The sequence below is a fragment of the Nocardia elegans NBRC 108235 genome, assembly GCF_001612845.1.
GTDB lineage: Bacteria > Actinomycetota > Actinomycetes > Mycobacteriales > Mycobacteriaceae > Nocardia > Nocardia nova.
Window position 1 is genome coordinate 1 of sequence record NZ_BDBF01000020.1, and the last position, 53,875, is coordinate 53,875.

The 53,875-nt window shown below is 66.9% G+C and carries 68 protein-coding genes (1 of these 68 cut by a window edge); 30 read left to right on the plus strand and 38 right to left on the minus strand.

Annotated features, from left to right (window positions below; genetic code table 11):
• Nucleotides 1-42 precede the first annotated feature (42 nt).
• Nucleotides 43-912: a 1,4-dihydroxy-2-naphthoate polyprenyltransferase gene (locus tag NE2_RS15775; protein ID WP_063026860.1), complete on the plus strand. Its 870-nt coding sequence runs from the start codon at nt 43-45 to the stop codon at nt 910-912.
• Nucleotides 913-932: 20 nt separating this feature from the next.
• On the opposite strand, the gene NE2_RS15780 is transcribed toward NE2_RS15775, so the two are convergent.
• From NE2_RS15780 to NE2_RS15800, 5 genes are all read right to left on the minus strand, one after another.
• Nucleotides 933-1,322: a phage holin family protein gene (locus NE2_RS15780; protein ID WP_039781154.1), complete on the minus strand. Its 390-nt coding sequence runs from the start codon at nt 1,320-1,322 to the stop codon at nt 933-935.
• Nucleotides 1,323-1,407: 85 nt separating this feature from the next.
• Complete coding sequence (locus tag NE2_RS15785; RefSeq protein WP_063026862.1) at nt 1,408-1,998, minus strand: Clp protease N-terminal domain-containing protein; 591 nt, start codon at nt 1,996-1,998, stop codon at nt 1,408-1,410.
• Nucleotides 1,998-2,219, minus strand: coding sequence for a helix-turn-helix domain-containing protein (locus NE2_RS15790; protein WP_030516234.1), 222 nt, complete (start codon nt 2,217-2,219; stop codon nt 1,998-2,000). Before NE2_RS15790 ends, NE2_RS15785 begins: the two co-directional genes overlap by 1 nt.
• A 95-nt stretch (nt 2,220-2,314) precedes the next feature.
• Nucleotides 2,315-3,400, minus strand: coding sequence for an L-cysteine desulfhydrase Cds1 (gene cds1, locus NE2_RS15795; RefSeq protein WP_063026864.1), 1,086 nt, complete (start codon nt 3,398-3,400; stop codon nt 2,315-2,317).
• Nucleotides 3,401-3,558: 158 nt separating this feature from the next.
• Nucleotides 3,559-3,897, minus strand: coding sequence for a DUF4229 domain-containing protein (locus NE2_RS15800; RefSeq protein ID WP_030516232.1), 339 nt, complete (start codon nt 3,895-3,897; stop codon nt 3,559-3,561).
• 222 nt (nt 3,898-4,119) lie between these two features.
• Here NE2_RS15800 and NE2_RS15805 point away from each other — a divergent pair, with 222 nt between their 5' ends.
• Nucleotides 4,120-4,353, plus strand: a complete 234-nt coding sequence (locus tag NE2_RS15805) for a BldC family transcriptional regulator (RefSeq protein ID WP_051025198.1) — start codon at nt 4,120-4,122, stop codon at nt 4,351-4,353.
• An 82-nt stretch (nt 4,354-4,435) separates the two neighbouring features.
• On the plus strand, nt 4,436-4,639 hold the full coding sequence (locus tag NE2_RS15810; RefSeq protein WP_063027011.1) for a hypothetical protein: 204 nt from the start codon (nt 4,436-4,438) through the stop codon (nt 4,637-4,639).
• 41 nt (nt 4,640-4,680) lie between these two features.
• Here NE2_RS15810 and dapA read toward each other — a convergent pair whose 3' ends face one another.
• On the minus strand, nt 4,681-5,559 hold the full coding sequence (dapA, locus tag NE2_RS15815) for a 4-hydroxy-tetrahydrodipicolinate synthase (RefSeq protein ID WP_063026866.1): 879 nt from the start codon (nt 5,557-5,559) through the stop codon (nt 4,681-4,683).
• Nucleotides 5,560-5,630: 71 nt separating this feature from the next.
• Here dapA and NE2_RS15820 point away from each other — a divergent pair, with 71 nt between their 5' ends.
• A complete protein-coding gene (locus tag NE2_RS15820; RefSeq protein ID WP_063026868.1) occupies nt 5,631-6,527 on the plus strand; it encodes a LysR family transcriptional regulator in 897 nt (298 codons plus the stop codon).
• Between the two features lie 14 nt (nt 6,528-6,541).
• On the opposite strand, the gene NE2_RS15825 is transcribed toward NE2_RS15820, so the two are convergent.
• Both NE2_RS15825 and NE2_RS15830 read right to left on the minus strand, forming a co-directional pair.
• A complete protein-coding gene (locus NE2_RS15825) occupies nt 6,542-7,189 on the minus strand; it encodes a hypothetical protein (RefSeq protein ID WP_063026870.1) in 648 nt (215 codons plus the stop codon).
• An 86-nt stretch (nt 7,190-7,275) separates the two neighbouring features.
• Nucleotides 7,276-7,938, minus strand: coding sequence for a lysophospholipid acyltransferase family protein (locus tag NE2_RS15830; protein ID WP_063026872.1), 663 nt, complete (start codon nt 7,936-7,938; stop codon nt 7,276-7,278).
• A 163-nt stretch (nt 7,939-8,101) separates the two neighbouring features.
• On the opposite strand from NE2_RS15830, the gene NE2_RS15835 reads away from it, so the two are divergent.
• The 4 genes from NE2_RS15835 to NE2_RS15850 all read left to right on the plus strand — a co-directional run bounded on the left by NE2_RS15835 (nt 8,102) and on the right by NE2_RS15850 (nt 10,835).
• Nucleotides 8,102-8,980 carry a helix-turn-helix transcriptional regulator gene (locus tag NE2_RS15835; protein WP_233429795.1) on the plus strand — a complete coding sequence of 293 codons (879 nt, stop codon included), beginning with the start codon at nt 8,102-8,104 and terminating at the stop codon, nt 8,978-8,980.
• Between the two features lie 39 nt (nt 8,981-9,019).
• Nucleotides 9,020-9,997, plus strand: a complete 978-nt coding sequence (locus NE2_RS15840) for a quinone oxidoreductase family protein (protein WP_063026875.1) — start codon at nt 9,020-9,022, stop codon at nt 9,995-9,997.
• 113 nt (nt 9,998-10,110) lie between these two features.
• Complete coding sequence (locus tag NE2_RS15845) at nt 10,111-10,338, plus strand: deoxyribodipyrimidine photolyase (RefSeq protein ID WP_233429796.1); 228 nt, start codon at nt 10,111-10,113, stop codon at nt 10,336-10,338.
• A gap of 65 nt (nt 10,339-10,403) precedes the next feature.
• Nucleotides 10,404-10,835, plus strand: a complete 432-nt coding sequence (locus NE2_RS15850) for a nuclear transport factor 2 family protein (protein WP_084494083.1) — start codon at nt 10,404-10,406, stop codon at nt 10,833-10,835.
• A gap of 87 nt (nt 10,836-10,922) precedes the next feature.
• Here the strand turns inward: NE2_RS15850 and NE2_RS15855 are convergent, their stop codons facing one another.
• Entirely contained in the window at nt 10,923-12,083 is a 1,161-nt protein-coding gene (locus tag NE2_RS15855; RefSeq protein WP_063026879.1) for a helix-turn-helix domain-containing protein, read from the minus strand.
• Nucleotides 12,084-12,181: 98 nt separating this feature from the next.
• Between NE2_RS15855 and NE2_RS15860 the strand changes: the two genes are divergently transcribed.
• The 3 genes from NE2_RS15860 to NE2_RS15870 are packed head-to-tail and all read left to right on the plus strand — an operon-like array spanning nt 12,182 to nt 12,929.
• Nucleotides 12,182-12,487, plus strand: a complete 306-nt coding sequence (locus tag NE2_RS15860; RefSeq protein ID WP_063026881.1) for a hypothetical protein — start codon at nt 12,182-12,184, stop codon at nt 12,485-12,487.
• Nucleotides 12,484-12,696, plus strand: a complete 213-nt coding sequence (locus NE2_RS15865) for a hypothetical protein (protein ID WP_146165304.1) — start codon at nt 12,484-12,486, stop codon at nt 12,694-12,696. The genes NE2_RS15860 and NE2_RS15865 overlap by 4 nt, the downstream gene beginning before the upstream one ends.
• On the plus strand, nt 12,696-12,929 hold the full coding sequence (locus tag NE2_RS15870) for a hypothetical protein (protein WP_063026884.1): 234 nt from the start codon (nt 12,696-12,698) through the stop codon (nt 12,927-12,929). Before NE2_RS15865 ends, NE2_RS15870 begins: the two co-directional genes overlap by 1 nt.
• 397 nt (nt 12,930-13,326) lie before the next feature.
• On the opposite strand, the gene NE2_RS15875 is transcribed toward NE2_RS15870, so the two are convergent.
• From NE2_RS15875 to NE2_RS15885, 3 genes are read right to left on the minus strand one after another with little or no spacing between them, the layout of a single operon-like run.
• Nucleotides 13,327-14,577: an RNA polymerase sigma factor gene (locus NE2_RS15875; RefSeq protein ID WP_063026887.1), complete on the minus strand. Its 1,251-nt coding sequence runs from the start codon at nt 14,575-14,577 to the stop codon at nt 13,327-13,329.
• A gap of 14 nt (nt 14,578-14,591) precedes the next feature.
• A complete protein-coding gene (locus tag NE2_RS15880) occupies nt 14,592-15,017 on the minus strand; it encodes a YciI family protein (RefSeq protein WP_063026889.1) in 426 nt (141 codons plus the stop codon).
• A gap of 15 nt (nt 15,018-15,032) precedes the next feature.
• Nucleotides 15,033-15,377: a DUF1801 domain-containing protein gene (locus NE2_RS15885; RefSeq protein ID WP_063026891.1), complete on the minus strand. Its 345-nt coding sequence runs from the start codon at nt 15,375-15,377 to the stop codon at nt 15,033-15,035.
• 242 nt (nt 15,378-15,619) lie between these two features.
• On the opposite strand from NE2_RS15885, the gene NE2_RS15890 reads away from it, so the two are divergent.
• Together NE2_RS15890 and NE2_RS35715 are read left to right on the plus strand one after the other, a co-directional pair.
• Nucleotides 15,620-16,993: a wax ester/triacylglycerol synthase domain-containing protein gene (locus NE2_RS15890; RefSeq protein WP_063026893.1), complete on the plus strand. Its 1,374-nt coding sequence runs from the start codon at nt 15,620-15,622 to the stop codon at nt 16,991-16,993.
• A 627-nt stretch (nt 16,994-17,620) separates the two neighbouring features.
• Nucleotides 17,621-18,547 carry a hypothetical protein gene (locus NE2_RS35715; protein WP_146165305.1) on the plus strand — a complete coding sequence of 309 codons (927 nt, stop codon included), beginning with the start codon at nt 17,621-17,623 and terminating at the stop codon, nt 18,545-18,547.
• A gap of 444 nt (nt 18,548-18,991) precedes the next feature.
• Here NE2_RS35715 and NE2_RS15895 read toward each other — a convergent pair whose 3' ends face one another.
• Nucleotides 18,992-19,453: a hypothetical protein gene (locus NE2_RS15895; RefSeq protein ID WP_063026895.1), complete on the minus strand. Its 462-nt coding sequence runs from the start codon at nt 19,451-19,453 to the stop codon at nt 18,992-18,994.
• Between the two features lie 458 nt (nt 19,454-19,911).
• Here NE2_RS15895 and NE2_RS15900 point away from each other — a divergent pair, with 458 nt between their 5' ends.
• Nucleotides 19,912-20,748, plus strand: coding sequence for a hypothetical protein (locus tag NE2_RS15900; RefSeq protein WP_063026897.1), 837 nt, complete (start codon nt 19,912-19,914; stop codon nt 20,746-20,748).
• Between the two features lie 49 nt (nt 20,749-20,797).
• On the opposite strand, the gene NE2_RS15905 is transcribed toward NE2_RS15900, so the two are convergent.
• Together NE2_RS15905 and NE2_RS15910 are read right to left on the minus strand one after the other, a co-directional pair.
• Complete coding sequence (locus NE2_RS15905; protein ID WP_063027017.1) at nt 20,798-21,490, minus strand: GntR family transcriptional regulator; 693 nt, start codon at nt 21,488-21,490, stop codon at nt 20,798-20,800.
• Between the two features lie 266 nt (nt 21,491-21,756).
• Complete coding sequence (locus NE2_RS15910; RefSeq protein ID WP_063026899.1) at nt 21,757-22,065, minus strand: hypothetical protein; 309 nt, start codon at nt 22,063-22,065, stop codon at nt 21,757-21,759.
• A gap of 270 nt (nt 22,066-22,335) precedes the next feature.
• Here NE2_RS15910 and NE2_RS15915 point away from each other — a divergent pair, with 270 nt between their 5' ends.
• Genes NE2_RS15915 through NE2_RS15960 form a run of 12 tightly spaced genes read left to right on the plus strand, consistent with a single transcriptional unit; the run spans nt 22,336 to nt 29,705 of the window.
• Nucleotides 22,336-22,788, plus strand: coding sequence for a hypothetical protein (locus NE2_RS15915; protein ID WP_063026908.1), 453 nt, complete (start codon nt 22,336-22,338; stop codon nt 22,786-22,788).
• Nucleotides 22,785-23,036, plus strand: coding sequence for a hypothetical protein (locus tag NE2_RS15920; protein ID WP_063026910.1), 252 nt, complete (start codon nt 22,785-22,787; stop codon nt 23,034-23,036). Before NE2_RS15915 ends, NE2_RS15920 begins: the two co-directional genes overlap by 4 nt.
• Entirely contained in the window at nt 23,036-23,644 is a 609-nt protein-coding gene (locus tag NE2_RS15925) for a DUF2637 domain-containing protein (RefSeq protein ID WP_233429797.1), read from the plus strand. The genes NE2_RS15920 and NE2_RS15925 overlap by 1 nt, the downstream gene beginning before the upstream one ends.
• Nucleotides 23,645-23,680: 36 nt before the next feature.
• Nucleotides 23,681-23,944 (plus strand): hypothetical protein, encoded by a 264-nt coding sequence (locus NE2_RS15930; RefSeq protein WP_063026914.1) that lies wholly within the window; start codon nt 23,681-23,683, stop codon nt 23,942-23,944.
• Nucleotides 23,941-25,278, plus strand: a complete 1,338-nt coding sequence (locus tag NE2_RS15935; protein ID WP_063026916.1) for an FtsK/SpoIIIE domain-containing protein — start codon at nt 23,941-23,943, stop codon at nt 25,276-25,278. Before NE2_RS15930 ends, NE2_RS15935 begins: the two co-directional genes overlap by 4 nt.
• A complete protein-coding gene (locus tag NE2_RS15940; RefSeq protein ID WP_063026918.1) occupies nt 25,275-25,565 on the plus strand; it encodes a hypothetical protein in 291 nt (96 codons plus the stop codon). The genes NE2_RS15935 and NE2_RS15940 overlap by 4 nt, the downstream gene beginning before the upstream one ends.
• 1 nt (nt 25,566) lies before the next feature.
• Nucleotides 25,567-25,740 carry a hypothetical protein gene (locus NE2_RS35720; protein ID WP_157110941.1) on the plus strand — a complete coding sequence of 58 codons (174 nt, stop codon included), beginning with the start codon at nt 25,567-25,569 and terminating at the stop codon, nt 25,738-25,740.
• On the plus strand, nt 25,737-25,895 hold the full coding sequence (locus NE2_RS35725) for a hypothetical protein (protein ID WP_157110942.1): 159 nt from the start codon (nt 25,737-25,739) through the stop codon (nt 25,893-25,895). Before NE2_RS35720 ends, NE2_RS35725 begins: the two co-directional genes overlap by 4 nt.
• Nucleotides 25,892-26,566 (plus strand): hypothetical protein, encoded by a 675-nt coding sequence (locus tag NE2_RS15945; protein ID WP_063026920.1) that lies wholly within the window; start codon nt 25,892-25,894, stop codon nt 26,564-26,566. Before NE2_RS35725 ends, NE2_RS15945 begins: the two co-directional genes overlap by 4 nt.
• A gap of 32 nt (nt 26,567-26,598) precedes the next feature.
• Nucleotides 26,599-28,266 carry a replication initiator gene (locus NE2_RS15950; RefSeq protein WP_063026922.1) on the plus strand — a complete coding sequence of 556 codons (1,668 nt, stop codon included), beginning with the start codon at nt 26,599-26,601 and terminating at the stop codon, nt 28,264-28,266.
• A 12-nt stretch (nt 28,267-28,278) separates the two neighbouring features.
• The gene (locus tag NE2_RS15955) at nt 28,279-28,488 is read left to right on the plus strand and encodes a helix-turn-helix transcriptional regulator (RefSeq protein ID WP_063026924.1); all 210 of its coding nucleotides are present in this window, start codon (nt 28,279-28,281) and stop codon (nt 28,486-28,488) included.
• Nucleotides 28,485-29,705, plus strand: coding sequence for a tyrosine-type recombinase/integrase (locus NE2_RS15960; protein WP_063909398.1), 1,221 nt, complete (start codon nt 28,485-28,487; stop codon nt 29,703-29,705). Before NE2_RS15955 ends, NE2_RS15960 begins: the two co-directional genes overlap by 4 nt.
• Here the strand turns inward: NE2_RS15960 and ccsB are convergent.
• From ccsB to hemL, 6 genes are all read right to left on the minus strand, one after another.
• Nucleotides 29,702-30,694, minus strand: a complete 993-nt coding sequence (ccsB, locus tag NE2_RS15965; RefSeq protein ID WP_063026926.1) for a c-type cytochrome biogenesis protein CcsB — start codon at nt 30,692-30,694, stop codon at nt 29,702-29,704. The two genes, NE2_RS15960 and ccsB, sit on opposite strands and share 4 nt — an antisense overlap.
• A gap of 2 nt (nt 30,695-30,696) precedes the next feature.
• On the minus strand, nt 30,697-32,400 hold the full coding sequence (gene resB, locus NE2_RS15970) for a cytochrome c biogenesis protein ResB (RefSeq protein WP_063026928.1): 1,704 nt from the start codon (nt 32,398-32,400) through the stop codon (nt 30,697-30,699).
• A 5-nt stretch (nt 32,401-32,405) separates the two neighbouring features.
• On the minus strand, nt 32,406-33,242 hold the full coding sequence (locus tag NE2_RS15975; protein WP_063026930.1) for a cytochrome c biogenesis CcdA family protein: 837 nt from the start codon (nt 33,240-33,242) through the stop codon (nt 32,406-32,408).
• Nucleotides 33,239-33,817 (minus strand): TlpA disulfide reductase family protein, encoded by a 579-nt coding sequence (locus NE2_RS15980; protein ID WP_063027023.1) that lies wholly within the window; start codon nt 33,815-33,817, stop codon nt 33,239-33,241. Before NE2_RS15980 ends, NE2_RS15975 begins: the two co-directional genes overlap by 4 nt.
• Nucleotides 33,818-33,843: 26 nt before the next feature.
• A complete protein-coding gene (locus NE2_RS15985) occupies nt 33,844-34,449 on the minus strand; it encodes a histidine phosphatase family protein (RefSeq protein ID WP_063027021.1) in 606 nt (201 codons plus the stop codon).
• 200 nt (nt 34,450-34,649) lie between these two features.
• Nucleotides 34,650-35,987 carry a glutamate-1-semialdehyde 2,1-aminomutase gene (gene hemL / locus NE2_RS15990; protein ID WP_063027019.1) on the minus strand — a complete coding sequence of 446 codons (1,338 nt, stop codon included), beginning with the start codon at nt 35,985-35,987 and terminating at the stop codon, nt 34,650-34,652.
• A 249-nt stretch (nt 35,988-36,236) separates the two neighbouring features.
• Here hemL and NE2_RS15995 point away from each other — a divergent pair, with 249 nt between their 5' ends.
• Nucleotides 36,237-36,620 carry a hypothetical protein gene (locus tag NE2_RS15995; RefSeq protein WP_063026932.1) on the plus strand — a complete coding sequence of 128 codons (384 nt, stop codon included), beginning with the start codon at nt 36,237-36,239 and terminating at the stop codon, nt 36,618-36,620.
• Nucleotides 36,621-36,650: 30 nt separating this feature from the next.
• On the opposite strand, the gene NE2_RS16000 is transcribed toward NE2_RS15995, so the two are convergent.
• The 5 genes from NE2_RS16000 to hemB all read right to left on the minus strand — a co-directional run bounded on the left by NE2_RS16000 (nt 36,651) and on the right by hemB (nt 39,817).
• Nucleotides 36,651-36,986, minus strand: coding sequence for a hypothetical protein (locus NE2_RS16000; RefSeq protein ID WP_063026934.1), 336 nt, complete (start codon nt 36,984-36,986; stop codon nt 36,651-36,653).
• A gap of 81 nt (nt 36,987-37,067) precedes the next feature.
• Nucleotides 37,068-37,307: a hypothetical protein gene (locus NE2_RS16005; RefSeq protein ID WP_063026936.1), complete on the minus strand. Its 240-nt coding sequence runs from the start codon at nt 37,305-37,307 to the stop codon at nt 37,068-37,070.
• Nucleotides 37,304-37,966, minus strand: a complete 663-nt coding sequence (gene mce1N, locus NE2_RS16010) for a transport-regulating membrane protein Mce1N (RefSeq protein WP_373862253.1) — start codon at nt 37,964-37,966, stop codon at nt 37,304-37,306. The genes NE2_RS16005 and mce1N overlap by 4 nt, the downstream gene beginning before the upstream one ends.
• Nucleotides 37,967-38,324: 358 nt before the next feature.
• Entirely contained in the window at nt 38,325-38,843 is a 519-nt protein-coding gene (locus tag NE2_RS16015; RefSeq protein ID WP_063026938.1) for a hypothetical protein, read from the minus strand.
• Complete coding sequence (gene hemB, locus NE2_RS16020; RefSeq protein ID WP_063026940.1) at nt 38,840-39,817, minus strand: porphobilinogen synthase; 978 nt, start codon at nt 39,815-39,817, stop codon at nt 38,840-38,842. Before hemB ends, NE2_RS16015 begins: the two co-directional genes overlap by 4 nt.
• A 330-nt stretch (nt 39,818-40,147) precedes the next feature.
• Here hemB and NE2_RS16025 point away from each other — a divergent pair, with 330 nt between their 5' ends.
• Entirely contained in the window at nt 40,148-40,417 is a 270-nt protein-coding gene (locus NE2_RS16025; RefSeq protein WP_063026942.1) for a hypothetical protein, read from the plus strand.
• 51 nt (nt 40,418-40,468) lie between these two features.
• On the opposite strand, the gene NE2_RS16030 is transcribed toward NE2_RS16025, so the two are convergent.
• From NE2_RS16030 to NE2_RS16045, 4 genes are all read right to left on the minus strand, one after another.
• Nucleotides 40,469-42,031 carry a bifunctional uroporphyrinogen-III C-methyltransferase/uroporphyrinogen-III synthase gene (locus NE2_RS16030; RefSeq protein ID WP_030516198.1) on the minus strand — a complete coding sequence of 521 codons (1,563 nt, stop codon included), beginning with the start codon at nt 42,029-42,031 and terminating at the stop codon, nt 40,469-40,471.
• Nucleotides 42,028-43,032: a hydroxymethylbilane synthase gene (gene hemC, locus NE2_RS16035; RefSeq protein ID WP_036525108.1), complete on the minus strand. Its 1,005-nt coding sequence runs from the start codon at nt 43,030-43,032 to the stop codon at nt 42,028-42,030. The genes NE2_RS16030 and hemC overlap by 4 nt, the downstream gene beginning before the upstream one ends.
• A 62-nt stretch (nt 43,033-43,094) precedes the next feature.
• Nucleotides 43,095-44,483 carry a glutamyl-tRNA reductase gene (locus NE2_RS16040; RefSeq protein WP_063026944.1) on the minus strand — a complete coding sequence of 463 codons (1,389 nt, stop codon included), beginning with the start codon at nt 44,481-44,483 and terminating at the stop codon, nt 43,095-43,097.
• Complete coding sequence (locus NE2_RS16045) at nt 44,480-45,355, minus strand: redox-sensing transcriptional repressor Rex (RefSeq protein ID WP_063027025.1); 876 nt, start codon at nt 45,353-45,355, stop codon at nt 44,480-44,482. The genes NE2_RS16040 and NE2_RS16045 overlap by 4 nt, the downstream gene beginning before the upstream one ends.
• Nucleotides 45,356-45,709: 354 nt before the next feature.
• On the opposite strand from NE2_RS16045, the gene NE2_RS16050 reads away from it, so the two are divergent.
• Nucleotides 45,710-45,970 carry a glutaredoxin family protein gene (locus NE2_RS16050; RefSeq protein WP_063026946.1) on the plus strand — a complete coding sequence of 87 codons (261 nt, stop codon included), beginning with the start codon at nt 45,710-45,712 and terminating at the stop codon, nt 45,968-45,970.
• Nucleotides 45,971-46,051: 81 nt separating this feature from the next.
• Nucleotides 46,052-47,089 (plus strand): HAD family hydrolase, encoded by a 1,038-nt coding sequence (locus tag NE2_RS16055; RefSeq protein ID WP_373862254.1) that lies wholly within the window; start codon nt 46,052-46,054, stop codon nt 47,087-47,089.
• 73 nt (nt 47,090-47,162) lie between these two features.
• Here NE2_RS16055 and NE2_RS16060 read toward each other — a convergent pair whose 3' ends face one another.
• The 8 genes from NE2_RS16060 to NE2_RS16090 form a co-directional block, all read right to left on the minus strand.
• Entirely contained in the window at nt 47,163-48,173 is a 1,011-nt protein-coding gene (locus tag NE2_RS16060) for a lysophospholipid acyltransferase family protein (protein ID WP_063026947.1), read from the minus strand.
• Nucleotides 48,170-49,252, minus strand: coding sequence for an NAD-dependent epimerase/dehydratase family protein (locus NE2_RS16065; protein ID WP_063027029.1), 1,083 nt, complete (start codon nt 49,250-49,252; stop codon nt 48,170-48,172). The genes NE2_RS16060 and NE2_RS16065 overlap by 4 nt, the downstream gene beginning before the upstream one ends.
• A gap of 192 nt (nt 49,253-49,444) precedes the next feature.
• Entirely contained in the window at nt 49,445-49,546 is a 102-nt protein-coding gene (locus NE2_RS34995) for a 30S ribosomal protein bS22 (protein ID WP_003402602.1), read from the minus strand.
• A 230-nt stretch (nt 49,547-49,776) separates the two neighbouring features.
• Complete coding sequence (locus NE2_RS16070; RefSeq protein ID WP_030516190.1) at nt 49,777-50,004, minus strand: helix-turn-helix domain-containing protein; 228 nt, start codon at nt 50,002-50,004, stop codon at nt 49,777-49,779.
• 167 nt (nt 50,005-50,171) lie between these two features.
• A complete protein-coding gene (gene proC, locus NE2_RS16075; protein ID WP_063026950.1) occupies nt 50,172-50,990 on the minus strand; it encodes a pyrroline-5-carboxylate reductase in 819 nt (272 codons plus the stop codon).
• Nucleotides 50,991-51,038: 48 nt separating this feature from the next.
• Nucleotides 51,039-51,935 carry a thioesterase family protein gene (locus NE2_RS16080; RefSeq protein ID WP_084494084.1) on the minus strand — a complete coding sequence of 299 codons (897 nt, stop codon included), beginning with the start codon at nt 51,933-51,935 and terminating at the stop codon, nt 51,039-51,041.
• 118 nt (nt 51,936-52,053) lie between these two features.
• Nucleotides 52,054-52,917, minus strand: coding sequence for a sugar phosphate isomerase/epimerase family protein (locus NE2_RS16085; RefSeq protein ID WP_063026952.1), 864 nt, complete (start codon nt 52,915-52,917; stop codon nt 52,054-52,056).
• A gap of 50 nt (nt 52,918-52,967) precedes the next feature.
• Nucleotides 52,968-53,875, minus strand: the 3' portion of a protein-coding gene (locus NE2_RS16090) for an Rv0497 family membrane protein (RefSeq protein ID WP_063026954.1). 736 nt of this gene lie beyond the right edge of the window; the window shows 908 of its 1,644 coding nt (coding positions 737-1,644); its start codon lies off the right edge, out of view — the gene reads right to left on this strand; its stop codon occupies nt 52,968-52,970.

Genomic DNA, 53,875 nt, shown 5'->3' on the forward strand with positions numbered 1-53,875 from the left:
CTGCGCTGCCGCCTCCGGGCTACCACCATTAGGCTGCCGGATATGGCTAGTGCAGCACAATGGCTCGAAGGCGCCCGCCCGCGGACGCTGCCCAATGCGATCGCCCCGGTCCTCGTCGGCACCGGCGCGGCCGCGTCGCTGGATGCCGCGGTGTGGTGGAAGGCCCTGTTGAGCCTGCTGGTTTCGCTGGCTCTGATCATCGGCGTCAACTACGCCAACGACTATTCCGACGGCATTCGCGGCACCGACGACGAGCGCGTGGGCCCGCTGCGACTGGTCGGTTCCGGTCTGGCGAGTCCGGCCGCGGTGCGCGGCGCGGCGATCGCCTGCCTGAGCGTGGGCGCGATCTTCGGGTTGATCCTGGTGATCACCACCGCGTGGTGGCTGCTGCTGATCGGCGCGGCCTGTCTGGCCGGCGCCTGGTTCTACACCGGCGGCAGTAAACCCTACGGCTACAGCGGTTTCGGTGAGATCGCCGTCTTCGTCTTCTTCGGCTTGGTCGCGGTGCTGGGCACCGAATTCGTCCAGTCCGAGCGGCTCGACTGGGCCGGACTGGTCGGCGCGATCGCGGTCGGCGCGTTCTCCAGCGCGGTGCTGGTCACCAACAATCTGCGCGACATCCCCACCGATTCGGTGACCGGCAAGACCACCCTCGCCGTCAAACTGGGCGACACCCGCACCCGCACACTGCATCTGGTGCTGATGGTGGTGCCGTTCGTGGCCTCGCTGCTGCTGGTGCTGCGCACCCCGTGGGCCCTGGTGGGCCTGCTCGCGATACCGCTCGCCGTCCGATCCAACGCCCCGGTGCGCGGTGGGCAGCAGGGACCGGGATTGATCCCCTCACTGCGCGATACCGGCTTGGCGATGCTGGGCTGGTCCCTGCTCACCGCACTGGCGCTCGGCCTCGGCTGACGAACGGCCGCACCGCAGCGTCAGTCCCGGCCGCCCTCGGGAACCAAGACGCCGAGCACCCAGTTGACGAGGGTCACGATGACGGCACCGAAGATCGCCGCCCAGAACCCGTCGACTCGCAGCCCGTAATCGGTGGTTTCGGTGATCTTGGCGGTCAGCCACAGCATGAGGGCGTTGATCACCAGCAGGAACAGCCCCAGCGTGACGATCACCAGCGGTAGCGACAGCAATTTCACGATCGGCTTGATCAGCGCGTTGACCAGTCCGAAGACGATCGCGACGCAGACCACGACGAGAATCTTGCCGCCGGTGCCCGCATCGGGCGGATCCTTCAATTCGATACCGCCGACCCAGGCCGCCGCGAGCCAGATCGCGAGGGCGTTGATCGCCAAACGGAGCAGAAGTGCCATGCCGCAATGCTAACGGCGGACGGGGCGGGTTACCGGTCACGCGCTGCGACCCCTCCCCGCCCCCGACGGAGGGTGCGCTCGCCCCTCACGCCGCGCGGTCGAGCATCTCCTGGACCGCGCCGCGCACCCGTTCCATCCCTTCGTTCCCGCCCAGCAATTCTCGCGTGGTCGGGTTGGGTGCGCGCAGAATGCCGAGCAGCACATGCCCCGCCTCGATGCGATCGTCACCGCGGGAGATCGCCTCGCGCAGTGACAATTCCAGCGCCTTCTTGGCCTCGCGAGTGAAAGGGATGTGACCGAAGCTCATTCCGCCGCCGAACCGGAAACGCCCGCGACCCTTGTCCGGAACGGGTACGGCCTCGTCGAAGGCGCCCTCGCCGAAGGTGGCCTGCACACTGTCTCGCACCGCGTCCAGATCGATGCCGATCGACTTCAACGCGGCCGCGTCCTCCTCACCCAGCGGTTCCTCCGTCCGCGTCCGGCTCGGCAGCGCGCGCCGAATAGCTTCGGCGGTGATGCCGTTGTCCTCCAGCACTTGTCGCAATTGATCGTCGGCGCAGGTCGCGAGCCCCAGCAACAGATGTTCGACATCGATACTGGGCGAACGCAATTCACGCGCTTCCTCCTGCGCGTCCACGACGGCGGAGCGCGCCGCCTTGGCAAATCTCTCGAACATCAGCGGATTCCGCCTTTCCGGTTGTACTTCTGATGGACCGCCTGCCGACTGACCTCGAGCGCCTCGGCGATGGCTTGCCAGGACCACCCCTGCTTACGGGCATTGGCCACCTGGATCGCCTCGAGCCGCTCGAGCAATCGCCGCAGCGCGAGCACCGCCCGCAGCCCGACCTGGGGGTCGGGACTGCCCGCGGCGGCCGCCAGCGTTGTCGCTTCACTCATGTACGTCAATTTACGTTGACATCGCGGGCGCGTCAATCAAAATTGACATCAGGCATGTTCACCTGCGGCGAACGGTGAGGAAGCGATTCCGCGGCTCAGGCGGTCCAGATACCCGTGGCGGCGAATTCGTCGAGAATCGCGTGCGAATCGGTGAGGTCCAGCCCCTGCCCCGCGACCCACTCGTCGTTGAAATACGTTCCGGCATAACGGTCTCCGCCGTCGCACAGCAACGTCACCACGCTGCCCTCGCGGCCGGCGGCGATCATCTCGGCGATGAGGGCGAACGCACCCCACAGATTGGTTCCGGTGGACCCGCCCACCCGCCTGCCGAGCACGTCACTGGCGTGGCGGCAGGCGGCGATCGAGGCGGCGTCGGGTACCTCGATCATCCGGTCGACCACATCGCCGATGAACGAAGGTTCCACCCGCGGGCGGCCGATTCCCTCGATCCGCGACGGCATACCGGTCTGATATCCCGAGTCGGCGACCTCATATCCGCCGTAGAACGCCGAATTCTCCGGATCGACCACGGCCAGCCGGGTGGCGTGGCGCCGATAGCGGATATACCGGCCGATGGTCGCACTGGTACCGCCGGTGCCCGCACCGACCACCACCCAGTCCGGCACCGGGTGGGTCTCCAAAATCATTTGCTGATAGATGGATTCGGCGATGTTGTTGTTACCGCGCCAGTCGGTGGCCCGTTCGGCGTAGGTGAACTGGTCCATGTAGTGGCCGTCGGACTCGGCGGCCAGGCGCACGGCCTCGGTGTAGATATCGGGCGCGCGGTCGACGAAATGGCATCGGCCGCCCTGCGCCTCGATGAGGGCGATCTTCTCCGGCGAGGTCTTCGTCGGCACCACCGACACGAAGTCCAGGCCGAGCAGTTTCGCGAAATAGGCCTCGCTGATCGCCGTCGATCCCGAGGACGCCTCGACGATGGTCGTCCCCTCGCGCACCCAGCCGTTGCAGATCGCGTAGAGGAACAGCGAACGCGCCAGCCGATGTTTCAAGCTGCCGGTCGGATGCGTGGACTCGTCCTTGAGATACAGCCGCACACCCCACTCGGGCGGCAGCGGATACCGCAGCAGATGGGTGTCGGCACTGCGCTGCGCATCGGCCTCGATCAGCCGCACCGCATTGTCGACCCACTCCCGTGAAGTACTGCGATCGCAGTACTTCACCGCAGTACCCGCTCGCTCACTGCGCCTCCCGTGCCATGCGGGACACCCGCACCCGGTCGGCGCAGCGAGCCGCTACGCGATTGTCGCTCACTGCGCCTCCTGTGCCATGCGGGACACCCGCACCCGGTCGGCGCAGCGAGCCGCTACGCGATTGTCGCTCACTGCGCCTCCTCGCCGCGCAGGCGAGCTCGCAGGTTCGCTTTGTCGTTGCGGCGCTTCTCGTCGACCGCCGCGATGTCCTCGTTCACGCGCGCCCGCAGCCGCTTGAACAGCACCAGCGACAGCGGCATCGCCACGACCAACGCGAACAGCAGCGCGACGATCAGCGGGATGTCGACGTTCACCACGTGCGCCACCACCAGGATGATGGCGGCGATCACGGCGACCAGAGCCAGCCGGGCCAGGGTGTACAGCGCCAGATTGCGCGCGAGCCGCCGACCCGCCGAGGCCGGGGCCCGATCGCTCGCGGCGTCGTCGGATCGGGATGCTTCACTCACACGACCAGGGTAGGCGACGCCGCCGCACCCGTTCCGACCTGCCCGGGTCCCACCGAATTCGATCGCCGGATATTCGCCGAGGCAACGAACCCAGCCGTACGTATATCCGTTTTGTCTATTACTTCCCCTTTACCAACGTTAGATCGTTCGAACACCTGGGGGTCCGGGTGCAACGATGTCGCTATCTGATGAGGGATCTGTCGATTACGGAAAGGTTTGCGAATGACTGCGATCACCGCGGCGAGCCGCACGTTGGGTTCCGTCAACGGCCAGGAGGCCCTCCTGACCCCGGGCCAGGTGGCGGCGCTGTTCCACGTCGATCCGAAAACGGTCACTCGATGGGCACATGCCGGGCGGCTGGGTTCGCTGCGCACCCCGGGCGGACATCGCCGCTTCCGTGAGTCCGAAGTAATGCAGCTGCTGAAGTCGCTGACCACCGAGGCAACCCGCCCCTGAGCCGACAGGACCGCCCATTCCGGCGGTCACAGTGCGACAGGTACGCGCACGGGATTACCCTCGATGTCAGGAGGTGAGCGACGTGGCGTACCTGTTGGCACTCATCGCGGTCGTGGCTGTCGCGGTGCTGTGCTGGAAAGCGTTCGGACCGGAGCATGCGCCCCGGATCGGCATCGGACGAGGACCCGAGAAGAGACGTCGAGTCGTGGGTCCCGATGACGATCCCGAATTCCTGTGGCGGATCTCCCGCCAACATCGCGACGGCGATTCCGGCTCGGATCACTGACGCGCATATCGTCACCTCGGGTGATGTGCCCTGAGGCGGGCTCAGCCGATGGGGCCGGCTGCGGCCAGCGCCGCCGAGACCGAATCGGCGCACGCGGGCAGTAGCGGCAGGCGCACGTGTGCGCTCGGTATACGGCCCTGCGCCGCGAGCACCCCTTTCACCACGGTCGGATTGGCCTCGGCGAACAGTGCCCGCGCCAGCTCGACCAACCGGTTGCCGATTTTGCGTGCCGCCTCGATCCGTCCGTCCCGCCAGGCCGCGATCAACTCCGTATAGGCCGCGGGCGCCACATTCGAGCAGGTCAGAATAGCGCCCTGAGCGCCCATCGCCAGCAGCGGCGCCGCGTACAGATCATCGCCGCACAACACCGTCGTCCGGTCGCCGACCGCAGCCAGCCACGCGACCGTGGTCTCGTCGACGACGCCGACTGCGTGTTTGAAGCCCGCGACATTCGGCAGTTCGGCCAGTTCCGTCAAGATCTCCGTATCGAGCGGCCGGCCCGTGCGATGCGGGACGTTGTAGATCAGCAGCGGCACCGGGCTTCGCTGCGCGAGCCGCCGGAAGTGTTCCACCACGCCGCGCTGCGAGGGTTTCGTGTAGTACGGCACCACCGTCAGCGCCGCCGCGACGCGCTCGTCCAGCGCGGCCAATGCGCACTCGGAATCGGCGGTCGAATTCGAGCCGGTACCCACGATCAGCGGCACGTCACGCTCGGCGCAGACCTGGGCGCAGATGTCGACGACCCGGGCCTTCTCCTCCGCCGTCAGGGTGGCCGGTTCACCGGTGGTACCCAGGGCGACGAGGCCGGAGGCGCCCGCATCGAGGACCTCGTGCGCGAGCCGGGCCAGTGCGTCGCAGGCCAGCTCGCCGTCCGCCGTGAACGGCGTGACGAGTGGAACGAAGAGACCGCTGAACGTCATGCCACCTACCCTCGTCGAGGCGTTGATTCAGGTCCAGTTCACAAATCTTCTTTCGAGCTTAAGCTGAACTTATGCTCGATGTTCGCCGCCTACGGCTACTGCGGGAATTGGCCCATCGCCGGACGATTGCTGCGGTCGCCGAGGCCATGTCCTACACCCCGTCGGCGGTATCCCAGCAGCTCACCGCGCTGGAACGCGAGGCAGGAGTCACGCTACTGGAACGCAGCGGTCGCCGCGTCACCCTCACCGCGGCGGCGTGCCGCCTCGTGGAACACACCGAAGCGGTCCTCGCGATCCTGGAACAGGCGGAGGCCGAACTGGCTACCGCCGAGCTCACCGGCGCCCTGCACATCGGAGCCTTCCCCACCGCCGTGCAGCGGATCCTGCCGCATGCGCTGGTCTCGCTCAGCCGGGCTCATCCGCGCTTGGAACTGCATGTGACGGAACTCGATCCGGCAGCCGTGCCCGCGGCACTGCGTGCCGGCACCCTGGATATCGCGCTCATCCAGGAATACGACTACGTGCCCGCCGAACCGGAGGCCGGCCTGGACACCGAACCGTTCCTGGAGGAACCGGTCTATCTGGCCGCCCGCACCACCCAGCCGCTGTCCGCCTACCGCGATGCGGCATGGATCTCCGGAACACCCGGCACCCTCTGCCACACCATGACCGTAAGAGCTTGCGAGGCAGCGGGTTTCGTTCCCCATATCCGCCACCGCTCCGACGATTTCGGCACCGTCCTCGCCCTGGTCGCCGCCGGGCAGGGTGTCGCGTTCATCCCCCAGCTCGCCATTCCCCTCCATCCCGAAACCGACACCACCCCGGTCGAATTGACCCCGCTCCCCATTCGCCGCCGCACCCGGATCGCCTACCGCGCCGGCACCCGCACCCATCCCACGATCTCCGCCGCCCGCACCGCGCTGCACGCCACCACCGGGACGATCCCCCCGGTGGAAGATCTCACCTGAAGCCGGCCGCCACGTCAGAGGCTCCGGCCGTCCACCACATCGCGGAGTTCTTCCGGCTCCCAATAATCCCGCACGCCCGGAAGTTCGGACAGGTAGCGCAGGATGCGGTCCGGCGGCCAGCCGTGGGATTCGCCGAGACCGCCGGCCAGCATGCCGAGGTAGCGTGCGGACGGTTTGGTCAGGTCGCTGGTCAGCGGGCTGCCCGGGGAGGTGAAGGTCAGGACCGGAATGCCGTCCACGTCGTCGACGTGCCACAGGGTCTCGTAGCGGCCGTCGCCGAGTTGGACGTAACGCCGGCGAACCACCTCGGACGGATCGAAGTCGGGGCCGTCCCCGGGCTGGCGGTGCATCTCCTGGGCCATCAGATCGCTGAACTGGCCGACGGTCAACAGGTAGCCACGCGCGGCCGCGCCGGCCGGCCAGTCCGAAGGCGGCCGGTGGGCGTAGAACGCGACGCCACCGCTCCACACCGGGCTCTGACCGGCGAAATAGACGCATCCGGGCAGTGACAGCGGCCGGTTCCGCGCGGGCGGCGTGGGATCCCGGAAACCCCCGTAGAGACGCGGGGTGCCCGGCGGGTTGCCACCCGCCCGGTAGTAGGTGAACCGCTTCTCGAACAAATTGGATCCGTAAGCGGCGTACCAGACGAGCTCCGCGGTCATCGGAGCTCGTATCCGTCCGGAGTGCGCACATGCCCGACCCTACGGGAGGACACCGCCCGGCCGTCGGCACCTGCCGGCCGCCGAACTCATTCCCGCAGGTCCTCGATTCGCCGGCGCAAGTGATCGAGTAATTTCTCAGGATCGTCGAATTCCGCGGGATCGATCGGCGGGCCGAAGTGAATGCGCACCCGCTGGCGGCGGTCGAACGCGGGGCCGTCGCCGCGGGTGCGGCGCATCGGCAGCACGCGGTCGGTCCCCGTGGTGCCCACCGGGATGATCGGAACTCCGCTCGCCAGCGCCAGTTTCGCCACTCCCGGTTTGTACGGTTCACTTTCGCCCGGTGCGACCAGTCGCCCTTCCGGATAGATGATCAGCACGCCGCCGTGCCGCAGAATCTGTTCCGCCTGCGCCATCGCCGACTGGCCGGACGCACTGTCGCGCCGCACCACCGGAATATGCCCCAGGCGCCGCACCAGCCACCCGACCACCGGCCACGACCACAGCTCGGCCATCGCGATGGCAATCGCCCTGCGCCGCAACGCTCCCCACAGGAATACCGCGTCCAGCATCGAGATGTGATTGCTCGCCACGATCACCGGCCCCGACTTCGGCACCAGCTCTCGCCCCGTCACGGTGACGCGCACGACATTCGACCACGCCAGCGTGCGCAGAATCCGCCGCACGAACTGCGTGGTAAGCCATGCCCGCTTACCCAACCCCTTGGGCCGGCGCCCGGATTGCTCGTTCATTTCCACCCCCCGATTCCAACGAACGGAGTCGATTCTCCCACGGGGCACCGACATGTTCGGGCCCCGCTGTCGTGCCCTGGCGGCGACCGGCTACCGGTGGCGTGTGCGCGATCAATTCAGCCTCACGCCATCAGCACCGCGTCCGCCTCACTATCGTGAACGAGTGAGTATCAGCGCGAACGATGATCCGCGCGGCACGAGCGCGGGAGATCGGCGGCGGGCGGAGCTGCGCGACTATCTGCGCAGCCGCCGGGAACGGCTCACGCCCGCCGAGGTGGGCCTGCCGGAGGCCGGGCGGAGGCGCACTCCCGGGTTGCGGCGCGAAGAGGTCGCCGTGCTGGCCGGGGTTGGCGTGTCCTGGTACACGTGGCTCGAACAGGGGCGCGATATCAAGGTCTCGGGAGAGGTGCTCGACGCGGTGGCCCGCGCGCTGCTGCTCGACGAGGCCGAGCGCGCACATCTGTATCGCCTCTCCGGTCTCAATCCGCCGCAGCGCGAGGCCGCGCCGTCGGTTCCGGCGTCTGCGCAGATGCAGGCCCTGCTCGACGCATGGGCTCCGCGTCCGGGATACATCAGGGACCGGCACTGGAATTTCACCGCCGTCAACGATGCCGCGCGCCGCGTATTCGGTTACGGCGACACCGATCACAACTGCCTGGTGTCCTACTTCACCAATGCCCGCTACCGCGTCCTGCATCAGCAGTGGTCGGAGAATGCGCCGGGCGTGGCGGCCGGCTTCCGCGCCGACTCCGCCCGTTATCCCGACGATCCCGAATTCGGCCGCATCGCAACCGATCTCGCCCAGGTCAGCCCGGAGTTCGCCGAACTGTGGGCGCGCCACGACGCCGCCGAACACAGCGTCGCGGTGAAGGCCATCGAACATCCCGACGTGGGCTTGCTGATCTTCGACGCCACGCTGTTCCCGGTGCCCGACCACCCCGGCCACCACCTGATCCTGCACAACCCGCGCCCCGGCACCGACACCGCCGAACGCCTGGAACGGCTGTTGCAGCCTGGTGGTGCCACACCCAGGATGAGCTGACACTGCCTCCTCGACTTCAACGCGCCGAGGATCGTTGTCATGAGCACTACACAGATGCAGGCGATCACCATCCCCGAATTCGGTCCCGCGGAAGTGCTGCGACCGGCCACCGTCGACATCCCGGAACCCGGTCCGGGCCAGGTTTCCATCGACGTCGCCTATGCGGGAGCCAACTTCGCCGAGGTGCTGTACCGGCAGGGCATCGTCGGTGTGCCGTTGCCGTTCGTGCCGGGTATCGAGGTTTCGGGCCGGATCCGCGCGGTCGGCCCGGATGTGACGGACCTGACGGTCGGCCGGCCGGTCGCGGCGCTGACCATCGTCGACAGTGGCGGTTACGCCGAGGTGGTCGTCACCTCCGCGGCCTTGGTCGCACCGCTGGACGGCCTCGACCTGAGCCTGGACCTCGCGGCGGCGCTGCCGTCCAACAGCACCACCGCCTTTCTCGTCCTCGATCGCGTGGCGCGCATCGAACCCGGCGAGAGTGTGCTGGTGCACGCGGCAGCGGGCGGCGTCGGCAGCCAACTCGGCCAGGCCGCGCGGTTGCTCGGCGCGGGCCGGGTGGTCGGCACCGTCGGCAGCGCCGAGAAGATCGAGGTAGCCAGATCTTTCGGCTACGACGAGGTGATCCTTCGCGAGAACATGTCCAGTGCAGGGGAATTCGACATCGTGGTCGATATGGTCGGCGGCCCGGCCCGCCGCGCGAGCCTGGACCGACTTCGTCCGCTGGGCCGAATGATCGTGATGGGCAACACGTCCGGCGCCGAGGACGTCGGAGTCTCGGCGAACGAGCTGTGGTTCACCAACAAGACGGTCTCCGGATTCAATCTCGCCGCCTTCGCCGCCGCCTACCCCGCCGAAGCGGGAGCCGCCCTGCGGCGGGCAGTCGAAGCAGCCGCTCGTGGCGCACTTCGCGTCCAGGTCGAGTCCCTGCGGTTCGACCAGGTTGTCGAGGCACACCGTCGCCTCGAATCAGGAACGAGCACAGGCAAGTTGGTGTTGGCGACGGCGAAGGGATGACGGCCGCGGCCGGGGAAGCGCTCCCGTTTGCGGTCTCGGCGCCCGGGTACTGCTGAGAAGCCGCACACCGGAATCCATTCGGCCCGGAAGCTCGCGGCACAGGAGGAGTGATCATGAACTTGTTGCTGGCTGCCGCCCACACCGATCCGGAAGCGGCCGGATTCATCCTGCGCGGTGTCAAAGGAATCTTCGTCGCCATCGGCAGCATCATCGCCGCGTTCATCTGCGCCGCCATCGCCGCAACCAAGGGCCGCAACCCGTTCGGGTGGGGGCTACTGGGCCTGTTCTTCAGCATCCTGACCCTCATCGTGGTCGTCGTCATTCCCAGCAAGAAATCCTGACCGTTCGATTCGCATGACGTCGGAGGTAATGGACTCCAATCGCCCGCACGGGCAGAGTCGGAACGGTGAATGATGCCGCGCTCACCCGCACCGTCGTCGAAGATCTGCTGGCCCGCATGGCCGCCGGCGATCCGGAGAACATCGCCGCGTTGTACGCCCCGACGAACGACTGGAAACTGAACTGGCCGGAAGACGAGCACGGTCGCGTCGCCACCCCGTGGATCACACACCGCTCCACCCGCGCCGACGCGGCCGCGCATTTCCGCGCCATCGCCGAGCACCATATTCCCGAAGAGGTCGATACGGTGGTCGAGCGAATTCTCGTCGACGGCCCGGATGCGGTGGTACTGGGCGAAATTCGCCAGACCGCGCGCGCGACCCGTCGCCCCTATCGCGCCCGCTTCGCCCTCCACCTGACGGTCGAGAACGGCCTGATCACCCGTCACCACGTCTACGAGGACAGTCTTGCCGTCGCCCGGGCGTTCGATCCGGAGTGACGGAACCCCTGAACTTTTCGTGCAAACCTCGCCGTTTTCCGTAAATCTCGCGGAGGTTTGCACGAAAAGTTCGGCCCCGGATTTGTGCTAGAGACCAGCGCCGATCCACGCCGCGAATCCCAGCAACCCCTCGGACTGACGGCGCTGCGCGGCAGCGATGCCGTACACGGTTTCGCGCACCGAAGGATGCAGTCGCGTCTGCTGCGGCGCCGTGGCGCGGGCTTTGTTGAGCGCCGCCAGCGCTCGATCCGGCTTGCCGGACATCAACCACGCCCGCGCATTGTCCTGCCAATGATGACCGAGGCGGGTAGGCGGCGCACCCGTCGGCGCAGCTAGTTGCGCGCCGTCGATCGCCGCCCTGTTCGGGTCGCCCGCTTCGAGCTCTACTGCGTGAGCATGTATGTCTACGTTCAGCGGACCGAACGCGGTCATGTACAGGTCGGTCTCGCCGGTGTGAGCTGCCAGTTCACGTGCGGCACCGATATGGTCCAGCGCCCGTGCGTAATTCAACGAGCGCGCCTCGTTGATCGCGCCGGCGAGATGTGAGTAGCCGGCCAGCACCATCCCGGTATGTGAATCATCCGCCGCGTCCAGCGCCGAATCGATCAGCCGCGCGGCGACTTCCGACTCGCCGTAGTGCGTGAGCGCGCGAGCGCGAGCCAGTACCGAGAACGCCGCGTACTTCGAGTCGTCGGCCAGCGGGGCATAGGTATCCGCCAGATCCAATGCCGGAAGGGCGAGCATCATATGCCCGGTGCGGCGTACCGACCATTCCGCCAGGACGTAGGCCGCGGTCAGCAGGGTGTATGCCCGCGCACGCTCATCACCGTTCAGATCTCGCACCGCGCCGTGCAGACGGCGAATCAGGTCCGGCAGTACCTCGATCGTTTGACGCGTCCGATCGCCCCGGTAGAGCCGTTGCGCCGCAGTCAGTTCCGAATCCAGCTGGACCAGCGAGCCCGGCTCCGCTGCTCGCGCGTAGCGGCCCTCGGTGAGCAGTACCGATAGCCCGTTCACCGCGTCCGACAACGGCTTTCCGTCGTCGTACGGAGCCCCCGTGAGCTGTTCGGGCGTAATGTGCAACGCCCTGGACACCGCCGCGATGAACCCGGGCGACGCGACCTCTCGCCCCTGCTCGACCGCCTTCACCATCGACAGCGAATAGTTCGCGCGCGCCGCCAACTGGCGCTGCCCCAAACCGGCAATCTTGCGCTCGGATGCGATCCGCCGCCCCACGTGTTCGCCCATGCTCCGAGAGTAGATCGATACCGCCGCCCTGTCCCTTCACTGGTCCTCGGGGCTCCTACCTGCGCCGAATCTGACATACACAGACAGGAGGGGTAGGGATGAGAACACGTCCGACAGCGCTGGCCTGGATCGATCCGGAGGTCAGCACCGCACCGAATTGGGATGCGGCACAGGTGAAACGGCTCGCCCGCCACCTCGGCTACGCGCTGGTCTGGCCGGTTCCGCATCCGACGATTCCGTTGATCGACCAGATCCGCACTGCCGACGTGGACGCGATCGTCATGCCCACACCCGCCCATCTCGACGCCCGCACCCTCGACCTGGTCATGCACCTCGCAGACGTCGAAACCGCCTGCCCTCGACTGTCTTTCGCACGATGGAACGCCTCCGGAGCCCGGGCGTGAATCCGGCCGAGCGCGCCGTCCTGCGCACGCTCGCGCCGGGCGGTCTCCTCACCACCGCTCAACCGCAACGAGCCACAGCTCACACCACGCGAAGCATCCGCAACGCGCTGGCTCGCCTGCACCCGCGCGGCCTGATCGTCCCGAGCCGGGACCGCTGTCGATGGCAGCTGAGCCCGCGCGGTCGCGCCGTCGCGGCAACGATCCGGTGATGGGCCTGCTGATCGCCGGGGGAATTCCGACGACCGTACTTCTCTGGGCCGCATACTGGCCGACCTGTACGGGCGAAATCTTGTTCCGGCCGAGGCGTTCGTACTCGGCGGACGATCTCCACCGCATCGACGACGACGACGGCGGCGACAACGACGACGGCATCGAACGTCGCGCAGGTCGGCATGAACACCGGTCCACCTCGCACGTCCGCGGAGAGCCTGCGACGCCGTGACCGCCCGCGCCCACCGGCGAATGTCAACGGCGCGGCGCGAGAGGAGGCAGTGCCCCACCCGCTGGGCGGCTCAGACCCACAGAAGTGGGGCACCGGTTCATCCCCTAGCAACGGAGGCCGACGTATCCGCTCCCCATGGAGGGCAACCTCCGCGCACACACGGTAACCGGTACACCCCCTCCGGTTAGGTCGCATTAATGCGATTGCAATGAATCGTTACCTACCCGTCGCGGCTGACCCATAACCCCGCGGGTACGGCAGATTTCGATGTCTACGCAGGTTCACAGGGTTTTGTCCGGGTCGACTCCGCGGTTTCGACGTCCAGCGCGAAGGTCGCAAGATTGCGCAACAGGAGCGGGCAAAGCCGCAAGACCTCGCAACTGCGTGCGCCGGCGCCTTACCCTGCGGCGGCGAGTGCGGCGGCCATGCGGTCCAGCAGAAGTTGCCGCTCTTGCCTGGTGGGGGCGAGTTCGGCGGCTCGTTCCAACTCGGCGGCGGCGTCGTGATGCCGGCCGAGCCGGGTGAGGAAATCGCCGCGGACCGCGCCGAGCAGGTGGTATCGAGCCATCCGCCGGTCGGCGAGCAGCGGCTCGGTCGCGGCCAGTGCGGCTTCCGGGCCGTCGACGTGGAGAAGCGCGACCGCCCGGTTCATCTCGACCACGGGAGACGCGGTGAGCTGGGCGAGAGCGTCGTAGAGAGCGAGGATGGCGACCCAGTCGGTATCACCGAAGGCGGCGGCGCGGGCATGACATGCGGAGATCGCCGCCTGCAGCGAATACGGCCCGAGCGGACGCCCCAGATCGAAGGCACGGTCGAGCATGCCGAGACCGTGTTCGATCAGCGTGCGGTCCCAGCGGCGGCGGTCCTGATGCTCGAGTTGGACCGGAATGCCGTTGTCGTCGACGCGGGTGCGAAATCTCGACGCCTGCAGTTCCATGAGCGCCGCGAGGCCGAACACCTCGGGTTCCGCCGGGAGCAGGCCGGCCAGGACCCGTCCCATCCGCATGGCCTCGGTCGCGAGGTCGGCACGGACGACGCTCTCGCCGGAGGAGGCCGAATATCCCTCGTTGAAGATCAGATACAGGACCTCGAGCACCGCGCGCAGACGCTCGGGCAGTTCCCCGGCCGAGGGCGCCTCGATCGGCACCCGCGCCTCCGCGAGCGTGCGCTTGGCGCGCGAAATGCGCTGACCGATGGTCGCCGAGGGACAGAGGAACGCACGAGCGATCTCCTCGGTGGTCAGGCCGCCGAACAACCGCAGGGTGAGCGCCACCCGCGACTCGGGCGAGAGCACCGGATGGCAGGTGGTGAAGACCATGGTGAGCAGATCGTCCGGAATGGGGGTGAGCGCCTCGGCGCTCACGTCCGGCAGTTCGCCATCCTGCCCGGCGAGCAGGAGCGGCGCCTTCTTACGCGCCGTCTCCTCCCGCCGGGCACGGTCGATCGCCTTGTGCCACGCGGTGCTCATCAACCATGCGCCGGGTCTGGCCGGAACGCCCTCGGCGGGCCACTGCTCCAGGGCGGCCACGAAGGTCTCGGATGCCAGATCCTCGGCGATGTCGAGGTCCCCGATGCGGCGGGCGAGCGTGGCGATCAGCTGAGGAGCCTCGATCCGCCACAGCGCCTCGACCGATTCGCGCAGTTCCATCCGGTCGGCCGGGTTCAGTCCGAGGGCCGGTGCTGCAGCTGCTCGCTGCGGGCCAGGGTCTCGGCGTCGACGGTCTCGGCGAAGTCGTCCATATCGAAGAGCGGGCGAATCTCCAGAACCTGGGAATCACCGTAGGACGGATCGAACGGGCAGCGCTTGGCCCACTCGACGGCCTCCGCCAGCGAGCTGACCTCCCAAATCCAGTATCCCGCAATGACTTCCTTGGATTCGGTGAACGGGCCGTCCACCACCGATGTCCCGGACGTCGAGAAGGCGACCCTCGCCCCGGTGCTGCTCGGTTGAAGGCCCTCGCCGCCGAGCATGATGCCGGCCTTCACCAACTTCTCGTTGAAGGCCTGCATCTTTTCGAACATCTCCTGGGTCGGCTGCCCCTTGCCCTCATCGGCGGCATCGCCCTTGGTCATCACCATCACGCGCATGACGAAACCTCTTTCTCAGTTGGTGCCGGCCACGCGGCGCAGCAGGTCGGCGATGTATGCGGGATCGACAGCGTCGCCCTCGCGGAAGTCGACAGCCTTGCGGTCGCCGGAGCCCAGCGAACGAAGCACCCCGGGCACCGGCTCGATGTCCTGTGCGCCGAAAACCATGAACGAGACCTTAGCCGCGGCCACGTGCAACACCGCGACGTTCGTCCCGTCGACCGTGAAATGTGGCTTGCCGTACTGGAATACCTCCACCACACCCGGCAGGGTGCTGTGCACGGTCTCGCGCAGGCTCGTGCAGATTCCGGTCTGCCAGTCCTTCTTACCGTCGATGTACGCGGTGACGTGGGTGTTCATCTCGTTCTCCCCTCTGTGGCCGGGCCGGCCGGTCCGGCTCTCGACAACTCCTTCGTGCGACCGTCCGGCATTTCGACACGGAAGGAGAAACTTTTTTTCTTCCGGGGAGCCCTTGGTCACGGCGGCACCGACGTTCGGCCCTACCGGCGCGACGGGTGAGATGAATACGGTCGAGGCACGAGCGGCGCCGGGAGTCGCATCCGCGGCGATCACGGCGGCTGTTCCTCAGCGAAGGCAAGCCGATGACGGACACGCGCGAATCTCATCTCAGCCAGTCCGACCTGTTCTCGTGGAGTATGGAGCGCGACGCGATCCTGCGCTCGACGATCGTCTCGGTCGTGATGCTCGACGCGGAGCCGGACTGGGAACGCCTGGTGCAGGCCATCGATCGCGGCACCCGGGTGGCCCCCCGCTTCCGGGATCGGCTGGTCGCCCTGCCTGCCGGTCTCGCGCCACCACGCTGGGAAGCCGACCCCGATTTCGACCTGTCCTGGCATATGCGGCGGGTCGCCCTGCCGGCCGCGGTCGACCGCACGGCGGTATTCGAATTCGCCCGCGTCGAGGCCATGACGGCCTTCGACCCGGTCCGCCCGCTGTGGCAGGTGACCGTGCTCGGCGATGTGACCGGTGGCGGCAGCGCGCTGGTGCTCAAGGTGCATCACTGCCTGACCGACGGATTGGGCGGCATCCAATTGGCCAACGAGATCGTCGATTTCACCCGGGCCGGCGGCGAACCTCGTCCGGATCCCCAGCCGGCCCCGGAGAGCCGCGGTGGGCTGGCCGACATCGTCGGATGGAATTGGGCGGTGGGGTCAGAGTTGCTGCGCGGCGGTCTCGCGCATGTGCTGCCGCTGGCCCGGCATGCCCTCACTCACCCGCTGGGCACCGTGCGCGACGGGGTGGGGCTGGCCGTCTCGATCGGCAAGCTGGCGCGACCGGTGGTCGACACCCTCTCCCCCGTGATGACGAAACGTGGTCTGTCACGGCACCTTTCGACTCTCGACGTTCCACTCGAACCGCTGCGCCGCGCCGCGCACACGGTCGGCTGCACCCTCAACGACGCCTTCCTGGCAGGCGTGGTCATCGGGCTGCACCGCTATCACGAACTGCACGAAACGGAGGTCGAGCGACTGCGGGTCACCATGCCGGTCAGCGTGCGCAAGGACACCGATCCGATCGGCGGAAATCGCATCACCCTGGTGAGATTCGCGCTGCCGGCCGGCATCACCGACCCGGCCTCCCTGATGCCCGTGCTCGACGCGATGGTCGTCGGCTGGCGGCACGAACCGGCGATCCCCTATTCGGCCGCCGTCGCCGCCACGCTCAACCGGCTACCGGTCGCCATCGTCACCGCGATGCTCAAGCACGTGGATTTCGTCGCCTCGGACGTCCCCGGCTCCCCCGTGCCGATCTACATCGCCGGCGCCGCCGTCGAGCGGATGTACGCCTTCGGCCCCACCATCGGCACGGCGTTCAACGTCACGCTCATCTCCCATACCGATACCTGCTGCGTGGGCATCAACGCCGATACGGCCGCGGTACCGGACGTGGAAACCTTCACCGACTGCCTAGCCGAAGGCTTCCACGCCGTCCTCGAACTCGGTGAAACTAGTTGAGTCCCGCGTACGAGTGCAACCCGCTCACCACGATGTTGATGATGAAGACTGTTCTTGGCATTTGCATTGGTGGGCTGGCAATGGCTCCGTGGGCCTGACCTGGCTATTTGGATTCGCAACGTTGGCTCAGTATGGCACCGCTGAGCCGCGTTGCGTACTCACTGCGTACCGAGCATGAGGGAGCGCACTACCTCTTCATTACGAGTCGAATGCGTTGTGTCCGCTCTGGTCTCGCGGACGTCCGTAGGCCTACGCAAGCTGCCGAAACGGTTCCGCGGAAGTCTCAGTGTGTCCGAGGTGGTCTGCAGGCCATGTGACACGTGCGTGACAACTTCCACGAGTACAGCTGCACCACGTCTGCTGTCCGAGCCTCTCATTACGAGGGTCCGGACGGGACGCTGACCAGGTGAGACAACGGGTGACTGTCGTCTGTAGGTGGCGGTGGTGACGGCTCCGAAGTCGTCGCTGTTGTCGTCGGGGCTGTCGTCATCGTTCGAAGGCGGGCAGCGCCTCGATGACCGATTTCCCGTCATCTACTGCAGAATCCGCCGACACGGTAACGGAAGACGTGGGGCCGATCGATGCCTCGATGTACTTGCTCGACAACAAGACAGAGGAAGTCAGTCATTGGTTGACATGTCAGAAGCAGAAGAGCGGCAAATCCGCGAGTATGTGAACAGCCAGTCTCGTGATGATGAGGCAGAACTGGTGCAGAAGATTGGGTCTCGGCGGATGCTGGGTCGCGTCCATGACATTTATGATGTACATTGCAAAAATTCACGTTGGTGGGTAATAACAGATCCGACGAATTTATACTCTCAAGAAGATTTTCCACAGGCCGAGCAAGCGTTAATTTTTCATCTCGGCCTCGGCCTTTTCTTGACAGAGCGCTCGCGTGCCGAAATGGACGAAAACGAGGAGGAGCACGTCTCACCCTCGTGGCGTCGTTTTCGGCAGGCATTGGAAACAATGGATACAGCTTCCGAATCGGAAGACTTCCAGTCGGTAGGAATAAAATGCAGAGATGCGTTGATATCGCTGGCGAAGTCTAATATGGATGCCGACTGGGTTGGCGATATCGAGAACCCCCCAAAGGCCGCTGATTTCAAGGGGTGGGCAGACATATTCGCAGAACGCTTGACCACCGAGCGGCGGGTTAGGGCGTACGTGAAAGCGTTGGTTGAAAAGACTTGGGACCTCACTGTCTGGCTTCAGCACTACAGCAATGCCACCCCAAGAGATGCCGATCTCGTGCTTAATGCAACTTCGCATCTAATAGGCACCTTTGGAACTCTAATACATCGTCTCACCGTCGGCGAACCTGAGCGGTGTCCTCGATGTGAGTCATATCGTATCGAGGATGACCTTGTAACTGATATGGAAAAAGGCGGCTTCTTCGAGGCTTCTGTATGTGCGATGTGCGGTTGGCGATCGGAGGAAGTCTTTGTTTCCTTTGACGACCACTTCGAAGGTGCCGACATAGAGGGCTATCTTTCGGGGCCCGGAATGGGTGTGTCGGATCGCCTTAACAGGAAAAGAACCCAAGACGGGTAGTGGCCTCCACACTGGGAGCGGAGGGTCGCAGGTTCAAATCCTGTCATCCCGACCATCGGATCAGGGCATAGCCCCTGGTCAGCTCGGTATCCGTGTGCGTCGTCGCGTCGGGCTGATGTCCGAATTTCACTGCTGCTGACCGCCGTTCGCCTACAGCTGTTGCACGTAGATTGCACGGCAGGTATGGCGCTTCCAGCGGATAGGGTGTCTATCCGCCCCTGACTACTTTCCCCCGGCCTTCCTCATACATGCCGCCCTCAGCGGAAGGCAGCCGGGTCAAGGGCGCTCTTTCCCTTGACGCGGTTGGCTGGAGCGAGACAATCCGGCTATGAGGAGGCAGGGGGACTCCCGGCGTGATCCACTTCGGGTCCGCGGGGGTTCGTCGTTTCTGGAGTTCGGGCGTGTCAAGACTCGTCCACGTGAGGAGCGATACGCTGGCTCCAGCTAGATGTCAGCAACGGCGATCTTGATGCGGTCGATGATGGCTCGCAGCGCGAGAATCTTCTCATCCTGATCCTTTACGCGGGCGTTGAGTCGGTCGATCGTTTCGCGTAAGGAGCGCAGCTCTTGTTCCTTTGTGACTGCAGCTCCGAGGAGGACCAAGCCAACAAGATTTGCGGGAGAGGCTGACTCCGGAGGCCCAACCAGAGCCTTCTCGAGCCAACTTCCAAGTGGAGTGTCGGGCCGGTAGACCACGGTCCACATGTGCTGTTCTGGGGCGCAGCCGGCGATGGGCACCTTCAAGCCGAGTCCCTTGAGTTTCGTCCGGATTTCGGCAACCGTTGTCGGGCCCAGCCGCCAGGCATAGACGTAATCGCGGAGTTCGCCCCAGTTGATGGGCACGGCCCCCCCGGCCATATCGACTTTCTCGGCCAGTTGTTCAAATTTTCCGTCGATCTCGGGCATTGACCGTCCTCTATTGACCGTGCAACAAGCGTCTGATCGCATCATCCCATGATCTTGGTTTGGGTCCCGGCGGATCTCTGGTCGTAAGGTTTGGCGCGAGCAGGTCTGTATGGGGTGACCCACAGCCGGTTGCCTGGGCTGGGTACCGGCGGATTCGGCCTTGGCTGCGGGAGGTCAAGTCGGGGACGGCAGGCGTCGCGCCCAGCACTGCCTCGTTGATGAAAGTGGTCAGATAGGAATGGCCGGCGTTCTACCACGTCGCCAGAGCGGCGCCGACGCGCCCGACGCGCCCGCTTGCCGCAGCTTGCGTAGGCGGGCGGTTGCGCGGCGCCGCGTGGCGGCGCCGCTAGGCGGCGCGAAGCGCCGCCCTTGATCCTCTATAGCCAAATTCGGCAACGACCCATGCAGGTGAGTGCATTTGCTCGCCGAAACAGCCTGTGCGCGGACAGACTTGGAGCATGGCTGAGCTTGCGCTGACGGCGGACCGTCGTGAAGAACTGGCCGGGTTGTTGGGCGACGAAGAACGGTTGCGGGCCGAGTATCCGAAGGTGGCGGAATACCTCGACACCGCGCCGATGCTGCCAGGGACGGGCGACGAACGGGCCGACGCCGCGTTCGATTTGCGGCTCGTGCACTACATGACGGGCGGGCCGTCGACTAGCGCTAATCCCTACTGGGACATCGTCGGGCCATCGGTATCCGAACGTGACGGGCGCCGGGTCGTCGATGGTGGCCGGCCCCAAGGAAGCGCGCGGCTGGGATTCGCGCAGACCATCTTGCAGGCCGCCTACGCCTACGCGATTCCGTCGCCGGAGACCGTGGCTTGGATGCATCAATTCTGCAATGGGCGTTCGGTGGTCGAGCTCGGAGCTGGCCGCGGCTACTGGGCTGCGCAGTTGGCGAGCGCAGGTTTGGATGTTGCGGCGTATGACTCGGAGCCGCCGGACCGGTCCGAGAACCCGTCGTTCACTCGGGCCGAAGGCCAAGCGGATGTCTGGTCGAGCGTTGGTGATCTCGGGCAGTTCGCTGCGCGGTCAGTCGGCAGTGCCGATGAGGTTCTGTTCCTGTGTTGGCCTCCCGGTTGGGGCAACACGATGGCATCGGACGCGCTGGCCGCCTTCGAGGCGAACGGCGGTCGCCGGTTGGTCTACATCGGTGAGCCGAAGGGCGGAAAGACGGGCGATGACGCCTTTTTCGATGCGCTGGACTCGCGATGGAAGATCGAATCAGAGGATTCGAAATTCGTCTCTTGGTGGAATCTCGCGGATCGAGCTCAGGGCTGGGTCCGTCAATAAAAGAACCGCCGGTCATCCATAGTCGGATGACCGGCGGTCGCGCAGAGCTCTAGTTCTCGGTAGCCGATTCCAATTCCGGTTTCAAATTCATGCGGAAAACAAACGCGTAATAGCGATCCCTTGGATAAGACACATCCGAGACCATAATTACTCGGCCTGTCGCGGTGATGTAGCGCTGGTGGACGGTCTTCACAAGGTCACCGGGGGTGGTCTTCAACCACTCCGCGTGTGACGGTACCGGGATGCTGTCTGCGACTGTTTCCTCGAGTGTGGCAGCGTCGGAGGTGTCCGCTACGTCGACGGGCTGGTAGCTGTCGGACACGGAGATAGGCCGGCCGTCTTCGCTGGCGCGAGTGACGACGTGGGTGATCTCTTCGCCGACTGCTACGCCGAGAGCATCGGCCAATGCTTCTGTGGCCTGGACCTTCTCCGTTGTCCGGTCGATCTGGACCGTACTCTCGGACTCGTTCGCGAACGTCACTTCGGGGTCCTCCATCTGCCGCTCGGGCGAGATACGGATCAGGTTCGGTCGGTCCGACACGAACACGCCGCGCCTGCGTACAGACCGAACAAGTCCTTGCCCCTGAAGCAGCTCAAGCGCCTTCCTGACGACGATGTCGGAGACGTTGTTGCGGGCGGCGATTTCCGAATAGCTCGGCAGCTGAGTTCCGGGCGGCAATTCTCCGCCGCGAATTCGGCGAGCATATTCGCCTGCGATGGAAACGTAGGCTGGTTCCGCCATGAGGCTCATCCCTTCAATTCGAAAATCATTAGCGAGTCGAACTCGGAGCTAGTGTAGCGCACTTCGTATACGCAATTGGATGGATAGGCGGCTTATCGCGAGAGATATTCATGCATTCGAATCTGTATCCGAATTGACAACCTCCGGCTCAGCTCGGTCCATTAAGCGATCAGAGGGACGACGCTCCGGCCAGTACGCAACCAGGCAATACACCCCCACCGACAGCGGCAGGATTACAAGAAGCAGTCCGAGGGCTTCCCAGGTGCTCACCGCCGCCCCCCGCCCTGCTGCATCGGCCACCTCGCGAACGACAGCCGAGGTAAGACGGCCTCGACATCAGCCAGATCCATGAGGCTGTTCAGGGTGAGCGGGTCCAGATGGTTCGCCGAAGGGACGATCACCGCGTCGACATCGGCCGTGCGAACTTGATCCGGTAAGGGCAGCAACGAACTCGCTGGCCAGATGAGGGCATAGCCGAGATGCCTCGCCAGGCGCTGCACCTGGGCGCGATCCCAGTCCGGCGCGACGGTCACATCGGGGTCGATCCACGCGAGAGCCGTAGGGCGGAATCTCATTGCGCACACCTTCTTGTCCCATGATGCCGCGTGTCGATGGATCAGCAAGTCCTCAACCAGCGGCAATAGCGTCCTTACATCGCTCAGCGTATACGAAGATACGTATACGGACAAGAGGGTTTCGGCGCGCTGACCAGCGGGTTTGATCTTTCTCGCCCTTCGTATACGCAAATTCCTTGTGCGTATACGCAGCTACGTATACGATGAGCTCGTCGCCGCTACCAAACGCGGCGAGAGTCGAAATACCCCCAGACGCAAGGAGATCCAGTCATGGCACTCAAAGATCTGCGCTTCAACGTCGCGTTCAACGAAGCGTTCGAGAAGGGCCTCGTGCTGGTCGGCGAGATCGAGCCGGACACCGAGTACAACCAGAACCGCAACGCTCCGGCTCGTCAGAAGGTCGACCCGGTGACCGGTCTGCGGCAGTGGAAGGCCACCGCGACCAATCCGGCCGAGACGAACCCGAAGAAGTCCAGCATTCAGGTGATCTTCCTGGCGGACGTGGCCCCGGTGCCCTCGACTCCCGAGGTGCTGCCCGGTATGCGCTCGATCGTGCTGGAGAACGTGACTCTTCAGCCGAAGGTGACGGGTCAGGGCGAGTTCAAGACCCTGGGTTGGACGGTGCGGGCTACCGGTATCGCGGGTGACAACTCCGGCGCCAAGGTTCCCGCGGCTGATCCGGGTGCGGCTCGTCCGGCGCGTGGCGACGCGAAGGCTGCGTGACCGCCATGTCGTTCATCAGCGCACACATCAGCAAGTTCGATGGCATCGAGGCCGAGTACTGCCCGGCCCGCGACACTGCATCGGGGCCGATCCCGGCCGCAGTGGGCGTGGAGATGAACCACGAGGCCATCGGGTCCGCCCTGCTGTATCTGTCGATCGAGGATGCTCGCACCCTGGCTGAGCAGCTGCCGCAGATCCTGATGATGCACGATGTGGCGGAGCGTCTGGCGGCGGAGAAGGCTGCCTGATGTTCACGCCTGAGCGGGGAATGCGTGCGGCGCGGGTGTTCGCGGTCCTGGTGATCGTGGGCGTCGGCGCCGCCGCCTTCCGGCTGTCGTTCGCCACGCTGCGGGATCTGGCCAAGCTGGCGCATATTCCGGCGTCGGATGCGTGGCTGTTCCCGCTGATCATCGACGGCACGATCGTTCAGGCCACCGCCAGCGCTTTGGTCCTCGCCAAGTCCGCAGAACGGAAGTTCTTCACCTGGGTTCTGGTGGTCGGGGCGCTGGTGTCGGTGGCGGGCAACAGCATCCACGCCGTAGCGGCGGGCAAAGAGCTACCGGCGTGGCTGTGCGCGATCGTGGCGGCCATCGCCCCGGTATCGCTGCTCGTGGATACCCACGGCCTGGCGGTGCTGTTCCGTGCCGCACAAGATAGCCCGGCTCCGGTCGCTACTCCGGCGACGGCTGTGGCCGCTGAGGACACCGCGCCGACTTTCGATGAGTTTGAGGAACTTACGGCCCCCGAACCGCCTACCCCGGCGGTGCCCGCTCCGCCAGCGGCGGCACAACCGATTCCTGTTTCTCGACCCGTGCAGCCTCCGTTGCTGCCGGTCTCTGTCCCGATCGGGAGCTGATCTGTGATGGAAACAAGTCTGAATAATGCTGCGGCCGTGGGTGCTACGGCTCTGGCTGTCACCGCCGTCGCTCTGGGTGTCGCCGGTGTTTTGGCGTTCGGTCCGCGTCACGAAGTGGCCGCTGTCGAGCACGCCACCGCCAAACCGGGGTGCGTCATGTTCTGCGACGAACACATACCCGCCGCCCCGGATTCTCACGGCTGCACCATGTTCTGCCACGAACCGGGATTGCCCCCGGCCGATGTGCAGGGCTGCCAGCTGTTGTGCGGGCTCGACGACTCGAAGGAGCCCTGGCAATGACCGTCGTCGACATGGTCCCGATCGCGGCCTCAGCTATCGGCGCGCTCGTCTTCGCGGCACACATCCTGCCGTGGGGCCGCCGCCCCGCCACCACCACCGCCGCGAGCCTGGAACGCGAATTGGCCGAGGCCCCGGAGATTCTTCGCCCGGCCATCCTGTCGTTCGCTTCACCCGTGCACTCGCAGTTGATGTTTTCGCTGCTCAAGCTCGGTTCGCCTGAGACCGGGTTCCCGCGTGTGGAGTGGTGGGACTACTCCCGCCACGGCCTGACCGTCGACCTGCTGATGCGCGGTGGGCAAACCTTGGCCGACTGGACCAAGGACGACATGCGATCTCGCATCGCCGATCACGTCGGCGTCGAACAGGTCACCGCGTCCTCTCCTGCTCCGGGCTGGGTGCGGCTGGAACTGCGAGTGCACGACACCCTGGCCGAATCGGTCACCACCGACACCCCCGACACCGTGGCTGCCGGTGTGGACCTGGAAGCGGTGCGGGTTGGTGTGCGTGAGGACGGGGCACCGTGGCTGCTGCGAATCCTGTACTCGCACATCCTTCTTGCCGGTGCCACCGGTTCGGGTAAGGGCTCGGTGTTGTGGTCGATCCTGGCCGGCCTCGGCCCCGCGATCAAAGCCAAGCTGGTCGATGTTCGCATGGCCGACCCGAAGGGTGGTGCCGAGTTCGGGCGCGGTGAGAACCGGCTGTTCACCCGGTTTGCCACCACGGCCGACTCCATCCTCGGCATGTTGACCGAAGCCCGCGACGAGATGGACGAACGGCTGGCCCGGATGCGGGCGGCTGGGGTGCGCAAGCTGGTGCCCAGCATCGATGAGCCACTGATCCTGATCATCATCGACGAAGCGGCGTCGCTGTCGTCGTATGCCGACCGCACCGAGCAGGAAGAGTTCCGGAAGCTGACCGGGCTGTTGCTGTCCAAAGGCCGTGCCGCCGGTGTGTCGGTCATCGCCGCGTTGCAGGACCCGTCCAAGGAGACGATGCCCAACCGGCAACTGTTCCCGGTCCGCGTCGGTCTCCGGTTGGACGAGCCGACCCAGACGGCGATGGTCCACGGGCAAGGTGCCAGGGACCGGGGCGCGTACTGCGACCGCATCCCCGAGACCACGCCCGGTGTCGGCTACGTCGGCGAAGACGGCACCACCGAATTCGTTCGCGTGCGGGCGTTCTGGATCGACGACGACCAGGCCGACGCTCTGGTGAACCTGTATTCCCCGGCTCCCGTGATCACCGGACCGACCGAGGACTACACCGGGTTCGACCCTGACGACCTGGGCGACGACATCCCTGGTGACGGCTACACGGGGCCGGTGGCGGCATGAAACGCGGACTCGTCACCGAAAACCACGTGGTCATCTACTGCGACGGCTGCGGCGACCTCTACACCGACGCTCGCGGAGATGCGGTGTGCTTCACCTCGACCCACCAGGCCGCCTACTACCTCGCCGGCGGCCGTAACGGCTGGCTCTACGACGGTGACCGCATCACCTGCGACGGCTGCGCGATCACCGCCGAATGCGACTTGCGCGGCCACCACTTCCCCTCCACGAACAACGCTCTTCGCCGCTGCGACCGCTGCGGTGCACCCGCTGACAAACAGGAGAACTGAAATGAGCAAGCACACAAGCGAATACGCCGACGTGATCGACCTGCACAGCCGTCGTCGCTGCCAGCTCGAAGCCCGAGGACTGGACCCGATCGGTATCGCGGTCAACATCCTCGCCGAAACCGGCACCGTGTTCGGCCACGGCTACGACCCCGACGGAGGGGACTGGGCCGCATGAGTATCAAACATGTTGCGCCGCATGTGAACCCGATCGTGCAGACGGCAGCGGACCGGGTGCGGAAGTCCAAGCGGCGCAAGGTCAAGAACCTCCCCGCCAACCGGAAGCCCAACAGACAACCGGGGCTGTTCGACGAATCCGAGGTAAAGCAGTGAGCACCATAACCAAAACCACCACCACTGTCCGGACCCGCCGCGACCCTCTAGAGAACATCGTGACCCTGGTCCTAGCCGCGATCGGCTGGGTAGTGATCTCGGTGTTCCTCGCGGCCTGGTGGGCGCTTCTGTTTCCGATGATCTCGCTACCGATCGCCGCGATAGCCAGCCTTTTCTGGTTCTACGGATGGCTGCCCGCCTTCGGCATGACACTCGCCTCGATCGCTGCGCTGGCGCTGTGGCGTGTGAAGGGGCCGGAATCGTTTTCTCGCTGGATCTCCTGTCGTGCCCGGTCGCGGTTCCTGCGTTGGTGGCGCTACCGGCGGCAGTGGTCGGCCTGCCTGGACGACTGCCATCTATCGGTGCGCGACGACCTGGGCCACGTGGTGCGGACTCCGCGGCTGATCCATGTCGAGATCGGCCAGGCCACCGACACCGTGCAGGTCGCGATGGTCCGAGGGCAATGCCCCGACGACTGGACCAACCGCACCACCCATCTCGCCCACGCCTTCGGCGCCAGAGAATGCCGCGCCACCGTCACCGGCCCCGGTCGTATGCAGCTGATGTTCCGGCACGGCGATTCCCTCGCCAAACCGGTCACCACCACGTTCCCGCACATCCCTGGCGGACTGGGCGGACCGCCCCTCGAGCGGGGAGACGACGCCGCGTGACGACCGACAAAGACTGTGCGGGAGGCCCGAGCATGACAGACACCACGACTGCCGCCGATCCGGCCTCCCTCGGGCCGGTCCGGGAAACCGCGGCTGATCGGCGTTCGATGCCGAACCTGTACGACATCGCGCAAGCGGCGGCCGACAAGCATGGGGAATGCCGCCGACCGATCCCGATGTACTCGTTCGATCCCGACACCGGGGAATCGAAATACGTTGGCGCACCCTGCAAATCAACCCTCGAAAGCGTGTGCCCCTCGTGCGCTGCTCGGGCTCGTGCTTTGCGGATGCAGCAGGCCCACGAAGGCTGGCACATCGAACACGAACCCGTCGACGACAAGCGCGAACCCACCGACCAGCAACGCGAACTGGTGGAGACCCGCGCCCGGTTGATGGACGACTACCAGCACGCCAAGGCCCATGACGATCACGACCAGATGGCCGGCATCCGGGAGATCGTGGCGGAGCTGGATGCGGAGTTGCGGGAGACCGGTGTACGCGGTCGTTTTCCGGCGCTGGACCCTGCACCGAAATCGGAGCGCAAACGGTCGACCCGCCGCCGCCAAGATGTTCCCGACCTGCCCCGCAAGAAGATCGACAAAACCACGATCGGACGTCAGTACGCGGGCAAGTATCGGCCCTCGACGTTCGCCACGGTCACCTGCGACTCTTACGGGCGGGTCAATCCAGACGGTTCGCCGGTCAACCCGGACGCCTACGACTACCGGCGCGCTGCGCGTGACATCGTGTTCTGGCCCGCGCTGTTCGACCGGTTCGTCCAGAACTACCGGCGCGCAACCGGCCGCGATATTCAGTACTTCGCCACCGTCGAACCGCAACGCCGAGGCGCCCCGCACATTCACATGGCCATCCGCGGCACCGACCCGAAGGCACTTATTCGGCAAATCGTGGCCGCGACCTATCACCAGGTGTGGTGGCCGCACTTCGACCCGGAAAACGAGCAGTACACAGACGGGCACATGCCGGTCTGGGACTACACCGCCGGTCGATTCGTCGACCCCGACACTGCCGAACCACTGCCCAACTGGGACGAAGCGATGGACATGCTCGACACCATCGACGACCTCGAACCCGCGCACGTGGTCAAGTTCGGCCGCCAAGTCGACGTGCAAGGCGTGCTCGGCGGCACCGAGGAAGCCTCCCGCCACGTCGGCTACCTGACCAAATACCTCACCAAGTCCATCGCTGAGGTCATCGAGGCCCAAACCAACCGCGCGGCAGAGCATTACGACCGGCTACACGCCGAACTCCAAAAGGTTCCCTGCTCGCCGAACTGCCCGATCTGGCTGCGCTACGGCATCGCTCCCAAAGGCGCCAGCGACAAGACACAACCAGGCCGCTGCAAGGGCAAAGCCCACCGCCGCGAAACGCTCGGCCTGCGCGGCCGGCGCGTCCTGGTCTCGCGACGCTGGACCGGCAAGACCCTCCCGGACCACAAGGCCGACCGCGCCGAATTCGTTCGGCAAATTCTCGCCTCGGTCGGCATCCAAAAACCCGACACATCCCGGCTGATCGTCAAGCCGGTCGAACCCGGAGACAAGAACGTGCCACCGCGAGAGCACCTGATCATGGCCTCGATCGCGCAGCGGATCAAATGGCGCGCCCAATACGAAACCGCCCGCCTGGAAGCCAATCCACCAGGCCAACAAGGACATTCGGTAATTCAACCGGCGGCATAGGAAGGGATACAGATGGACATCAGTGATCAGGAAACGTATCTGCGCGCCAAGGATTGCGAACGGTTGACCGGGATTCCGGAGGCCACCTGGCGATGGTGGGCGCACGTAGGCAAGGGACCGGCCAGCTTCAAGATGGGCGCTCGTCGTCGTGTGTGGCGGAAGTCGGTGATCTTGGCGTGGATCGCGGAGCAGGAGGCAGAAAGCCTGGGTGATGCCGCGTGACCGTGAAGCGCAATCGCCGCGCGGGAGTTGAGGACCTGTGGACCAAGGAGGTCCTCGACGAGAACAAGAAGGCTCACCGGGTGCCTTCGAAGTTGCACGGGAAGGGCAAGCGTTGGCGAGCTCGCTACGTCGATGATGCCGGCAATGAGCACACGAAGCGCTTCGCCCGGAAAGCGGACGCGCAAGCCTGGCTCGATGCGCAGGTCGCGAGTTTGGTCCAGGGTATTCACGTTGCACCCCGCGACTCTCAAAAGACCGTAGAGCAGTGGGCAAACGAGTGGTTGAAGGGGTACGCGAACCACCGCGAAACGACTGTCGAACTGGCGACCTGGCACGTCAAGAAGATCAACGAGGGGTTGGGGTCGCTGCAATTGTCGGCGGTCCGGCCGTCCACGGTGAAGAAGTGGATGGTGGCGCTCAAGAGCGAGGGCCTGGCCGACAGCTACGTCTACAGCCTGCATTCTCGACTGGCTCAGATCCTCGGGGACGCAATGCACGACGGGCTGTTGGCACGCAATCCGTGTTCGCGCCGTACGTCGCCGAAGACTGGACAGCAGAAGGTCTATGTAGCGACCTCCGAGCAGGTCTGGGCACTGCATGAAGCGATGCCGGCACATCTTCGCGTGGCGGTACTACTCGGCGCGTTCGTGGGTCTTCGAATCTCGGAAGCTGCTGGACTGCGGACCGCCGATGTCGATTTCGCCAACGGCATCGTGCAACCTCGCCAGCAGTGGCCCGGACGAGAGTTGAAGACGGAGTCAAGCACAAAGCCTGTGCCGATTCCGCCGGAACTCGTCGCGATGCTCGAAGAGTCGGCCAAGGTGTTTCCTGGTGATCATCTGGTCTGTGATGAATTCGGCAAGCCGGTCTCGCCGTGGGTGATCGGGTGGCATCTGCGGGCAGCGAAGGAGAAAGTTCACGACCTGCCCGAGGCGTTCAGCTTCCAGGACTTCCGGCACTTCTACGCATCTTTGCTCATCCGCCGAGGTGCCGATATCAAGGCCGTCCAGGCTCGCCTACGCCACGGCAGCGCCATCACCACTCTGCGGTACTACGCCCATCTCTGGCCCGATGCCGACGAAACAACGCGTACCGCGGTTGGTGCCGCCATCAAGGATTGGCCCGGTTCCACTGCGTACTCACTGCGTACCGAGACGGAGCAGACGGACTCTACCGATGACCAAGACAGCGAGAATGCGCAGGCAGAAGCCGTTTAGTTCAGCCCCGCGTAGGAGTGCAGACCACTCACCACGATGTTGATGATGAACAAGTTGAACAGCATCGCGACGAAGCCGGCGACGTTGATCCAGGCGGCCTTGGTTTCGCGCCAGCCGGAGGTCGCGCGGGCGTGCAGGTACGCCGCGTAGATGACCCAGGCGATGAAGGAGACGGTTTCCTTCGGGTCCCAGCCCCAGAAGCGGCCCCACGCGCTTTCGGCCCAGATGGCGCCGAGGATGATGCCGGTGCCGAAGAGGGGGAAGGCCACGACCGTCGTGCGGTAGGCGAGGCGGTCGAGGGTGCGGGCGTCGGGGAGGCGGCGGGCGAGGGCGCCGAGCGGGTTGCTCGATTCCTGGCCTTCCGGCTGGTACATGCGCAGCAGGAACAGCAGGCTCGCCACACCTGAGAGCATGAAGATGCCGCTGCCGATGCTGACGATGGTGACGTGGATCGGCAGCCAGTACGACTTCAGCGCCGGAACCACGGGCGCGGCGTCGGCGTAGAGCACCTGGCCGGCCAGGAACATCAGGATCAGCACCGGAACCAGCAGGAAGACCCACATCGCGCGGTACCGGCGCTCGTGGATGAACACCAGGCCGGTGACCATCGCGGCCGCGGTCGCCATGGTGATGAACTCGTACATGTTGCCGAGCGGGAAGCGGTGGGTCGCGAAGCCGCGCAACACGATCGAGGCCAGGTGCAGCCCGATCGCGACGAAGACGACGGCGAACGCCATATTGCCGAGCTGCTCGGCCAGCGAACGCTTCGGAGCCGGCTCCAGCTTGCCGGGCACGACCGGCCGGTCCGCGCTCACTCCGGAGGAGGCGCCGACGCCGACCAGTTCGCGCTCACGCTCCTGGGCGCTGGTCACCTTCTTCTTCGCCGAGGCGTACTGCACGATCAGCATCGCCAGCACCAGCAGGTAGACGACGAACGCCGTCTTGAAGGCGAGATTGCTGTAACCGGCGAGTGTTTCGTCGATCGGCATGTTCACTCTCCCGTGCTCTCGGTCGGGGCGACCGGGCGCTGATCCGTGGGGCTGCCGATGTCGGTGCGGTCGGAGCCCAGCAGCCGCGTCAGCAAGCGGTCGAACTCGCCGCCCCAACCCGCTTGGTCGGTCCGGGCCAGCCCACCCATTTCTACTACAGTACGTCGTTCACCGGAACCGCTGTCGTCCGGGCCTTCCGGATAGGCGCGCAACCAGATCCGCCGCCGCTTCACCAGCAGTGAGACGAGCAGCCCGGCCATCATCGTCAACGCGCACACCAGGACCCAGTTCTGCGCCGGGTCGTGGGAGACCTGCAGATTCGCGTACTGCTGCGCCCCGTCGAAGGTGACCTTCGTGCCGTCGGCCAGTGTCGCCGATTCACCGGGCCGCAGATTGACACGCTGCTGCTTCGTCAACCGGCCCTGTTTGATCATCTCCGGATCGAGCGAGAACAGCGACTGCGCGCGCCCGGTGTCGAGTCCGGTCTCGCCGCGATAAATGTCGATCGCCACCGCCGGATCGGTCAGTCCGGGATACGAGGAGGTCAGCAGGCTGCCGTGCATCAGGGCAGTGGGCGCGAACAGGCCCTCGATCGCGATCTGGTTCTTGCGCCGCTCGTCTTCGCTGCCGTACATGCCGCCCGGCGGGTCGAACCGCATCACACCGCTGGACAGGAAGGTGGCGCCGTCGTCGGGCCGCCACTGGATGGTCTCGGTGCGCTTCTGCCCGTTCGGATAGGTGACGGTGAACGTCGGCGCGTACCCGTGCCCCTGCAGGTAGACGCGGTCTCCGGCAACGCGCAACGGATGGTTGACCTGGATGGTGGTGTCACGCCAGGTGTCGGTCGCCAGATCATCGCCGGTCTGATACGAGATGTTGGCGGTGAACATCTCGGCCTGGCCGTTGGGCAGATAGTCGGCCTTGAAGTCCTTGACCCGTACGCAGACCGGGGTCAGCCCGGTGCCGTCGTTGACCCGGCCGGCCTTGAAGGAGTCGAAGACCGCGGGTGAGGTGGTGCAGAATCCGGGACCGCCGTCGGCGACGACGATCACGTTGCCCTCGTAGCCGAACAACTTGCCCGCGGCCACCGCGACCAGCAGGCCGACCAGGGCCAGGTGGAAGACCAGATTGCCGAGCTCGCGCAGATAGCCTTTCTCCGCCGAGAGGGTCACCTCACCGGGACGGCCGTTGCGCGCCTCGGATCCGTCCCGCACCACCGAGCGCCAGCCGCGCAGCCCGCGCCGCGCCTGCTCGATCGCCTCGGCAGGGGTGTCGCCGGTGGTGGTCGCGGCATGGTGCGGCAGCCGGGACAGGTTGCGCGGCACCATGACCGGCGGTGTGCGCAGCGCCTTGTAGTGATCGAAGACGCGCGGCACGATGCAGCCGACGAGCGATACGAACAGCAGAGCGTAGATCGCGGTGAACCAGAAGCTGGAGAACACGTCGAACAGCTGCAGCCGGTCCATCCACGGGCCGAGGGTGCCGCGATCGGCGATGTACTTGTCGACCTTCTGCGGGTTCAGACTGCGCTGCGGCAGCAGCGCCCCCGGAATCGCCGCCAGCGCCAGCAGGAACAGCAGCATGAGCGCGGTGCGCATACTGGTCAATCCGCGCCAGGCGTTGCGCAGCAGTGCGAACGCGCGGCGTGGCAGCGACTGGCGCGGCGGCTTCGCGGCGGTGGACGGGGGCGTCATCGTGGCAGTCATGGGGCTCAGATCGGCAGGGTTACCTGGGAGACGAAAACATTGCGGATCCATCCGACGAACTGATCCCACATCCCGGTGACCAGTGCGATGCCGACCACGACGAGCAGGATGCCGCCGATGATCTGGATGGTGCGCGAGTTGCGCCGGAGCCAGCCGACTCCGCGCAGCGCGGTGGCCGACCCGAACGCGAGAATCACGAACGGCAGCCCGAGTCCGAGGCAGTACGCCACGATCAGCGCGACACCGCGAGCGGCCGTCGCCCCCTCGGTTCCGGCGGACACCGCCATCACGCCGGAGAGCGTCGGGCCCAGGCACGGCGTCCAGCCGAGGGCGAAGACCGCACCCAGCAGCGGGGCGCCGACGATTCCGGTGAGCCGGCGCGGATGCATTCTGGTGTCGCGCTGCAACATCGGCACCAGGCCGAGGAACACCAGCCCCATCACGATCGTCACCACACCGCCGATGCGTTGCAGCAGTTCACGATTGACGTTCAGGGTCTGGATGACACCGAAGACCGTCGCCGAGGCCAGCACGAACACCACGGTGAAACCGGCGACGAAGAGCCCGGCCGCACCCGCGACCCGCATCCGGCCGGCGCGCAGCGCGACGGCCGCGCTCTTGCCCTGGGCTTCGTCGACGGTCACCGGCGGCGCTTCGGCGCCCACGAGCCCGGCCAGATACGACAGATATCCCGGCACCAGCGGCACCACACACGGCGAGGCGAACGAGACCAATCCGGCGAGCAGGCAGGCGCCCAGCGCCAGCAGCAGCGGCCCGGTCGCCGCGGTCTGCTGGAACGATTCGCCGACGGAAGCCAATGCCGGCGAGGCGACGGCTGTCACTGCCGGCCCTCCTGCGCGACCTGGTTCACCACCGGCAGCAGATCCTCGGCCAGCAGTGACCGCAGGAAGACCGCGGCGACGCGATGCTGCCGATCGAGCACCAGCGTGGTGGGGATGACGCTGGTCGGGAATTTGCCGCCGAGCGCCAGCAGGCTGCGCATCTCGGGGTCGTAGATGGACGGGTAGCCGACGTGATTGTCGGTCACGAAGTCGCGCGCCTTGTCCTGTTGTGGATCACGCACATTGATCCCCAGGAAGGCGACGCCCTTGTCCTTGGACTGTTCGTAGACCTGTTCCAGCGCGGGCGCTTCCGCGCGGCACGGCCCGCACCACTGTCCCCAGAGGTTCAGTACGACGACTTGATTCGGGAAGTCGTCGACCGAGACGGTCTTGCCGGTCATCAAATTCGGCCCCGCAAGGTGGCCGATCGTGCCGCGGGCGGCCGGTGGGTCGTACCGGATATCGGTTTTGCCGCCGGGTGAGACGAAATCGAAGGTGCCGCCCTGGGCGACCGCGTCGTTACCCGACGAACAGCCGGCCAGCGCGGCGACGACCGCCACGCAGGCCAGCAGCATCGGCAGCAGACGCCGGACCGCCCCGCTCACGCCCCGGTCACCCTGGGATCCGAGCCGCCGGACGGCTCGGAGTAGACGATGTCGATCAACGTATCGCCTTGGTACACAAGCGAAGTCAGCGAGGCCAGCGAGCACTGCCGCTGCCGCGGATCGTGCCACAGCCGCCTCCCCTCCAGGAAGCGCCGCAACGTCCACACCGGCAGCTGATGCGACACCACCACGGCCTCGTGCCCGGTCGCCTCCACCCGCGCCTTGTTCACGGCGGCGAGCATGCGATGCGCGATCTGCAGATACGGCTCACCCCACGACGGGGTGAACGGATCGCGCAACTTCCACCAGTGCCGCGGCTTGCGCAGGGCACCGTCCCCGACCGACACGCGCAGCCCCTCGAAGGTGTTGCCGGCCTCGATGAGGTTGTCGTCGGTGCGCACGATCAGCCCGTGCTGTCCGGCGATCGGCGCGGCGGTCTCCTGGGCGCGCTGCAGCGGCGAGGCGACGACCAGGGCGATGTCGTGATCGGCCAGGGTGCGCGCGACCGTCGCCGCCTGCGAACGACCCGTCACCGAGAGGCTGAAACCGGGCAGCCGGCCGTACAGGATGCCCTTCGGGTTGTGCACCTCGCCGTGGCGCATCACGTGCACGATGGTCTCGGTATCCGAGGCGACGTCACCGGGTAGCGAGGGAATCTTGCCGGCATCGGCTCCCGAGTCCGGGCCGGGCCCCTGCGAGGGATCGGCTTCCCCGTTCGCCGCGGCGGCCCCGGGCGACGCCGGTTCTTCGTGCGAGGGGGATTCTGTTGCGGCAGTGACGGATTCGAGCTGATCTGAGTCGCTCACGCGCGGGATCCTTCGGGTGTGGCGGCCGCGGCTGCCGCCGCGGCGGCGGGCAGTGCGGCAGCGATACGGTCGAATGCGTCCTCGTCGAGGGCAGCCGAGACGAACCAGGCCTCGAACGGGCTCGGCGGCGCGTAGACGCCACGTTCCAGCAGCGCGTGGAAGAAGGCCGGGAAGCGCCAGGTGGCGGTGGCCTTGGCGGTGGCGTAGTCGGTAACCGGACCCTCGGCGAAGAACACGCTCACCATATTGCCCGCGAATTGCACGGTGTGCGGGACCCCCGCAGTGGTCAGAGCCTCGGCGATCAGGGATCCGAGGCGTTCGGCGTTGCGGTCGAGGGCGGCGTAGACGTCCGCGTCGGCGGCACGCAGCGTGGCCAGTCCGGCGGCCACCGCCACCGGATTACCCGAGAGCGTGCCGGCCTGATAGACCGGCCCGATCGGCGCGAGGTGGTCCATGACCTCGGCGCGGCCGCCGAAGGCCGCGGCGGGTAGTCCGCCGCTCATCACCTTGCCGAAGGTGTACAGGTCGCCCGCCACCGGATCGCGCCCGTACCAGCCCGCGGCGCTCACGCGGAAGCCCGTCATGACCTCGTCCATGATCAGCAGGGCGCCGTGTTCGCTGGTCAGCTCGCGCAGGCCGGCGTTGAATCCGGGCAGCGGCGGGACCGCGCCCATATTGCCGGCGGCGGCCTCGGTGATCACGGCGGCGATCTGGCCCGGATATTCGGCGAAGGCCGTGGCGACAGCTTCGAGGTCGTTGTAGGGCAGCACGAGGGTGTCGGAGGCCTGTGCTCCGGTCACGCCCGGCGAGGTCGGCAGCCCCAGGGTCGCGACGCCGGAACCGGCATCGGCCAGCAGCGCGTCGACATGGCCGTGATAGCAGCCGGCGAATTTGACGATCTTGCTGCGCCCGGTGAACCCGCGTGCCAGCCGCACCGCGCTCATGGTGGCCTCGGTACCGGAGTTCACCAGCCGCACCCGCTGCACAGGATCGACGCGGGCGGCGATCGCCTCGGCCAGTTCGATCTCGGCCTCGGTCGGCGCGCCGAAGGACAGCCCGCCGGTGGCGGCGCGCTGCACCGCGTCCACGACGGCCGGATGGGCGTGCCCGAGGATCATCGGTCCCCAGGAACACACGAGGTCCACATAGTCGTTACCGTCGGCGTCGGTGAGCGTGTATCCGCGCGCCGAAGCGATGAATCGCGGGGTGCCACCCACCGAATTGAAGGCCCGCACAGGCGAGTTCACACCGCCGGGAATGATCGCGGCGGCGCGTTCGAAGAGTCGGGCGGAGACCGGCACGTTTACCTGGGTCGCGCGCGGAGAAGAACTCACGACCACCAGTGTCGCAGCCCCCGCCGAAGCGGTCGACGACAGGGTGTAGTGGGGTGAGCCACCCCACAAGCCGAGGCGCCACATTGTACTCCCACCGACCCGACCAGCAGTTTGCCGAGAATTTCCTCACATGCGCCGGTCAGCGGCGTTACCGCAACACGCGGCGTAAATTTCCTGCCATAAGGGTTGTCGCTGAGTTGCCCATGCGTAACCTCGTACCCACCATCACGCTCACGGCCGGGAGGGTTCATGCGGAAAGCAGTATTCGGGGTAGCCCTGTTGACAACCCTCGTCGGCTCGGTCGCGGCGGCGACTCAGGCGGCCGCCGTGACGCCGGTCGTCCAACCCGACCAGCAGCGCGCCGGAGTCATCCTCACCCACGACGAGACCGCCGCACTGGGCGACGGGCCGATTCCCGCACTGGTCACGATGGTCGTTCCGGAGAGCCGGATCGGTGCGGGTCTGAAGCCGGACACCCAGCTCTATCACGATCAGAACGGCAATGTGCACGCCTCACTGCGGCAGGTGATCGAGGAGGCGGCGAGCCATCCGGACGGGAGCGTCGTGGTGATGGCGAACGTCCCCGGATCGCACGGCACGCGCCTGCTCGACGTTTTCCAGCAGTGGCACTGACCGAAGGTCTTCGGCGACCGCGGCGGCGGTTCAGGGCACCGGAACGCCCAGGCACAGCAGGGCATAGCCGGTGGACAGCAGGCAATTCAGTGGCGTGGGAAGCAGATCCAGTAGCGAGGAAACCTGCCCGGCGGGCGGCGACACCGGAGTGGCGGCCACCGAATCGGCGACACCTGCGGCGACTCGGCTCTGCGCGCCGGATACCTGCGGGCCGGCCGGCTCCACCGTGACCGCCGAAGCGCCTGCGGCCGACGGACTTTCAGGCGAGGCGGCGGCCACGGCCACCGGGGCCATACCGATCGCTGCGGCCGCGAGAATAGTGAACGAGGATTTCTGCACTGCTCGGGTGCGCGTCATGGTGCTCATTTTCCGGCAATACCCACAACACTCGATCCGCTATCGGGCGACGCGCCGCGAAAACGGGTGCGGCTGTGGGAAACAGGCGTTTCAGCGCGGACGCACCGCGCACCGCACCACCAAATCGATGGCCGCGAGACCCGCGGCCGCGACCAGCACGGTGGCCAGCGCCAGCCACGGACCGGCGTAGTGAGTGGATTCGAAGGCCGGCTGATCGCCCACCGCCGCGAACCAGGTTCGATGGATACCGTGCCGCCAGATGGGCACGGCGGCCACCGCGCAGACCACGACCAGCACCAGATCGAGCAGGATCCACAGCCGGCGCCTCACGCCACGTCCTCCTTGCCCTCGGAAACCACGTCGCCCTCGCTGTCCGAACCGGAGGCCACCACCGAATTCTCCGCATCGTCGGCGCCCGCCGCGAGCACAGCCGCGGACTCCTTCGCCGGAGAATCCGCCGCCGCGGACTTCTTCGCCGCGGGAGCCGATTCCTCGGCGAGCCGATCGAGCGCGGCGCCCAACTGCGCACGCAACTGCCGATGATCGCGCGCCCATGCCTGCACCGTGGCGCCGTCGCGCAATTTCAGGCCGATGCCGCGGCGGCGGCGCGGCACTCCGGTCAGCTCACCCAGTGCGCGGGCCGACTCCCAGGGCTCGTCATCCCACGATTCCTCGTCGAGTTCGGGAAAGACTCGCGCGATCGAACTCAGGGGCAGCGTTTCGGTGCCCTCGCGCAGCACGGAGTCGGTGAGTTCGACGCTGACGTGGCGTTTTCCGGCCACGACCTGCAGAGTCACGAATCCGGCGAGCAGAATCGCGCAGAAGGCGAGGCCGAACCAGTGCACCGGGCCGCGCCGCAGCGCGAGTTCCAGGATCAGCACGAACAGACAGAGCAGCGGGCCGTAGGCGACCGTTCGCCAGCGGGCCCCGGGCTCACTGAACAGCACGGAATCCGGCCGCACCGCGACGGTGGGTTGGGCGTCGCTCACGCAGGACCTCCGAATACGACGCGCGTGCCGGACCGAGCGGGTGGCGGCGGACTCAGCCGACCTTCCCCGGGAGCAGCAGTCCGGCGAGGGTGAGCAGTGCCAAGAGCAGCAGCAAACCCATCACCAGAACATCGCGTCGAATGCTTTGTCGCTGCTGAATCACCACGCGCATCGATGTCTCCGATCCACCGAAGCCATCCGTGCTGCGCTCTCATCGCGGTAGCCGATCGATGCGACCACCGATCGGAAAACCACATCCGAAGAACAACGCACAACCAACGACTTTCAGTTCCCGAGCTCTCTGTGACAACCCTCACCATACATCCCGGTCGGCACGCGACAAATTCGGCCTCGCGTCTCAGCTGCCGTTCGCTCGGAAAAAAGCCTCGGATTCCTTTCTGCGGCAGAGGAATACGGCTCCGCAGGCCAGAACCGCCTGTAATATCACCGCGGCCCCGATCAGCACCGCCGGGCCACCGGCGACCGCGCCGAGGCCGAACATCGACCCGATGGCGCCGAGCACCAGCACCACGGTCGCCACATCGGCAACCGTGCGCGCCCACAGTCGGCCGCGACCGAGTTGGTACACCACGGCCACCGCGCCGATCCCGACGGCGAGGCCGTAGGTGAGGACCAGCACCTCGAGAATCGAGACCACCAGCTCCATCTGCGCCACGCTGAAGTCGGGCCGCTCGCCGTGCAGCTGGTCGTAGAAGTCCTGGGCGACCTGGTGGCGATTGCCGAGGCGGTCGACCGCGCCGAGGATCAGCCGCAACACCCCGAGCGCTACCACGGCCCACCACAGCTGGCAGGCGGTGCGCACATCCTCGGGTCTGGTTCGAATGCCGGGCTCGGCCGGGAGGGTCGCCGGATTCACGACAGCCAGTGCGCGGCCTCGGTGGCCCAGTAGGTGAGCACGATGTCCGCGCCCGCCCGGCGGATGCCGAGAAGCGATTCGAGGATGGCGCCGCGGCGGTCGATCCAGCCGCGTTCGGCGGCGGCGGTGATCATCGCGTACTCGCCCGAGATCTGATAGGCGGCGACCGGAACCGGCGAATGATCGGCGACATCGCGCAGGATGTCCAGATACGACATGGCCGGTTTGACCATCACGATGTCGGCGCCCTCGGCCAGGTCCAGTTCCAGCTCACGCAGCGATTCCCGCCGATTCGCCGAATCCTGCTGATAGGTCCGGCGATCGCCCTGCAGCGACGAGCCGACGGCCTCCCGGAACGGGCCGTAGAACGCCGAGGCGTATTTGGCCGCGTAGGCGAGGATCCCGGTATCGATATGACCGGCCGCATCCAGCCCGGCGCGGATCGCACCGACCTGGCCGTCCATCATGCCGCTGGTGCCCAGCAGTTCGGCGCCGGCCTCGGCCTGGGCCAGTGCCATCTCCACGTAGCGTTCCAGGGTCTCGTCGTTGTCGACGGAGCCGTCGCCGGCCAGGACACCGCAGTGCCCGTGATCGGTGAATTCGTCCAGACAGGTATCCGCCATCACGACGGTGTCACCGCCGACCTCCTCGGTCAGCGCGCGCAGGCCGCGGTTGAGAATGCCGTCCGGGGCACTGGCCTGGCTACCCACCGCATCCTTGTCCTCCGGGCGCGGCACGCCGAACAGCATCAGCCCGCCGACGCCCGCCCCGACCGCCTCGGCCGCGGCCTTGCGCAGCGAATCCATCGAATGCTGGTACACGCCGGGCATCGAACTGATCTCGCGCGGTTCGGTCAGTCCGTCGGCGACGAACATGGGCAGTACCAATTGCCTTGGTTCCAAGGTGGTTTCGGCGACGAGGCGACGCATCGCGGGGGTACGACGCAACCGCCGCGGGCGGTCCATTCCGGTCATAACCGCACGATACGCCGCGCGGGAGCCCGGCTCCCAGGCACCTCCCGGCCGGTTGGCGTGGGTCACACCGGGCACATCGCGGGCGACGCGCCGGCGACGCGGGCGCGGCGCCGAAACCCGTTGCGGCGAGCGGTTTTTGTCGGTGCCCTCCGGTAGAATCGAAGATGTGTTCGAGGGGATTCGTCAACAGTCGAACCGGCCTCGGTAACGCGCTACTGTCCACGGCGCGCGACCGATCGATCGGCGGTGGGACGGACTGCCCATATCCGTCCCGCCTTCGATTCGGCCCATCGACGACCCGATGAATCTCCATCCGAGGGGAGGATTCTCATGCCCACCGCACCGACGATCATCGATCCCTACGCGCCGCTGGTGAAACAGGCCCTACCGGCCGGCCGGCCGCGCTCCTGGTACGTCATGCACAACCGCAGGTTGAAGGCCCTGCGGCTGGCCATCGCCCTGCTCGACTCCGGCGTCTACCGCGCCAACCTCGCCGACAACCAGACCATTCGGCACACCGCCGAGGTCGTCGGCATCCGGCCGCCCTCGAACAAGACCTGCAGCCTCGTCCGCGACCTGATGCGCGTACGCCGGGTGTGAGTGCCTCTTCGCCGTACCGCTCAGCGGCCCTGGCCCGGCCTATCGAGCCGCTCAGCGGCTGCGGCGGCTCTTCTTGCGCGGCGGGGGCAGCAGGCCCTCGGCGCGCAGGTGGGCGGCGTGTTCGGCCAGGGCGTCGACCAGCGGGCCGACCTGGGCGATCTCGGGTTGCACATCCACGCGCAGGCCGAATTCGATTGCGGTCTCGGCGGTTTTGGGGCCGATGCAGGCAACGATGGTGCGCGCGTGCGGCTTTCCGGCGATACCGACCAGATTTCGGACCGTGGACGAGGAGGTGAACAGCACGGCGTCGAAACCACCGGTCTTGATCATCTCCCGGGTTTCGGCCGGCGGCGGCGAGGCCCGCACGGTGCGGTACGCGGTGACATCGTCGATCTCCCAGCCGCGGTCGCGCAGACCCTCGGCCAGAGTTTCGGTGGCGATATCGGCGCGCGGCAGCAGCACGCGGTTGACCGGGTCGAAAACATCGTCGTAGGGCGGGAAGTCGGCCAGCAGACCTTCCGAGGACTGCTCACCGCTGGGCACCAGTTCAGGGTTGATACCGAACGAGCGCACCTTGTCGGCGGTCGCCTCACCGACGCAGGCGATCTTCACACCGGAGAAAGCCCGTGCGTCCAAACCGAATTCGCCGAACTTCTCCCACACCGCGCGCACGGCGTTGGTCGAGGTGAACACCACCCACTGGTAGCGCCCGTCGACCAGTCCCTTGACCGCGCGCTCCATCTGCGCGGGGCTGCGCGGCGGCTCGACGGCGATGGTCGGCACCTCCATCGGGATGGCGCCGTGCATGACGAGCTTCTCGCTCATCTCGCCGGCCTGCTCCTTGGTGCGCGGCACCAGCACGGTCCAGCCGTACAGCGCCCGCGACTCCCACCAGGACATCTTGGCGCGCTTCTCGACCTCCTTGCCGACCGTGACCACCAGCGGTCCGACCAGTTCGGAGGCGGCGGAGTTCAGGGTGGCCAGCGTCGCCTCGATGGTGCGCTGCTGCCGGGTGGTGCCGCGCACGGTCACCGCCACCGGGGTCTGCGGGGCGAGACCGTGCTCGACCAGCGCGCTCGCGGTTTCGGCCAGGTGGCCGGAGGTGGCATGCAGCACCAGCGGACCAGGAGCGGCCGCGACCGAGGCCCAATCGACCTCACCGCGCACGTCGACCTCGGTGTGCGAGGAGCCCAGCGCGATGCCGGCGTAGGCCGGAACCGTGGTCGCCGAGGGCAGCCCGGGCAGCACCTCGAAGTTCATATGCGACCGGGTGACGGCGTTGACCTCGGAGATCACCGAATCGGTGGTCATCGGATCGCCGGAGACCAGCCGCACCACATCGTGTCCGGCGCGGGCCTCGTGGACCAGCGTCTTCGCGACCTCGGCCGGCTCGCCCAGCGCGGGGCGCACGTCGACGGCGGATTCCCCGTCGGGACCCGGCTCGACGGCGGTGCCGATCATGGCCAGCACGCCCTTGTCGACATCGGGGTCGGTGAACGCCAGCCGGGCTCGTCCCAGCACCTCGCGGGCGCGGACCGTGAGCAGTGCCGGGTCACCAGGACCCGACCCGACGAACAGAATCCGACCGGGATGTTTCTTGGTGGCTCGGCTCATGGCTTGTTCTCCATCGGGCTGGGATTGGTGAAGTCGGACGCGCCGGCGGATACCTCGCCGGCCAGCAGGTCGCGCGCCCCCAGCTCCAGGAGCTCACGCGCCAGATCGCGGCCCAGCTGCTCTGCGTTCGCGAGCGAGCCGACCGCCGAGGCCCGGATGACATCCGAACCGTCGATCGCCGCCGCGCCGCCGCGCAGCGACAGTTCCTCCACCACGCGGCCCTCGTCGTCGAGCGATTCGACGACTTCGGCGAGCGCACCGACCGGCGCCGTGCAACCGGCTTCCAGTTCGGCGAGCAGCGCGCGTTCGGCGACGACCGTGGCGCGACTGCCCGGATCGTCGAGGGTGGACAGGATGCTGACGAGATCGCTTTCCTCGCTGCGGCATTCGACCGCGAGCGCGCCCTGGGCCGGTGCCGGCAACATCTGCACGGGCTCCAGGGCCTCGGTGACCGAACCGAGCCGGTCCACGCGGGACAGCCCGGCCCGCGCGACGACCACGGCGTCGAGTTCACCCTCGGCGACCTTGCGAAGTCTGGTGTCGATATTGCCGCGCAGCGGCACTATCTCGAGGCCGAGGCCGAGTGCGCGCAACTGGGCGGCACGCCGCGGCGCGGAGGTGCCGACCCGGGATCCGGCGGGCAGTTCACCCAGTACCAGACCGTCCCGGGCCACCAGGGCGTCACGCGGATCCTCGCGCGGCGGTATCGCGGCGATGGTGAAGCGCGGGTCGGGCGCGGTGGGCAGATCCTTGTAGGAGTGCACCGCGATGTCGACGGTCCCGGCGGCCAGTTCCTCGCGCAGCGCGGCGGTGAACACCCCGACACCGATCTTCTCGACCGGATCGGAGGATTTGTCGCCGGCCGTCTTCACGATCACCAATTCGGCGTGCTGCCCGGCGGCGATCAGCGCGTCGCGCACGGTGCCTGCCTGGGTCAGTGCCAGCACGCTGCCGCGGGTGCCGATCCGCCACGGGGTGTCCGTGGTGCCACGTCGCGTCATGTAGTGCTCCTGCGTGTCGACCCCGGTGGCCGCGCCCCCGAATGCGGTGGCCGTATCAGCGCTCACTGCGGATGCCCCTGTTCGTCTCCGAGATGGCTCGTGGTGAAGTCGTCGGCCAGTTCGCCGCCGAGAGTGGCGATTTCCATCGGCGCCGCAACTGCTTGTGCCGCACCGGGTTTCAATTCGAACAGCTCACGCAGCGCCTCGGCGTAGCTGCCGCCGCCGGGCGCCGAGGCCAGCTGCTTGACCCGGACCGTGGGCGCGTGCAGCAGTTTGTCGACCACCCGGCGCACCGTGCGGGCCACCTCTTCGCGCTGCGGATCGCCGAGATCGGGCAGTTTGGATTCCAGCCGCATCAGCTCCGCCTCGACCACCTCGGCCGCGCGCTGGCGCAGGGCCGCGACGGTCGGGGTCACCTCCGCCATCCGCTGGCCGGACAGATACTTGGCGAGCTCCTCGGCGACCAGGGCGCGCGCGGCGCTGGTGTCGTCCGCCGCCGCACCCGCCGCGGGATCACGCTGCAGCGTCTCCATGTCGATGACGGTGATATCGGGCAATCCGGCCACCGCGGGATCCACATCGCGGGGCAGGCCGAGATCGCAGATCACCATCTCATGTCCGGCGCGGGAGACGTTGAGCGCCCGGTGGGCGTCGGCCAAGCTCACCACCGAACCGACCGCGCCGGTGCTGGTGATCACGATGTCGGCATCGGCCATGGCGTTCACCAGATTCGACAGTTCCATCGCGGTCGCCGGCGCGCCGTGCATGGTGGTCGCGGTGTGGGCCAGCCGCTGAGCCCGCTCGAGAGTGCGGTTGACCACGACGATTCGGCCGATTCCGGCCCGTGCCAGATGGGCCACCGACAGCCCGCCCATCGCACCCGCGCCGACCACGACCGCGGTGCGGCCGGCCAGGTCGCCGAGCACGTTCGCGGCGCGCTCCAAGGCGACCGACACCACCGAGGCGCCCGCGCGGTCGATCCCGGTCTCCGAATGCACCCGCTTGCCGACGCGCAGCGCATGCTGGGCCAATTCGTGCAGGGTGCGCCCGGCGGCCTGCTGGGCATCGGCGGCGGCGTAGGCCGAGCGGATCTGGCTGAGCACCTGCTGCTCGCCGACGACCATCGAATCCAGGCCGCTGGCGACCGCGAACAGATGTTCCGCCGCCGCCTCGCTGTAGCGCACGTAGGCGTGCCTGGTCAGTTCGGGCAGTGGCAGATCGGAATGCTTGGCCAGTAGATCGCCGACCTCGGCCAGGCCGCCGTGGAAGGCGTCGACCACGGCGTAGATCTCGACGCGGTTGCAGGTGGAGACGATCATCGCCTCGGAGATGTGCTGGGAGGCCAGCATGCGATCGGTGAGCTTGGGCCGGTCCTCCTCGGTGACCGCGACCTTCTCCAGCACCGCCACGGGAGCGCTGCGATGCGAAATTCCGACGAGAAGCACACTCATGGTGCGACCACCGATCCCTTGCTGGTTGGCTCCGTTGCCGAATGCGAGGTTGTCTTGCGGGGTGTGGGCTGGTGGGCCGCGCGTCCGGCCATCCGGCGCCCGATCGGGGTGGAGACCGCGTGCACGGTCTCTCCCGCGGCGACGCGCTCGGTGGCCGCCGGCTCGGTCGCCTCGAGTTCCGCGCTGCGAGCGCGCTCGAACGACAGCATCTGCAGTTCGACGGCGAGGTCGACGCGGCGGACCTCCACGGTGGCCGGAACCGCCAGGTTCACCGGCGAAAAGCTGAGAATGCACTGCACCCCGGCGGCGACGAGTTCGTCGCAGACGGCTTGGGCCGCGGCGTCGGGGACGGTGACCACCGCGATCGTGGGCGCGAGTTCGGCGACCGCGGTCCGCAGCCGGGCGGTGTCGAGCACCCGCAGCCCGGCGACCGAGGCGCCGATCACCGCGGGATCGTTGTCGAAGATGCCGACCATGGTGAATCCGCGCCGCGAGAATCCGCCGTAACCGGCCAGTGCCCGGCCCAGATTCCCGGCGCCGACCAGGATCACCCGATGGCCGTCCGCCAGGCCGAGAACGTCTTCGATGCGGTTGCGCAGCTTGGCCACGTCGTAGCCGACGCCGCGAACCCCGTTGGGGCCGAGGAAGGATAGATCCTTGCGAAGCTTGGCCGAACCGACACCCGCCGCGACAGCCAGTTCTTCACTCGATACGATGAGCACACCCTCGTCGGCCAGGACGGCGAGCACTCGGAGGTAGGTGGCCAGTCGGGTCACCGTCGCCTGCGGGATGTCCTTGTTGATGGTTTTGCCGGAAACGCTGTTCAGAGCTCTGCCGGAGACGCCACCTGGCGTCTCATGCTGCTCTGTCACGTCGTTCGGCTCCTCGTCCGGCCGGGGGGTAGTGTCCGGGTTTTCGCTTGGTCCACCGCCGACACCGGGCACAGGCATCGGTATCGGATCGGTATTGGTACACGGGGTGCGGTTGCGTCCGCCGCCAGAAGCAGGCGGGTCGCGTGTCACCACCGTAACCGCTTGTGAAGCCCTGCACAAAGTCGGTGAATTCAGTCACTCTCCACTCGTCGGCTCCACGAATGCCTGCTCACATTCAACCGCCGTGTAGCACGGGCTTCGGTGCAAGCACGCCGGACCGGCGATTTCCCCGCGCGAATCCGGCGATTCGCGGCTAATCGCAGGTCTGTCGGCACGGTGGCATTTAATGGCGATATGAGTACTGCCACGCATTCGGTGACTTTGCTGACCCGCGAGGGCTGCGGTATGTGCACGGCCGCACTGACGCAACTGCGCGCCATCTGCGCCGACTTCGGGCTGGAACCGGCGACCGTCGATGTGGACGCGGCGGCGGCCACCGACCCGTCGCTGCGGGCCGAGTTCGGCGACAGGCTGCCGGTGGTGCTGCTCGACGGCCGCGAACACAGTTACTTCGACGTGGACGAATCCCGGTTGCGGGCCGATTTGAGTCGCTGAGCACACATCGCCGAGCAGCCGTCGGGACAACGCTGTGCTCGGCTAATGTTGGAGTGTTCGCGCGAACAGGCGGAGGTACTGGTGCCGGAACGATCGAAAGATACGAGGACGGGCTTCATCGCGGGCAGGTTCGGCGAATTCCCGGCGCGCTGGGGGCAGGGTCTGTCGGACCAGCTCACGCGGATCGCGCGCAGCCCGTTCGGGCCCAGCGAGGAGGAGGTACGCGCCAACCTCGCCGGTGAGGCCAGCGCCGATGCCGCCCTGGCGCTGCACGACGCGGAATTGGCCGAAACCTATGGCGCCGAAGCCGATTCGGAATTACCGCCCCATGCGCGCCCGCCGCGCGACCTGACCGCCGCGGCATTTTTCGACGTGGACAACACGATGGTGCAGGGCGCCTCGATCGTGCACTTCGCGCGCGGCCTGGCGGCGCGGAAATATTTCAAGACTTCCGACCTCGTCGATATGGCCTGGAAGCAGGTGAAATTCCGGGTCACCGGTAAGGAAAGCCAGGGCGATATGGCCAGCGGCAAGGAAAAGGCGCTGTCATTCATCGCCGGCCGCTCGACCGCCGAACTCGCCGCGCTGGGCGAGGAAATCTACGACGAAATCATCGCCGACAAGATCTGGCCGGGCACCCGCGCGCTGGCGCAAATGCATCTGGACGCCGGTCAGCAGGTGTGGCTGGTGACCGCCACGCCGGTGGAACTCGCGCAGGTCATCGCGAAGCGCCTGGGATTGACCGGCGCGCTGGGCACGGTCGCCGAAAGTGTGGACGGCGTCTTCACCGGGCGGCTGGTCGGCGATATTCTGCACGGCCTGGGCAAGGCGCATGCGGTGCGTACCCTGGCCATTCGCGAGGGGCTCAATCTCAAACGCTGCACGGCCTATTCCGACAGCCACAACGACGTGCCGATGCTCTCGCTGGCCGGCACCGCGGTGGCGATCAACCCGGATTCGGACCTGCGGGAGGTCGCCAAGAATCGTGGCTGGGAGATTCGCGATTTCCGCACCGGGCGCAAGGCCGCCAAGATCGGCGTGCCCACCGCGTTGGCGCTGGGTGCGGCTGGTGGGGCGGCGGCGGCCGTCCTCACCCGCAGGCGCGAACAGCACGCCTGAGATTTCCGGAAGGAAACGACCGAGCCTCCCCGCCGCAGCGAGGAGGCTCGATTTCTCCGGCTCTCTTCCGGTGTCAGCCGGTGAAGGGGTTACGCCGCTTGGTGAGCAGTTTGTACAGCGTCTGCTGGATGGTCTCGCGGACCTGATCGGTGACCTCGAACATCGTCATCGGATCGTCGGCGGCCTCGGCCGCGTAATCCCCGGTCGCGATGGGCTTGCCGAATTCGATGGTCCACTTCGACGGCAACGGGATCGCGCCCAGCGGTCCCAGATGCGGAAATGTCGGAGTCACCGGGAAATACGGCAATCCGAGCAGGCGTGCCAACGGCTTGATGTCGGCGAGTTTCGGATAGATCTCCTCGGACCCGACGATCGAACACGGAATGATCGGCACACCGGTTTTCACCGCAGCCGAGACGAATCCGCCGCGCCCGAAGCGCTGCAGCTTGTAGCGCTCCGAATACGGCTTGCCGATGCCCTTGAAGCCCTCGGGGAACACCCCCGCGACCTCGCCCGACCGCAGCAGCCGCTCGGCGTCGGCGGGGCAGGCCAGGGTATGGCCCGCCTTGCGGGCCAGCCCGCCGACCACCGGCGTCTCGAACACCAGATCAGCGGCCAGCAAGCGCAGCGACCGATGGGCGGGATGCCGGTCGTGCACGGCCAGCTGCAGCATCAGCGCGTCCAGTGCCACCACGCCGGCGTGATTGGAAACCACCAGCGCACCACCGGTGGACGGAATGTTCTCGATGCCGTTGACATCCACCCGGAACCACAGATCCGACAGTGGTCGCAGAGTCGGCAGGATCACCGATTCGAGCAGATGTTCGTCCCGCCCGAATTCGTCGACCTGGTAGTCCCCGGTGAGGCGGCGGCGGGCGAAATCGGCGGTATTGCGAATACCGCCGGCCACCGCACTTCGCACCAGATCACCCAGCGAGCGCGGCGAGGCCGATTCGGCCAGCCGCTCGGTCAGCGAGGTTACCGGCTGCAGGGCCGGCTCCACCGGCCACCGCCGCGACGCGGGGCGCTGCCGGGCCTCGAAATCCGTCTCGTGCAGGTGAATGACTTTGGCCACGTCGTTCATCGATGTGCTCCCGTCCCGGCCCCGACGAGGCCGAGGAGTCTGTTTTCTGCAGCGTCGATCCAGTGCGGATCTATGACGGGCCGCAACGCTGCGCCCCCGATGAAGTCGTCGAACGCCTGCACCGTCGTCCAGCGCGGTGCGAAGCCGAGTTCGCTACGCATTCTCGTGGTGTCCAATCCACAGCCGTAGTAGAAGTAGTCGATCTGCTCGGTCGTGAACTCACGCATCACCGGGCCCATGAACGACCGGCCGACCGTCTGGAAAACACTCATCGGCACCGGTAGTTCGACGCGACCCGCGCGACGGATGGCCTGCGACAACGCCAGCGCCCCGTCTCCGGCGACGTTGAACGTGCCGCCCGGTGCGGAATGCGCCGCATGCGCCAGCGCCGCGATCGCGTCCTCTTCGTGCAACAGCTGCATACGGGGGTCGCGACCGAAAATCGTCGGCGTGATCGGGGAGCGGAAATACTGCACGCCCCGGCCCGCTAGACGCGGCCCCACAATCGGTGGAAATCGAAGGATCGCCGCGGCGATATCCGGACGCCGACGCGCCATTCCACGGACGAAGCCCTCGACCTCGATCATATCGCGCGCGAACCAGCCCTTCGGCGGCGTGCGCGCACTCATTTCCTCGGTGAATTTCGCCGGATCCTTCGGACCACAACCGTACACCGCCGAGGAGGACCGGAGCACGACGCGGCGCACGTTGGGCGCCTTCTGACAGACCGCCATCAACTGCATGGCGCCGAAGACGTTGTAATCCTTCATCGCCGCGCGGCCGCCGCCGGCGGGCGGGCGGGAGAGCACGGAAGGGTGAACCACGGTATCGACGTTGTTTCCATCGATCACCTTGCGAATCAACGGATTTCGGATATCGGCGCGGACGAACTCGGCGCGCCCCATCCGGCGCAGCAGATCGCGGCTGGGCATCCGGGCATCGACGGCGATGACGCGTTCGATCGCCGGATCGGCCGCCAGCCGAGTGACGACATTGCCGCCGAAGAAGCGGCTCGCGCCGGTGACGAGGACAACTTTGGGCGGCTGGTCGTCGCGGCCAGCCGTACGCCCGTCCCGCATATCCGAACCCACGCCGAATCCCACCTGTGCACCCCTGCTTGGCTAGTTCCGTTAACCAGAGTAGCGGCTGTTACGGAGGCGGCCGAGAGTATTAACCAGGATCTAACGATGACTTCAGTCACCGGAAACAAATGCTAAAGCCCGCCACCTGGAACGATGGCGGGCTTTCAGCTAATTTCTAGCGTATAAAGCTTACTTGCCGAGTTTGCGACGCTGCACGCGCGTACGGCGAAGCAGCTTGCGGTGCTTCTTCTTCGACATCCGCTTACGGCGCTTCTTGATCACAGAACCCATAGGGTTGTTCCTCGCGTTCTCTCTCTACCCTCGGCACGCACGCCGGTTACGTACGCCCATCTTCCGGTTCGCTCGGCGGCCGCCTGGCAACCAGTGTTCAGCTCCCGACCTGACCCAGATCGGCAGCGGGTAACACAACGGTGGTTCATCGTACCGGGCCAACCCACGGCGAACGAAACGGGCACCGCTGTGCCCGGTCGCCGACACCGCCGACCGGCGTTCGCACGCTGCTATCCGGCGTCGAAGTACGACGTCTGCAGGTAGTCGTGCACCGCCTTGGCGTGTACCCGGAACGATCGACCGACTCTGACAGCGGGTAGTTCTCCCGAGTGAACCAGCCGATACACCGTCATCTTGGAAACCCGCATCAGATTCGCCACCTCGGCAACGGTGAGGAACTGTGTTCCTCCACCGCCGATGACAGGACCGGAACTCGCAGAGCTGTTTCCAGACATCATTGCACCACTGACCTCCGGCACGTCCGCGCCGCCGGCTTCCCCACCGGCGGAACAGACACGCACGTGCTCCCCCGAGCTTAGCGTTACCAGTGGGATTGCTGCGACGGGTGGGAGAAATAGCAGTGTCACCAGCGGATGTCACGTCACACCCGGCGGCCACTCCGCGGCTACTCGCCGGTCGCCCCCTGTTCGACCGAGCGGCGCTTGGCCGCGTGCAGCGCCTCCCAGAACGCCGAGCGCACGCCGCCGCGCTCGAGCTCGCGCACAGCCGCCGCGGTCGTCCCCGCCGGCGAGGTCACCGCCGCACGCAACTCCGCAGCATCCTGACCGGACTCCTCCAGCAGCGCCGCCGAGCCGAGCATGGTCTGCACCACCAGTTCGGTGGCCACGTCCCGCGTCAGGCCGAGGCCGACGCCGGCCTCCACCATGGCCTCGACCACCAGGAAGAAGTACGCGGGTCCCGAACCCGACACCGCGGTCACCGCGTCCATCTGGCTCTCGGCGACGGTGACGACCTTGCCGACCGCCCCCAGCAGCTCCGAGACCGTATCCAGCTCGGCGGATTTCGCGTAGCGACCGGCCGCGATCGCGCTCATGCCCTGGCCGACCAGCATCGGGGTATTCGCCATGACCCGCACGACCGGGAATCCGGCGGGCAACTTCGACTCCACCCGGGCGGTGGTCACGCCGGCGGCGAGCGACACCATGATCTGATCGCGATCGTTGTCGAGTTCGAGTTTGCCGAGCTCGGTCAGCACGGCGTCGACATCGTGCGGCTTCACCGCTACCACCAGCACATCCGCACCCGCCGCGGCCTCCGCCAGACTGTCGGTGACCCGGATGCCGAACCGCTCGCTCAACACCTGCGCGCGGGCCGTCACCGTCTCGACCACGACCAGATCCTTACCCGGCCGCCCGGCCTCGAGCAGCCCGGCAATCAACGCCTCGCCGATCCGTCCGCCACCGATCACCGCAATTCTCGTCATGAGGCCCAAGGCTATCCGTGCGCGGCGGCCGACGCGGGGCAGGGGCGATCAGTGGGAGCGGGGCAGCGGAATCAGCGCGAGTTGGCGGGTCTGCGCAACCACCGCGCCCGTGCTGTCGAGGACCAGTTGATCCTCGTCGAACATGCGCTCCCCGATTTCGTGGGCGGTCGCGATCACCCGCAGCCAGCCCGGCGCGGGACGACGCCGCAGATAGGTGGTGAGCTGCACGGTCGGGGCCCAGCCGAACCGGCCCATGTTCATCGGCACGGGCGGGCTCATATCCCCCGCCATCATGGCGAAATACGCGGCGACGTCCGGATCGCTGCCGTCGGCGGCGCGCGGACGGATCCACAGGCGCAGCCGCGGCTCGCCTCGCTCGCCGGACAGGAACGGCGCCCAGGCCGGATCGATCGCCACCGAGGCGCCTCGCGAGACGTTGACCAGCCGGCCCATCGGAGAATCCGGCGCGTCGTAGCCCAGGGCCTCGGCGGGCGGTTCCGGCGGCATATCCGCCACGGTCTCGCGCCGATAGGCCGGTTCCGCGTCGTCGAGGTGGCCGAAGGTGAACGCCGAATGCACCAGCGTGCGACCACCCTGGACCAGATCGGCGTCGACCAGGCAGATCTGGCGGCCCGTCTTGCGGATTCGGACCTCGTACTCGACCTCGCCCGGGTCCGGGGCGCCGAGGAAATCGGTGCTCGCCGCGATCGGGAACATCTCGGCCAGATCGGGGTGCGTGGTGCGCAGCCGGGTCGTGGCGGCGGCCGCCGACGAGGCGACCATGGTGCCGCCGTGCAGCTTCTTGCCGATCGTCCACACCGGGTCGATGACGCCGCGATAGCGCGCGAACTCCGCGGAAACCTCCACCTCGGTCACCGCGCACACGCGGCTGAACGGTGCGTCGTCCAACTCCGGCCGTACCGTTTCGACCGCCAGTTCCGTCACCCGCCGCTCCTCTCCGTGGGCCCAGCCGGTTCCGGCCCGGCTCGTACACCGTATAAGTCTGCCGGACGGTCGCTCGATTCCCTACCGGGTGTGACGAAGCTGTACGGGCACAGGCCGATCAACCCTGCCGGGTCGGTTCCCGTCCCGGCACCGGCTGCAAGTTGTTCAGATGTGTGCGCGCGAACCGCAGCGCTCGCCCCAGCATCGCCGCGCGGTCGGCGGTGGTCCGTGCGTTCTGGGTGTTCACCTCGATCACGGCGTGACCCCGGAAACCGTTGCGCACCAGCGATTCACACACTTCCACACAGGGTTGCCCACCCTCGCCGGGAATTAGGTGCTCGTCGTGAGCGGCGCCGCGGCCGTCGGCCAGGTGCAGGTGCGCCAGACCGCTGCCCATGCGGTCGGCCAGCGTCAGCGCATCCATCCCGGCGGTCGCGGTATGCGACAGATCCAGGGTGTAGTGCCGGAAGCCGGTATCGGTCGGATCGTAGGACGGGCTGAACGCGGTCACGGAAAGTCCCGGTCCACCACGGCGTTCCAGCCGGCGCGCCGAACCGGAGCGGCGTCCGAACAGCGTGTCGGCGCGCATGGGGAACATGTTCTCCACCGCGACCACGACCGGACTGCTGTCCTCGAGTTCGCCGACCTGCTGGGCGAAGCCCTCCGCATAACGCCGCTGCCAGCGGAAGGGCGGATGCACCACCACGGTCGCCGCCCCCAGCGACTCCGCCGTCCGCACACTGCGTTCGAGCTTGGCCACCGGGTCGGCACCCCATACCCGCTGCGAGATGAGCAGACAGGGCGCGTGCACGGCCAGCACCGGCACCGCGTACCGGCGCACATACGATTGGACCGTGGCGATGTTCTGGCTGGCCGGCTCGGCCCAGACCATCAATTCCACGCCGTCGTAACCCAATTCCGCGGCATACCGGAACGCCGCCTCGGTGTTCTCCGGATAGACCGACGCCGTCGACAACCCCACCTGAACGGTGGTCCCCACCTGACCGCTGTGCCCCACTTGCTGCTCCCTGCTCAGTTCGTGCTGAGAAGAAAGGCTAGCGGTCCGAGCGTCACGAAGATGCCCACAACGACCGCGATCACCGTGCTGAGGATGTCGTCGGTGCGGCGCAGCACGCGAACCAGCGCGACCAGACCGAGAATCACGACCATCGCCAGCACCAGCGCCAGGAACGGCATGACGTCCCACATCTGCTCGAAGCCCTTGAACAGCAACATTCCCGCGACCGCCGCGCCGACGGCCTGGCCGCCGAGGATCATCCACTGCCGCCGGTTGAGATCCTCGACCGAGCCGCGGCGGGGAGCCGGCCGGCTCAGCTGCGGCAGTTTGTCGCGCAGGGAGAAGCTGCGCGGGGCGGCCCGGCGCCGACGCGGGGTGGGCTCGATCTCCTCGTCGTCGAGCAGATCGTCGTCGTAGTCGTCCTCGGGTTCGTCGAGTTCGACCGGTGCGTAGAACTCGGTGCGCGCCTCGGCCGGATCGAGGAGATCGATCACCCCGCGGCGCGGCCCGCGATCGCGGCGCGCATCGGCCCCGCGACGCTCCTCACGCGCTCCGGCATCGCGCAGCAGATCTCCGGCAACGGTCTGCCCGGACAGCAGCGGCTGCTCCCGGGCGGCCAGCGACCATCCCGGCGACCGGTCCTCGGCCGGCTCGTCGGGGTGGCCGCCGGATCCGGGTTCGTCGAAATCCCGGGGAGCCGAAGCCGGAGCGCCGGGCCGCCGCCGCGCCGACCACGCGGGAAGTCCCTGGCGGGCGTCGGCGCCGTTGCGGCCGCCTGCGGGTACCTCGGGCGCGCCCGACCCGTCGCGCCCCGGCTTCGCACCGTTGCGGCGCGGCAGGTCGGCGCGTCCCGGTGTCGGGAAGTCGGGCGCACCGAATTCACGGCCTGCCGGAGCGCCGAATTCGCGGTGCGGAGAGGGGG

Excerpts from the sequence above, each read along its gene's own strand:
- NE2_RS15775 (WP_063026860.1), top strand. The coding sequence starts at position 43 with ATGGCTAGTGCAGCACAATGGCTCGAAGGCGCCCGCCCGCGGACGCTG.
- NE2_RS15780 (WP_039781154.1), bottom strand. The coding sequence starts at position 1,322 with ATGGCACTTCTGCTCCGTTTGGCGATCAACGCCCTCGCGATCTGGCTC.
- NE2_RS15785 (WP_063026862.1), bottom strand. The coding sequence starts at position 1,998 with ATGTTCGAGAGATTTGCCAAGGCGGCGCGCTCCGCCGTCGTGGACGCG.
- NE2_RS15790 (WP_030516234.1), bottom strand. The coding sequence starts at position 2,219 with ATGAGTGAAGCGACAACGCTGGCGGCCGCCGCGGGCAGTCCCGACCCC.
- NE2_RS15805 (WP_051025198.1), top strand. The coding sequence starts at position 4,120 with ATGACTGCGATCACCGCGGCGAGCCGCACGTTGGGTTCCGTCAACGGC.
- dapA (WP_063026866.1), bottom strand. The coding sequence starts at position 5,559 with ATGACGTTCAGCGGTCTCTTCGTTCCACTCGTCACGCCGTTCACGGCG.
- NE2_RS15820 (WP_063026868.1), top strand. The coding sequence starts at position 5,631 with ATGCTCGATGTTCGCCGCCTACGGCTACTGCGGGAATTGGCCCATCGC.
- NE2_RS15825 (WP_063026870.1), bottom strand. The coding sequence starts at position 7,189 with ATGACCGCGGAGCTCGTCTGGTACGCCGCTTACGGATCCAATTTGTTC.
- NE2_RS15830 (WP_063026872.1), bottom strand. The coding sequence starts at position 7,938 with ATGAACGAGCAATCCGGGCGCCGGCCCAAGGGGTTGGGTAAGCGGGCA.
- NE2_RS15840 (WP_063026875.1), top strand. The coding sequence starts at position 9,020 with ATGAGCACTACACAGATGCAGGCGATCACCATCCCCGAATTCGGTCCC.
- NE2_RS15845 (WP_233429796.1), top strand. The coding sequence starts at position 10,111 with ATGAACTTGTTGCTGGCTGCCGCCCACACCGATCCGGAAGCGGCCGGA.
- NE2_RS15855 (WP_063026879.1), bottom strand. The coding sequence starts at position 12,083 with ATGGGCGAACACGTGGGGCGGCGGATCGCATCCGAGCGCAAGATTGCC.
- NE2_RS15860 (WP_063026881.1), top strand. The coding sequence starts at position 12,182 with ATGAGAACACGTCCGACAGCGCTGGCCTGGATCGATCCGGAGGTCAGC.
- NE2_RS15870 (WP_063026884.1), top strand. The coding sequence starts at position 12,696 with ATGGGCCTGCTGATCGCCGGGGGAATTCCGACGACCGTACTTCTCTGG.
- NE2_RS15875 (WP_063026887.1), bottom strand. The coding sequence starts at position 14,577 with ATGGAACTGCGCGAATCGGTCGAGGCGCTGTGGCGGATCGAGGCTCCT.
- NE2_RS15880 (WP_063026889.1), bottom strand. The coding sequence starts at position 15,017 with ATGCGCGTGATGGTGATGACCAAGGGCGATGCCGCCGATGAGGGCAAG.
- NE2_RS15885 (WP_063026891.1), bottom strand. The coding sequence starts at position 15,377 with ATGAACACCCACGTCACCGCGTACATCGACGGTAAGAAGGACTGGCAG.
- NE2_RS15890 (WP_063026893.1), top strand. The coding sequence starts at position 15,620 with ATGACGGACACGCGCGAATCTCATCTCAGCCAGTCCGACCTGTTCTCG.
- NE2_RS15895 (WP_063026895.1), bottom strand. The coding sequence starts at position 19,453 with ATGCCCGAGATCGACGGAAAATTTGAACAACTGGCCGAGAAAGTCGAT.
- NE2_RS15900 (WP_063026897.1), top strand. The coding sequence starts at position 19,912 with ATGGCTGAGCTTGCGCTGACGGCGGACCGTCGTGAAGAACTGGCCGGG.
- NE2_RS15905 (WP_063027017.1), bottom strand. The coding sequence starts at position 21,490 with ATGGCGGAACCAGCCTACGTTTCCATCGCAGGCGAATATGCTCGCCGA.
- NE2_RS15910 (WP_063026899.1), bottom strand. The coding sequence starts at position 22,065 with ATGAGATTCCGCCCTACGGCTCTCGCGTGGATCGACCCCGATGTGACC.
- NE2_RS15915 (WP_063026908.1), top strand. The coding sequence starts at position 22,336 with ATGGCACTCAAAGATCTGCGCTTCAACGTCGCGTTCAACGAAGCGTTC.
- NE2_RS15925 (WP_233429797.1), top strand. The coding sequence starts at position 23,036 with ATGTTCACGCCTGAGCGGGGAATGCGTGCGGCGCGGGTGTTCGCGGTC.
- NE2_RS15935 (WP_063026916.1), top strand. The coding sequence starts at position 23,941 with ATGACCGTCGTCGACATGGTCCCGATCGCGGCCTCAGCTATCGGCGCG.
- NE2_RS15940 (WP_063026918.1), top strand. The coding sequence starts at position 25,275 with ATGAAACGCGGACTCGTCACCGAAAACCACGTGGTCATCTACTGCGAC.
- NE2_RS35720 (WP_157110941.1), top strand. The coding sequence starts at position 25,567 with ATGAGCAAGCACACAAGCGAATACGCCGACGTGATCGACCTGCACAGC.
- NE2_RS35725 (WP_157110942.1), top strand. The coding sequence starts at position 25,737 with ATGAGTATCAAACATGTTGCGCCGCATGTGAACCCGATCGTGCAGACG.
- NE2_RS15950 (WP_063026922.1), top strand. The coding sequence starts at position 26,599 with ATGACAGACACCACGACTGCCGCCGATCCGGCCTCCCTCGGGCCGGTC.
- NE2_RS15955 (WP_063026924.1), top strand. The coding sequence starts at position 28,279 with ATGGACATCAGTGATCAGGAAACGTATCTGCGCGCCAAGGATTGCGAA.
- ccsB (WP_063026926.1), bottom strand. The coding sequence starts at position 30,694 with ATGCCGATCGACGAAACACTCGCCGGTTACAGCAATCTCGCCTTCAAG.
- resB (WP_063026928.1), bottom strand. The coding sequence starts at position 32,400 with ATGACTGCCACGATGACGCCCCCGTCCACCGCCGCGAAGCCGCCGCGC.
- NE2_RS15980 (WP_063027023.1), bottom strand. The coding sequence starts at position 33,817 with ATGCTGCTGGCCTGCGTGGCGGTCGTCGCCGCGCTGGCCGGCTGTTCG.
- NE2_RS15985 (WP_063027021.1), bottom strand. The coding sequence starts at position 34,449 with ATGCGCCACGGCGAGGTGCACAACCCGAAGGGCATCCTGTACGGCCGG.
- NE2_RS15995 (WP_063026932.1), top strand. The coding sequence starts at position 36,237 with ATGCGGAAAGCAGTATTCGGGGTAGCCCTGTTGACAACCCTCGTCGGC.
- NE2_RS16000 (WP_063026934.1), bottom strand. The coding sequence starts at position 36,986 with ATGAGCACCATGACGCGCACCCGAGCAGTGCAGAAATCCTCGTTCACT.
- hemB (WP_063026940.1), bottom strand. The coding sequence starts at position 39,817 with ATGACCGGAATGGACCGCCCGCGGCGGTTGCGTCGTACCCCCGCGATG.
- NE2_RS16025 (WP_063026942.1), top strand. The coding sequence starts at position 40,148 with ATGCCCACCGCACCGACGATCATCGATCCCTACGCGCCGCTGGTGAAA.
- NE2_RS16030 (WP_030516198.1), bottom strand. The coding sequence starts at position 42,031 with ATGAGCCGAGCCACCAAGAAACATCCCGGTCGGATTCTGTTCGTCGGG.
- hemC (WP_036525108.1), bottom strand. The coding sequence starts at position 43,032 with ATGACGCGACGTGGCACCACGGACACCCCGTGGCGGATCGGCACCCGC.
- NE2_RS16040 (WP_063026944.1), bottom strand. The coding sequence starts at position 44,483 with ATGAGTGTGCTTCTCGTCGGAATTTCGCATCGCAGCGCTCCCGTGGCG.
- NE2_RS16050 (WP_063026946.1), top strand. The coding sequence starts at position 45,710 with ATGAGTACTGCCACGCATTCGGTGACTTTGCTGACCCGCGAGGGCTGC.
- NE2_RS16060 (WP_063026947.1), bottom strand. The coding sequence starts at position 48,173 with ATGAACGACGTGGCCAAAGTCATTCACCTGCACGAGACGGATTTCGAG.
- NE2_RS16065 (WP_063027029.1), bottom strand. The coding sequence starts at position 49,252 with ATGCGGGACGGGCGTACGGCTGGCCGCGACGACCAGCCGCCCAAAGTT.
- NE2_RS34995 (WP_003402602.1), bottom strand. The coding sequence starts at position 49,546 with ATGGGTTCTGTGATCAAGAAGCGCCGTAAGCGGATGTCGAAGAAGAAG.
- NE2_RS16070 (WP_030516190.1), bottom strand. The coding sequence starts at position 50,004 with ATGATGTCTGGAAACAGCTCTGCGAGTTCCGGTCCTGTCATCGGCGGT.
- proC (WP_063026950.1), bottom strand. The coding sequence starts at position 50,990 with ATGACGAGAATTGCGGTGATCGGTGGCGGACGGATCGGCGAGGCGTTG.